This is a genomic window from Aureimonas sp. SA4125 (assembly GCF_019973775.1).
Lineage (GTDB): Bacteria > Pseudomonadota > Alphaproteobacteria > Rhizobiales > Rhizobiaceae > Plantimonas.
Window position 1 is genome coordinate 4806966 of record NZ_AP025032.1, and the last position, 57333, is coordinate 4864298.

Below are 57333 nucleotides of genomic sequence, written 5' to 3' on the forward strand. Positions count from 1 at the left end.
ACCTTCCTCGTCCGCGGTAGCCCGCTGCTCGTTCAGCTCTTCCTCGTCTACTACGGCCTCGGCCAGGTGGAGGCCGTTCGGGACAGTTTCCTCTGGCCCGTCCTCAGGAGCGCCCTCTCCTGCGCGATCCTGACCATCGGACTGAACTCGGCGGCCTACATGGCCGAGCTTCTGGCCGGCGCGATGCGCCAACTTCCCGAAGGCCAGACGGAAGCCGGGCAGGCGCTCGGCCTGCGCAGATCCACCATGCTGTTGAAGATCGTCCTGCCGCAGGTCTACCGCGCGATTCTCCCGGCGATCTCGAACGAGCTTATCCTCGTTATGAAGGGCTCGACGCTGGCCAGCGCCGTGACGGTCCTGGAGATGACGGCGGCCGCGAAGGCCTTCGTCACTCGGACCTACGCGCCCTTCGAGACCTTCCTGGTCGCAGGCGCGGCCTACCTCCTCCTCGGCGCGATGTTCGGCCGCCTCTTTCGCTCCATCGAAGCGCGCGTCGCCATTCCCAGCCGCTGACAGGATTCACATTATCCTCGGACCGAACAGGCCGTCAAAGCACTGCAAGCTGATCGCCATCCCTGTTCGGAACGGATCAATCCAGCGGTGATGGGAAATCGGTGATGGGAAACGGCGAGGCGCCTTGGTGCACCCGACTGGATTCGAACCAGTGACCTCTGCCTTCGGAGGGCAGCGCTCTATCCAGCTGAGCTACGGGTGCGTCACGGACGCCGGGGCGAACGGGCAAGTGATGAGGGCGAACCGACAACGGTGCCTTTCTAGACGATACGCCCCGGTCGGGCAAGCTGGTTCACGCGTCGTGCCGATCCCCCAACCAAATGACAATGACGTGACGCGGCACAGGGCATTCAGGAGGCCGCAGTCGCGCGAGCGCCTGTCCCTCCGGGGTCATACGGCGCGGGCGATCCCGCTCATTGCGGTGAACCTGAGGCGACGAGCCGAGGCGTGACGCGGCATCGTCATCCAATCCGAGGCGATGCCACGTTTCGCCGGGTCGATTGCCGGGCGGCGCCCTGTTTTCGTCGCTGGCCTGGCGGCAACGAACGGGGCGCGAGCGCGTTCGGCTTGCACCGACGTTGTCACGCCAAGGCCGAGTTGTCCTTGGCCATGCGGCCGTTGCGTCGATGCGATGCGGAACGAGAATGCGGATGGTCGCGATACGAACCGGACCCGATCCTCAGCCGCATCGGTGAGCGTGCACCGGTGGATGATCACGTCAGGGTGCAGACGGGGCACGAAACTTCTCCGGCCGTGACTGGCAAAGTGCATGCCCAGATTTATCGCAGGAGCCGAGATTTCATGACCAGAGTCCTCGCGGGTACCGCCATCCTCCTGGCGACGAGCCTTTCTGCCGGCGCAGTGGAATGCACCGCGGCCGCGGAGCCGGCCATCGACTGGAGCGCCTGCAACCGGACGAATCTCGTGCTGTCGGGTGCGGATCTTGCCGGCGCTCATCTCGTCGGGACCGATTTCAGCCTGTCGGATCTGCGCGAGGCTCAGCTCAGCTCGGCCAACCTGGAAAAGGCGAAGCTCGTGCGTGTCCTTCTCGTCGGCGCGGTCGCCGACAAGGCGAGCTTCACCCGCGTCGAGGGCTATCGCACCGACTTTACCGGCGCGTCGGCGAAGGGCGCGTCGTTCCAGGCGGCCGAATTGCAGCGCGCCGATTTCACCGATGCCGCGCTTTCCGGCGCGAGCTTCGAAAAGGCCGAGCTCGGGCGGGCGCGTTTCAAGGGAGCGGACCTTTCGGACAACCGGTTCGCCTTCGCCAATCTCGCGCGGGCCGAGTTCTCGGGGGCCGACATCGCCGGATCGCTGGATTTCACCGGCGCCTACATGTTCCTGACCCGGATCGAGGGCGTCGATCTCTCCGCCGCGAAGGGCCTCGTCCAGCCGCAGGTCGATCTGTCCTGCGGCGACGCACAGACCCGGCTGCCGGAGGGACTGACGCCGCCGAAAACCTGGCCCTGCGGTCCGTACGACTGAAGCGGGAGGAATCCCATCGTTTCAAGCGGCAAGAGTGTTCCGCTTTGTCGGTGACGTGTCGTCTGACGATTCGGAGTCCTGGAAATCCTCTCCCGACGGCAGGACCGGGCGCCGTCGCCACGGCCCCTTGTCCGGCGGGGGTTTTGTCCGGAGAGGATTTTCGTGGCGATCCCGGCGATCAGTCGGGGACCGGCGCCTCCGCGCGCAGCAGGCCTTCGGCCTTGAGGTCAGACCAGAGCGAGACCGGGACCGCGGTGTCGATCAGTTCGCGGTTGCGGGCGATATGGTCGCGGGCGGCGATGCCGGGGATGACCGAGGCGACGGCTGGATGGGTCAGCGGAAACTGCAGCGCGGCGGCAGCCATCGGCACGCCGTGCGCCCGGCAGACCGTCTCGATCCGGTTCACCCGGTCACGGATTTCAGGCGGCGCGGGAGCGTAGTTGTAGGTCGCCCCATCGATCGCGCCGGTGGCGAGAATGCCGGAATTGAAGGCGCCGCCGACGACGATCGACACGCTCTCCTGGACGCAGCGCGGCAGAAAGCTGTCGAGCGAGGTCTGTTCGAGCAGGGTGTAGCGGCCGGCGAGCAGGAACACGTCCCAGCGGCCGTGGTCCATGGCGTCCTCGCAGACCTGCCATTCGTTCACGCCGAGCCCGATGGCCTTCACCGCGCCGCCGGCGCGCAATTCGTCGAGCGCGCGGTAGCCGCCCTCCATGGCGTCGCGAAACCGTGCCTCGGCCTTGTCGCCATGCGTCATCCGGCCGATGTCGTGGATGAACAGGACCTCGACATGGTCGGTGCCGAGGCGCTGCAGGCTGTCCTCGAAGGACCGCATGACGCCGTCATAGGAATAGTCGAAATCCGGCCGAAAGGGTGAGGCGTCGAAGAAGCTGTCCTTCGTCGCGTCGTGCGCCGCATCGGGGCGCAGGAGCCGGCCGACCTTCGTCGCGAGGACCGCCTTCGCCCGGTCGATCCGGCGCAGGGCGGCGCCGACGCGGCGCTCGCTGAGGCCGGAGCCGTAGAAGGGGGCGGTGTCGATGAAGGTGTGGCCGGCGGCAAAGGCGAGGGTCACGAGTTCTTCCGCCGCGTCGTCGGGGATCGGCCGGAACAGATTGCCCAGCGGCGCTCCGCCGAATCCGTAGACCGGCAGCGTCAGATCGGTGCTGCCGACGCGTCGACGTTCGAATTCCATGTCGTCCTCCCGGTTCCTGCCGGCGTTCTTTCCCGGCTGCGCTTTCTTCTGCACGTTTTGCCCGGCCAGGGGTAGCGGGAGAGAGGGCGGACGCGCAGGGGCCGGTCGGCGGAAAGAGGTCCGGGCTGGAATGACCGCCCCTCAAGCGCTAAGCCGGACGCGCGGCGGGAGCCCGGTGCAGGCAGGAGCCCGGCGAAGGCAGGAGACGGTGATGGAACAGACATGGCGCTGGTTCGGGGAGAGCGACCCGGTGACGCTGGACAATGTCCGGCAGGCGGGAGCGACGGGCATCGTCACGGCGCTGCACCACGTTGCGCCGGGCACGGTCTGGAGCCCGGCGGAGATTGCCGCGCGCCAGAAGGCCATCGCCGCCGCCGGCCTCGTCTGGAGCGTCTGCGAATCGATCCCGATGCCGAATGCGATCAAGCTCGGCGACGCAGAGGCGCCGCGCGCCATTTCGGCGTGGAAGGACACGCTCGCCCATCTCGGCCGCGCCGGGATCCGGACGGTCTGCTACAACTTCATGCCGGTGGTCGACTGGACGCGCACGGACCTTGCCTACCGCCTGCCGACCTCGGGCCTGGCGCTGCGCTTCGACATGATGGATTTCGTCGGCTACGACGTCTTCGTTCTCCGGCGGCCCGAGGCCGAGGGGAGTTATCCGGCGGCCCTCGTCGCTTCGGCGAAGGCGCGCATCGCGGCGATGGACGAAGCAGCGCTCGCGCTCCTCGAGGCCAACATCATCCGGGGCCTGCCCGGCGGCGACGGCAGCTACGACCGCGCCTCCATCGCCCGGCTGATCGCGCGCTATGACGGCCTGTCGGCCGAGGCCATGCGCGACAACCTGAAGACCTTCCTGCAGCAGGTGGTGCCAGTGGCGGAGGAGGTCGGCGTCAGGCTCGCCATCCATCCCGACGACCCGCCCTTCTCGCTGTTCGGCCTGCCGCGTGTCGTCTCGGTGCCGTCCGACGTGCGCGCGCTGCTCGCTGCCGTCGACAGCCCGGCCAACGGCATCACGCTGTGCACCGGATCCTACGGCTCGCGCCCCGACAATGATCCGGTCGCGATGGCGCGCGAATTCGGCCCCCGCATCCATTTTGCCCATCTGCGCAACGTCACGACCGAGCCCGACGGTTCCTTCACCGAGGCCGAGCATCTGGAGGGCGACACCGACATGGTGGCGGTGATCGGCGTGCTGCTCGGCGAGGAGGCGCGGCGGCGGGCGGCGGGCGACGACCTGCCGATCCCCATGCGCCCAGACCACGGCCACCTTCTCGCCGACGACCTGGGAAAGGCGACCAATCCCGGCTATTCGCTGATCGGCCGGCTGAAGGGTCTTGCGGAACTGCGGGGCGTCATGCGCGCCCTGGAGCCTGTCGCCAAGGCGCCCTGATCCCCGGCGATCGGCGCTACGAATTCATCGTCCCGCCCGCGATGCGGCGCGCATCGCGGCACGAAGTCCCCCGGCCTGACCTATTCCTCGGGTTCGGTCGTGAAAGTGAGCGGATAGCCCTCTGCTGCCCCTGCCTCGCTGGCGCGTGCGGCTTTGGTTTCGGCGATGTCCCAGGGATAGACGGAGACGACGCAGCTGCCCTTGGTATGGGCCGTGATCATCACCCGGTTTGCCTGATCCTCGCCGAGGGCGAATTCAGCCTTGAGGACGGTGACGACGAAGCGGCGCGGCGTGACGTCGTCGTTGACGAGGATGACCCGGTAGAGCCGCGGCCGTTCGACCTTCGGCTTCGTGCGCAGGCGCTTTTGCGGAACGACGACGCTCACTTCGTCAGGCCTTTCCCATCGAACGGATGCGCCCGGCGACGGCGGGAAGGCGCGATGAGCCATTCGCCCCGGACGATGAATCCTCACCCCTGCGGCCGGAACTGTCGCGGTGGTGCGTTTCACGGCTACTCGATTCCTGCTGTCGTCTTGCTGACATGGTCGCCCGGCAGTCTGGTCTTTTGACGGAGAGAATGATGCAGGGCCCAGTGAAACTCTACTACAATCCGCAGAGCCGTGCGGCCATCGTCCGGTGGATGCTGGAGGAGGTCGGGGCTGAGTACACCATCATGCCCATCGACTTCGAAGCCGGCGACAACCGCACGCCGGAATTTCTCGCCATCAATCCTCTGGGCAAGATCCCGGCCCTCGTTCTGGCGGATGGCACGGTGATCACCGAGGCGCCCGCGATCATCGCCTGGCTCGCCGACGCCTTTCCCGATGCCGGCCTGGCTCCCGCAAAAGGTTCAGGCGAGGCCGGGGCCTACTATCGCTGGCTGTTTTTTGGCGGAAGCTGCTTCGAGCCCGCTTTGACCGAGGAGATGATGCGCAAGGGCCAGCCCTCGCTGCCGAAAGCCAGCATTGGCTGGGGCGCCTGGTCGGATGTCGTCGCTCTCCTGGAGAGAGCCGTCGCGCCCGGCCCCTATCTTCTCGGAGAGCGCTTCAGCGCCGCCGACGTCTACATCGGCGCGCAACTTTCCTGGGCCGGCATGTTCAAGGCGCCGGGCATAACGGACAGCGAGGCGATCCAGAACGATGTCGCGCGCGTCACGGACCGGGATGCCTATCGCAGGGCGATGCAGGGCTGAGGTGTATGCCCGGCGCTCGAAACGTCAGTGCCGGTACCCAACCGTCGCAGGTTGGCCGATACTTCGATGCCTATTGGGTGTCGGTCGGAAAGAAGGGCACGCCGACGACGCGGATGCTGGACCGTGTCTGCGGAGACTGCGTGTCCTGGTTGTCGCTGATGAGCGTCACGCCCTGATCAAGACGAGGCGCCGTCATGGTCACTCGCCCAGTCGTGCCGGCATCGAACTCCGCCACTTGTGCGGACGTCTCTCCCGACACATTCGTTCCGGCAGATGCCGCATGGGCGGTGGTCGTCATTCCCATACCGATGAGGGCGGCGACTGTCAGCATTGCTCTGGTGTTCACGCGGATATCCTGTTCAGAAATTCAATCTGTGCTTACAACAGGATAGATCCGTTCGGGTTCCGCCGTCGCGGATGCAAAGTTTCGGCGTGTCACCTCGGGGTTTGCCTGGGTCAGATTTCGGGCGCTCAGCCAGAACATGGGCGCGTCCGGCATCAGCCCGCCGGCGGCCTCGTCGGCCAGAGCTTCGGTGCCTGCGATGCGGGGGCGGCTGCCGCCGTCACCTCGGCCGCCAAGCTCCGCACCCGCTGCTTCTCATCCTCCAGCGTCAACCCAATTTCCGCCCGCTGCAGCGCCTGGCGGGAATGGCGCAGGGCGTTGTCCCCATAGCGGTCGTCACCGAGCCGGGCGAGGCTGCGAAAGGCCTTTTGCAGGCGCAGGTTCACCTCGATGAGTCCCGCACCGTCGCGGCCGATCGGGGTGAAGAAATCGTCGAACAGGTCGCCGACGGCGATACCCGGCACGTGCAGGCGCGGATAGTCGACCGTCGCTTCCGCCTGGTCCTCGCCGTGCGGCTCGATCCACAGCGCGAGCACACGTACCGCGCGGCCGATGACGTCGATGGCGGTGCCGGGGTCGTTGATCCCCGGCGACAAGGCGCGCGAGGCGATCTCGGTGAGGACGCAGGCGCCGAAGCGCGGATCCTGGTCGAAGGAACGGGTGTCGCCGGTCGAGAAGCAGGACCGGATCGCATCGTCGCGATCAGCGTCGATGCCGGTGGCGAACATCATCGGCTCGCTCGGGTCGACGAAATCGCCGGGAAGGACGGCGATGTACAGCTCGCCCTCCGCCGCCTCTGCAATCGCCGACAGGGCGGCGGCGTCGATATGCTGGATATAGCCGATGACGCGGGCGTGCACGGGCCGTGCCGCCGCCGGAACGTCGCGCACGATGTCGCCAAGCGCCACGCCGCCGAGAAAAGGGCTCTCCATCCGTCGGCGCATGGCGGCCGTGGTGGCCTTCTCCACCCGCTCCGTCGTCTCGGTGACGCGGCCCAGACGCGACAGATGGTCGATCCAGCGTAACAGGGTGACGACGATCAGGCCGACGACGATGATGGTGACCACGAACAGTACGACGCGGCCGCGGTCGCCATAGGCGCCGGTCGAGAGGGCGATGATTCCGACCAGGCTGAAGAGGAAGGAGCCGACGAAGGTCGCCAGCACGTTGTGCGTGGTGGAGTCCTCCATCACCAGCGTCGTGGCCCGCGGCGTCACATTGCTGGTGGCGGCGGAATAGGCGGACACCATGGTCGACAGCGAGAAGGTCGTCACCGACAACATCGAGGCGGCGATGATGCCGAGGATGTTGTCGACGGCATCGGCGCCGATCTGCGTCGGCAGATCGCTCGGAATGTAGGGGGCGACGAGGATGGCCACCAGCGCGGTTGCGATCGCCGCGACCGAGAAGAGCGCGGCGCGGAACCAGATGCGGCGGGTGATCCGGGTGAGGAGCCAGATCCAGCGTGATGTCATGCAGCGTCCGATGCTCGTTTCGTCGGGGAGTTCCCTGCCAGATCAGGACGGTGCCCATCTGTAAAGCCGCACGAGGCCTTCGGCGGATCGAAACCTTCCGCCGGCAACCCGAACTCTCCGCCTACTGGATCGGCCAGACCAGCATCAGCGCAGGGACGGCGACGAGAACCACGAGGATCGACAGGGGCAGGCCGAGGCGGGAGTAGTCGGCAAAGCGGTAGCCGCCGGGTCCCATCACCAGCGTGTTGCACTGGTGGCCGATGGGGGTGAGGAAATCGCAACCCGCGCCGATCGCGATCGCCATGAGGAAGGCGTCCGGGCGGTAGCCGAGCTGCGAGGCGAAGGTCGCGGCGATCGGCGCCATCACGAGCACGGTCGCGGCATTGTTGAGGAAGGGTGTCACGGCCATCGCCACGACCATGATCAGGGCGAGCGCGCCATAGGAGGGCAGGGAATGGGCGACCATCGACAGCCAGCCGGCGATGAGGTCGGTGCCGCCGGTCGTGCGCAGCGCGTCGCTGACGGGAATGAGCGCTGCCAGCATCAGGAGGATCGGGGCGTCGAGGGCGCCGTAGACCTCGCGCGTCGGAATGGCTTTCGCCACCACCATCAGGACTGCCGCGGCGAAGAAGGCGGCGGCGATCGGCACGAGCCCGGAGGCGGTCGACGCCATTGCCACGCCGAGGATGATCAGCGGCACGATTCCCTTGCGGACATTGCCGAGCCGCAGCTTGCGCTCGGCCAGCGGCAGGCAGTCCCAGGCGCGCAGGAGATCCGGCAGACGGTCGATCTCGCCCTGCAGCACGAGGACGTCGCCCATTTCGAAGACGATTTCGCTGAGCCGCTCGGTGAAGCGCTTGTCGCGCCGGCTGACGGCGAGCAGCGTCAGGCCGCTGCGGTGGAAGAGGGCGAGGGTGCGGGCGCTGCGGCCGATGAAGCCCGAGTTCTGGCCGACGATTGCCTCCACCGTACCGAGATCGCCCGAGGCGCGCACAGCCGATTGCCGCTCGTCCATGGCCAGGACGCCCTGCGCCACAAGCTTGTCCAGCGCGTCGGGGTCGCCCTCGATCAGGAGCACGTCGTCGGCCTGCAGCACGGTGTCGGGAAGAGGCGTCCGGCGCTGGCCCGAGGGGCTGAGGATCGCCGTCACCGTGGCGCCGCCGCCGCCGAGCTTGCGCAGGTCCGCCACCGTCTTGCCGACCGAGGAGGATTGTGCGGTCACCGTCGCCTCGGTCATGTAGTTCTTGATGTCGATCGCCGCGTCCATCGCGCCGCCGGCCGCCACGCGCGTCGGCAGCAGCCAGTAGAACAGCGCCAGGAAGATCACGCCGACAAGGGCGAGGATTGCGCCGACGGGCGTGAAGTCGAACATGGTGAAGGGCGTGCCGGTGATCTCGCCGCGCAGCCGCGAGACGATGATGTTCGGCGACGTCCCGATCTGCGTCATCAGGCCGCCGAGGAGCGAGCCGAACGCCATCGGCATCAGGAACATCGAGGGCGTGACGCCCGAGCGCTTGGCCATCTGGAAGGCGATCGGGATCATGATGGCGAGCGCGCCGATGTTCTTCACGAAGGCCGATAGAAGGGTGACGATCGTCACGAGCACGAGAAGCTGGGTCCGCGGCGCGGAGATATCCGGCGCGAAACGCTGCAGCGCGACTTCCATGATGCCCGAGCGCGAGATCGCCGAGCTGACGACGAGGGCGCTGGCGACGATGATGACGATGTCGTCGGAGAATCCGGAAAAGGCGTTCTCCGGACGCACGATGCCGCAGGCGAGCGCCGCCAGCAGCGCGCTGGCCGCCACCACGTCGTAGCGCCAACGACCCCAGATAAAGGCGCCCACCATGATGGCGACGATCCCGAAGGCCATCATCTGCTGCAGTGTCATGCGTGATTCCTTGAAATGGTCCCGCTCGTAACGCAACGGCGCTGACAAAGCAGCAGGCATCGTGCAGAGAAACTCCGTAGCAGCCCGCCCGGCTGCTTCAGGGGCCGCAGTCGCCCCTCAGACCGGATGAACGTGCCCTGATGGATCACACTACGCCGCCGCCGCCCGCCACCGCCGACGTGGCCATCGTCCAGGCGCCGAGCCGTTTTCGGGCGCTCGTTCGCGGCAACGAGATCGGTCTCGTGCTGGTGGCCGGCGTCGTCGGCGTCCTGTCCGGCCTCCTCGTTATCGCGATGGGTGCGGCCGCGCAACTCCTGCACACCGTGCTGTTCAACCTGTCGGATGGCGAGCATGTCAGCGGCCTCGACAGGCTCTCCTCACCCTGGCTGGTCCTCGTGCCCATCGCCGGCGGTGGGGTCCTCGGACTCCATCTCTATTTCCTGTCGCGCCGCAAGACACGGCCCATGGTCGATCCGATCGAGGCCAATGCCCTGCATGGCGGGCGGATGTCGATCCGCGACAGCATCACCGTGGTGATCCAGAACCTCATTTCGAACGGTTTCGGCGCCTCCGTCGGTCTGGAGGCGGCCTATACGCAGATCTCCGCCGGAATCGCCTCGCGCATCGGCGTCGCCTTCGAGATGCGCCGCGGCGATCTGAGGACGCTCGTCGGCTGCGGCGCCGCGGCGGCGATCGCGGCCGCCTTCAACGCGCCCCTGACCGGCGCCTTCTACGCCTTCGAGCTGATCATCGGCGCCTATTCGATCGCGACGCTCGCCCCCGTCGTCGTCGCGGCCCTCGGCGGCGCCTTCGTCACGCGGCTTCTCGTCGGCAACACGCTGCTCATCGACATCGGGACGCCCGGACCGGTCGGCAATGCCGACTATCTCCCCGCGATGGTGCTCGCCATCCTCGCGGCCGGGCTTGGCATCCTGATCATGCAAGGGGTGACGATGATCGAGGCCGGCGTCAGGCGCAGCCGCGTGCCGGTCCCGCTGCGCCCGATCCTCGGCGGCTGCGTCCTGGCGCTCCTCGCCCTCGTGACGCCGCAGGTGCTGTCGTCCGGGCACGGGGCGCTGCATCTCCAGCTCGACCTTCCGATGGCGGCGTCGAGCCTCGTCCTGCTCCTCGCCCTGAAGGCGCTGGCGTCTGCGGTATCGATCGGCAGCGGCTTTCGCGGCGGATTGTTCTTCGCCTCGCTGTTTCTCGGCGCACTCCTCGGCAAGCTCTTTGCCATCTTCAGTCCGATGATCTTCACGGGCGCGTCGCTGACGCCGGTCGTCTACGCCATCGTCGGCATGAGCTCGCTGGCGGTGTCGATCATCGGCGGTCCGTTGACCATGACCTTCCTCGCGCTCGAGGTGACCGGTGACTTTCCGATCACGGCGCTCGTGCTCGTTGCCGTGGTCGCCGCCTCGCTGACGGTGCGCAAGACCTTCGGCTATTCCTTCGCCACCTGGCGCTTCCACCTTCGCGGCGAGAGCATCCGCAGCGCCCACGACGTCGGCTGGATCCGCAACCTGACGGTCGGCCGGATGATGCGGCGCGACGTGCGCACGACGACGATCTCGACGACGCTGCGCACCTTCCAGCGCGACTTTCCACTCGGCTCGACCCAGCGCGTCGTCGTCACCGATGCGGCGGGCGCCTACCTCGGCATGGTCCTCGTTCCCGATGCCTACTCCGCCGTGATCGTCGACCTCGACGCGACGATCGAGGGGCTGCTGCGCTTCCAGGATGCCGTGCTCCTGCCGCAGATGAGCGCGCGCGAGGCCGCCGCCCTCTTCGACCGGTCCGAAAGCGAGGCGCTGGCGGTCGTCGACACTCTCCAGGCGAAGAGCGTCGTCGGCCTTCTCACCGAGAGCCACACCTTGCGGCGCTACAGCGAAGAGCTCGAGCTGCGGCGGCGGGAGGCGGCCGGCGAGGGCACCTGAAGAGGGACGGACGGCGCGGCGAAAGCCGTGTCAGCCCGCGCGGTGCCGATCGGCGCTTTGCGGACCTGCGGCGAACCAGGGGGTGAGCTCGCCGAGCGGCATCGGGCGGCCCATGAGATATCCCTGCACCAGCGTGCAGCCGAGCAGGCGCAGCTGCGCCAGCTGCTCCTCGTTCTCCACGCCCTCGACGATGCATTCGAGGTTCAGCGTTCCGCAAAGGGCGATCATCGCGCCGACGATGTTGCGACCGGAGGGGCTGCCGAGATCGCCGATGAAGCTGCGGTCGAGCTTGACCTTGTCGAAGGCCAGGCGATGCAGGTAGCCGAGGCTGGAATAGCCGGTGCCGAAGTCGTCGAGCGCGATGGAGACGCCGAGCGCCTGCAGCAGGCCGATCGCCCGCCGCGCGGCGTCGAAATCGCGCATCACCGCCGTCTCGGTCAGTTCCAGGCTGATGCGCTTGGGATCGATGCCGCTGTGCCGGATGCTCGCGATGAGGGACAGGACCGTCTCCGGCGAGGTGATGTCGCGCGCCGAGAGGTTGAACGACAGGCCGATCTCCGGCGGCAGCTGGCTGACCTTGGCCAGCGCCTTGCCGAACAGCGTCAGCGTCAGCCGGTGGATGCAGCCGAGACGCTCGGCGACGGCGATGAACTGGTCGGGCGGGACGCGCCCGAGGACCGGGCTCGTCCAGCGGGCGAGGGCCTCGACGGCGACGGGGATGCGCGTCGCCGAATCGACGATCGGCTGGAAGTGGATCTCCATCTCGGCCGCGAAGTCGGCCGCCAGAAGCACCGCCTCGATCTCCCTGTCCGACCGGATCTTCGTCTCGTGTTCGAGCGAGAACAGCATGGCGCGGCCGGGATGCTTCGATTTGGCGTAGTAGAGCGCGTAGTCGCAGCGGTCGAACAGTGCCTGGCGGGTCAAGCCCGCCTCGGGAAACATGGCCATTCCCCCGGAGCAGCCGAGCTTGATCCGACATTCGTCCAGATCGAAGGGCTCGCCGAGGATGTCGCAGAGATGCTGGCCGACGGACTGCGCCCGGGCCAGATCGCCGATCACCGTGAAGCCGAATTCGTCGCCGCCGAGGCGCGACACGGTGACATCGGGGCCGCAGGCGGCCGTGAGCCTCTCGCCCACGGCTGAAAGGATGCGATCGCCCGCCACATGGCCATAGGTGTCGTTCACCGGCTTGAACCGGTCGAGATCGAGCGTGCCGAGGGCAAAGCGACCGCCGGTCTCCCGCGAGGTCTCGATCAGCGTATCGATCAGCGCGAAGAAATGCCGCCGGTTGGGCAGGCCGGTCAGGCTGTCGGTATGGGCGAGACGGGCATTCTCCTCGCTCAGCCGTTCGGCCTCGGCCTGCTTCGAGGCGAGATCGGCCCTGGAATGGATGAGCTGGGCGAAACCCGAGAAACTGTTGAGGAGAACCTTGATCATCACCGCGGTGACCAATGCGATGTCGAGCGCAATGGCGAGGAAGACGGTGTCTCCCTCGGCGAGATAGTGGATGAGATAGGGAACCGTGACGGTCGCGGTGACGATGAGGGCCGCTTGCGGCAGCGGCATGAGGCAGAAGATGCAGCCGATGACCGTGATGGCGATGAACAGGGCGACATGGCCCCGTTCGAGGGGGCCTCCGTAGCTGTCGAGCGCCAGTGCCCAGGAGACGAAGGCGATCGAGATCACCGCTGCGAGCATCACCGTCCGCTGCAGCTGGAAGACGGCGGCATCGGCCTCGATCGTCTGGTGGCGCTGGCGGAACCAGGTGAGGGCGCGAATGACGCAAACGACCAGAAGGACGGAAGGGACCGCAACGGTCAGCCACCAGGGTGCGAAGGCCAGATGCGTGTAGGAAAGGGCCCCCGCGTTGACGACGAGAAGGGCGTACATCAGCGGGATCTGGCGTTGCAGCGCCACCGCCTGCGCCATCGCGAGGTTTCGGTCGCTGAAGTCGAGCCCCAGAAGGGCGACGAGTGAAGCCAGTGGTCTGTTCATCACGATGCCCCGATCGCCCGCACGATGACCCCGGAACCTTAATTGGCGGCTAATTCGTCACCCCCATTCTTGAGGGGTGAGGCATGCCGGCGCCATGACGGTCGACGGAAATCGCCGGACGCCCGGATTGGACGAGCGGCGCCCCGGCCCGGCCCTGCCCTACATCGGGATCGGGTACCGGCGATGGACTGCCGCGATGTCGTCCATCACCGCCTCGTCGAGGGTCACCTCGGCGGCCGCAATATCGCTGACGAGCTGTTCCATCGTGGTCGCGCCGATGATCACCGAGGTCATGAACGGCCGGGTGAGGCAGAAGGCGAGCGCCATCTGGTTCGGCTGAAGGGCGTGCCGGCGGGCCACGTCCGCATAGGCATCGGCGACGGAAACCGCACTGTCGGTGTGGCGTCCGCCAAGGCCCTTGTTGATGCTGCCGCGCGAGCCCTCGGGGATCGCGCCGCCGCCGTACTTGCCGGTGAGAAGGCCTGCGGCGAGCGGCGAATAGGCGAGGAGGCCGACGTCCTCGTTCAGGGAAAGCTCGGCCCAGTCGAGATCGAAGATGCGGTGCATCAGGCTGTATTCGTTCTGGATCGAGGCGATGCGGGGCAGGCCGGCCTTCTCGGCGATGGCGAGGAACTGCGCCGTTCCCCAGACCGTCTCGTTGGACAGGCCGACATGCAGGAGCTTGCCCTCCTTCACGAGCGCGCCGAGCGCTTCCAGCACCTCGGCCATGTTCTCCCGCTCTCCCGCCGGATCCTGGCCGCTCGGATCGTAGGTCCAGGTCTTGCGGAAATGGTAGGAGCCGCGATTTGGCCAGTGCAGCTGGTAGAGGTCGATCCGGTCGGTGGCGAGGCGCTGCAGGCTGTCCTCGACGGCGATGCGGATACCGGCCGCGGTGATCGGACCGCCGTCGCGGATCTTGTCGTTGCCCTGGCCGGCGATCTTCGTCGCAAGGATGACGGCATCGCGCTTGCCGGAGGCCTTCAGCCAGCTGCCGATGATCTCCTCCGTGCGCCCCATGGTCTCCTTCACCATGGGCGTCGTCGGATAGGCCTCGGCGGTGTCGATGAAATTGACGCCCTGGTCGAGGGCGTAGTCCATCTGCGCGTGGCCCTCCGCCTCGCTGTTCTGGCTGCCCCAGGTCATCGATCCCAGGCAGATTTCGCTGACGTTCAGGCCGGTGCGGCCGAGCGGGCGGGTTTTCATGACGACGATCCTGCTTGTGGAAGGGTTGCCTTTACCTAGCCGGCGCTGCCGAAACCGCAAGCCCACTTGCATCCCGCACATGGGGTCGTTCCGCCGACATTGGCCATTGCGGCTGAATTGCGGTATCTTCCGCACAAGATTGTGACTCCGCTAAGCTTCCTGCCGATATCGGCGGCGCAGCACGACACCCCGTGTGACGATCGGGCCGTGCTGCCGGCCAAGTTTTGTCGTCGGCAGTGGCGTTCCCCGCAGAGGCCAGTTTCCCCGCTGCGGAAAAGCCGATGTGCTTTTCGTGCGCAGACGGCGAACAGCCTGACACCAACCGGATCCAGCAGATCCACGAATGGAAAGATCCCGACGTTTTGACAGATGACCCCCTAGCGGCCCCCGACCCATCCATCTCCGACTACGAAGTCGGCCAGGACAATGTTCAAAAGTTCGGGCTCGATTTCCACAACCCGGTCTTCGGTATCTCGGCCGCGGTGGTCATCGTTTTCGTCGCCGCGACGCTGTTGATGCCCGGCCTGTCGGAGGAGTTCTTCGGCTGGCTGCGGCCGGCGCTGACGGCGCAGTTCGACTGGTTCTTCATGCTGGCGGCTAACGTCTTCGTGCTGTTCTGCCTGTTCCTGATCGTCAGCCCCTTCGGCAAGATCCGACTCGGCGGCAAGCTTGCCACGCCCGAATACAGCTATGTTTCCTGGCTCTCGATGCTGTTTGCCGCGGGCATGGGCATCGGCCTGATGTTCTACGGCGTCTCCGAGCCGATGTCGCATTATGCCAGCTCGATGGCCGACATCGCCGGAAGCCCCGAAAGCTGGGCGCCGCTCGCCGGCGCGCCCGGCGACGCAGAGGCCGCGCGCCGGCTTGGCATGGCCGCGACGATCTTTCACTGGGGCCTGCACCCCTGGGCGATCTACGCCATCGTCGGCCTGGCGCTGGCCTTCTTCAGCTACAACTGGGGCCTGCCGCTGACCATCCGCTCGGCCTTCTATCCCATCCTGGGCGACAGGGTCTGGGGCTGGCCGGGGCATGTCGTCGACACGCTCGCCGTGTTCGCGACGCTGTTCGGCCTCGCCACCTCGCTCGGCTTCGGCGCCGAGCAGGCGATCGCCGGACTGAACTACCTCTTCGGCCTGCCGGACACGGCGCTCAGCCGCGTCGTCCTGATCGCCGTCATCACCGGCGTCGCCCTGCTTTCGGTCGTGGCCGGGCTGGACGCGGGTGTTCGCCGGCTGTCGGAGCTCAATATGGGCCTCGCCTTCCTGCTGCTCGCCTTCGTCTTCCTTGTCGGCCCGACCATGACCATCCTGTCGGGCATCTTCCACAACACCGTCGCCTATCTCGCCGACATCGTGCCGCTGTCCAACCCGTTCGGGCGCAGCGACGACAATTTCCGCACGGGCTGGACGACCTTCTACTGGGCCTGGTGGATGTCCTGGTCGCCCTTCGTCGGCATGTTCATCGCCCGCGTCTCCCGCGGCCGGACGATCCGGGAATTCCTCACCTGCGTCCTGATTGTCCCGACCCTCGTCTCGATCGTCTGGATGTCGGTGTTCGGCGAGACGGCGATCTTCGAGACGATCGCCGGGTTCACCGGCGTCGCCGATGCGGACCTGCCGCTGCAGCTCTTCGTCATGCTCGGCCAGCTGCCGCTGTCGGCGATCACCTCGGTCATCGGCATCGTGCTGGTCATCGTCTTCTTCGTGACGTCGTCGGATTCGGGCTCGCTGGTGATCGACACCATCACCGCCGGCGGCAAGACCGACTCGCCGGTGCCGCAGCGGGTGTTCTGGGCCGTCTTCGAAGGCCTCGTCGCCATCGCGCTGCTGCTCGGCGGCGGGCTCGCCTCGCTGCAGGCGGCGGCGATCGCCACCGGCTTTCCCTTCGCCTTCCTGCTGCTGGCGCTCTGTCTGGGAACGCTGATGGGCCTCCGGCGCGAACTGAAGTCGCCCTTTCTCGAGACCGCGCAGACCTGACCGTCCAGGACGGCTCGAACGAACGAAACGCGCGGCGGCGGGGCGACCCGCCGCCGTTCTTCGTTTGGCATTCTTCGGCGGGGCGACCCGCCGCCGCTTGTCGTCTTGCGCTCTTTGTCTGGCGTTCTTCGTTCCGGGCTATTCGGCGTCGCGGGCGACGGAGCGGCGGATGCGGCGCACGCCCAGAAAGGCCAGAAGCGCCACCACCGGGATGGCGAGCGCCTCGATCAGCTTCGGCTGCAGGTGCAGGCCGCTGACCTCCAGTCCCTCGGCGAGATGACCGACGAGGGAGACGACGTAATAGGTGACGGCGGCGACCGACAGGCCCTCGACCGTCTCCTGCAGGCGCAGTTGCAGGCGCGCGCGGCGGTCCATGGATTCGAGCAGCACCTGGCTCTGTCCCTGGCGGGCGATCTCGACGCGCGTCGACAGGAGTTGCGAGGCATGGGCGACGCGCTGCGACAGCGAGGCCTGGCGCGAGGCGACCGCCTGGCAGGTCTGCATCGCCGGCGTCAGGCGTCGTTCGAGAAACTCCTCCACGGTCTGCAGGCCGGGCAGGCGCGTCTCGCGCAATTCGGCGATGCGTCGCTGCACGAGGGCATAGTAGGCGGCCGAGGCGCCGAAGCGGAACAGCGTGTCGGTATGGCGGCTCTCGATCTCGGCTTCGAGCGTCGTCAGCCGGTCGAGCAGCGCCGCTTCGTCGGCGACGCCGCGCCCGGCCAGCGCCGAGGCGATGGCGGCGAGTTCGCGCTCGGATTCCGTCAACGCGCCGCCGAGCGCGCGGGCGACCGGCAGCGCCAGGAGTGCCATCATCCGGTAGGTGTCGATTTCGAGAAGGCGCTGGATCATCCGTCCGGCCTGACGCGGGGTGAGGCTCCGGTCCTCGACGATAAACCGGCTGAACCCGTCCGCATGGACGCGAAAATCGGTCACCGCCAGCGCGGCGCCGCCGCCGACGCCGCCCCCGATCAAGACGTTGCCGCCGAAATGCCGGGCCGACAGCGCCTCGAAATCGGGCGCCGCCGATGCCTCCGGCAGGAAGGCGACATGCGCGGCGACGATGATCTCGCCCGACAGCGCGGCGCGCCAGTCGGCCGGCACGAGATCGATCGCGGTGTGCTCGAAGCCGTCGCCAGCAAGGTCCTTTGCCATGAAGGTGTAGCGGCTGAACTCGGTGTGACGCTCCCACTTCACCCGGAACGCGCCGAGATCGGCGCTGTAATGGTTGGCGCCCGGCAGGGGTGGCGCCGCGCCGAAACGGGCGGCGAGCGCGGCGATCTCCGCGCTCTGGCGGTCGTGCCCGCCCGCCTCGGAGGTCAACGCCAGGAAGGACAGGCGCAGCGGCGCCTCCAGGGCCTCGGGCGGACGCGCATGGATTTCGTCGTTCAGCGTCAGGCGCTGGGGATGATTGCGCGGCAGTGTCATGTCCAGTTTCCACCCTGTTGCCGGCGATCCGCCCGAGCGACTTTGAACGAAGCACTTCATCGATCACGCACCGACCGCATCGACCCGGCAAAGCCGATCGCCCGGCGCCGAAGATCGGCGAGATCGGCGGATATGTCGAGGCGGAACCGCACGTCCCGCGGGAGAGCGCCCGGCGCGCCCGCCGCGTCTTCCCGACCGGGCCATAGCACATGCTGCGGGCGGGAACTGGCATCCCCGGGCGTATGATGTATAGGTCGGTGAAAAGACGGGTGGCAGCGCTGCCATTCCAGGGGTGAAAGGGGAGGACGGCATGGCGGGACGGCTCGAGGGAAAGATCGCGGTCTGCACGGCGGCGGGGCAGGGCATCGGACGACGGGTTGCGGAGGTGTTTCTCGCCGAGGGCGCGACCGTCCACGCCTCCGATCTCGACGCCGCAAAGCTCGCCGGACTGGGCGACTTCGGCACGGTCCATGTGGCCGGGCTCGACGTCACGGACGGCCCGGCGGTGGCGGCCTATGCGGCGGGACTGCCGACGCCGGACATCCTCTTCAACTGCGCCGGCTACGTCCATCACGGCACCATCCTCGACTGCGAGGAGAAGGACTGGGAGTTTTCCTTCGACCTCAACGTCAAGGCGATGCACCGGCTGATCAGGGGCCTGTTGCCGCGCATGCTGGAAAACGGCGGCGGCTCCATCGTCAACATGGCCTCGGCCGCCTCCTCGCTGAAGGCCGCGCCCAACCGCTATGTCTACGGCGCGTCGAAGGCCGCCGTGCTCGGGCTCACCAAATCCATCGCCGTCGACTTCGTCGGCCGCGGCATCCGCTGCAACGCCATCTGTCCCGGCACGATCGAATCGCCCTCGCTGCAGCAGCGGATCGATACGCTCGGGCAACAGGTCGGCGGACGCGACAAGGCGGAGGAGATGTTCATCTCGCGCCAGCCGATGGGCCGGCTCGGCAGGCCCGACGAGATCGCCATGCTCGCGCTCTATCTCGCCTCGGACGAATCGTCCTTCACGACAGGCACGCTGCAGCTCATCGACGGCGGCTGGTCGCTCTGATCCAGTCCCGCCACCCGCCGCTCCGGCGGCACTAGAACCGCGGACAGCGGCTCGCCGGCCATGATCGGCAGCCGCAACGGCCATCCCCGGCGAAGGCCTGTCCGCCCAAAGGAGGAAACATGCGCATTCTCATTCTCGGAGCCGCCGGCATGGTCGGCCACCGCCTGGTCGACCGGCTCGTCGCCGAGGGCCAGATCGCCGGACGGACGATCGCAACGCTCGACCTCTTCGACGTCGTCGAGCCCAGCGCCGGCCAGGGCGCACAAGGCATCGCCATCCACCGCCGCGCCGGCGACATCGCCGACCAGGCCACCGTCGCCAGCCTCGTGGCCGAGAAGCCCGACCTCATCTTCCATCTCGCCGCGATCGTCTCGGGCGAGGCGGAGGCCGATTTCGACAAGGGCTACCGCATCAACCTCGACGGCATGAAGTACCTCCTCGAGGCGATCCGCGCCCATGGTGACGGCTACCTGCCGCGGCTCGTCTTCACCTCGTCGATCGCCGTCTTCGGCGCTCCTTTCGAGGACAAGATCTCCGACACCTTCCTGATGGCGCCGCTGACCAGCTACGGCACGCAGAAGGCGATCTGCGAACTGTTGCTCGCCGACTACTCGCGCAAGGGCTTCGTCGACGGCGTCGGCATCCGCCTGCCGACCATCGTGGTCAGGCCCGGCAAGCCGAACAAGGCGGCCTCGTCCTTCTTCTCGGGCATCATCCGCGAGCCGCTGGCCGGCCAGGAGGCGATCCTTCCCGTCGGCGACGACGTGCGCCACTGGATGACGAGCCCGGCCTCGGCCGTCGGCTTCCTGATGCACGCCGCCCAGATGGACACGTCCGAGCTCGGCGCCCGCCGCTCGCTGACCATGCCGGGCCTCTCGATCACCGTCGCCGAAATGGTTGCGACGCTGCGCGACGTCGCCGGCGACGCGGTGGCCGACCGGGTGAAGAAGGTGCCGGACGCGACCATCCAGGGCATCGTCGCCGGCTGGGCGCGCGATTTCGATCCGGCGCGGGCAACGGAGTTCGGCTTTACCGCCGACAGCGATTTCGCCGACATCATCCGCCAGCACATCGCCGACGAGGCCAAGAAAGTGGGCTGATACTGGCCGGGCTCGCGTCCCTCGGTCGAGGGCCCGGCAACCGGGACTGAGCTGAGGGCAACAAAAAGCCCGGGCGCCGGGCCCGGGCTGATTCACGTGAAACAGGTCGCTATATCGACGCTTCGCGAACGCGCCGGATGCGTACTACGCTGCTGCGTTCTTGATCCAGTCGACGAGCTTCGACTTCGCGGCCGCGCCGACCTGGACGGAGGCGGGCTCGCCATTCTTGAACAGCATCAGCGTCGGGATCGAGCGCACGCCGAACTGCGCGGCGATATCGGGATTCTCGTCGATGTTCACCTTGACGATGTCGACGCCGTCCATCTCTTCGGAGATCTCCTCCAGGCTCGGACCGATCATCTTGCACGGGCCGCACCACTCCGCCCAGAAGTCGACGACCACCGGATTGGCCGCGTCCAGAACGTGGGACTTGAAGTTGCTGCTGTCGATCTTGGTCGTGGCCATGGAGGGCTCCTCGATGTTGGCTCGTGTGATAGCTAGAAGTGTGCGCCTGCGAAATCAAGCGGCGTGCGGGTTCGGTTCACGGGGTGTTCGCTTTTCGGCGACAGTCGACCGCCGCTCCAGGGCCGCATCGAGAACATCAGGCGGAACGTCGATGAGAACGGGCGCCTCGGTGAAGAGCAGACCAGCGCGCACCTCCCGGTCGGGATAGAGGGGCTGAAGGAGGGCGCGGTAGAGCGCCAGCTGCAGCACATAGGCCGGCGGCACGGCGTCGAGGTTTTCGGGCGCGGGACGGTTGGTCTTGAAGTCGATGATGCGCACCGCGTCGTCCGACACCGCCAGCCGGTCGATCGTGCCGGTGACGGAATAGGCCTGCCCGCCGAGCGTCAGCGTGCCGGTGACGGCGACCTCCGCCCGGCTTCCCCCGGCAAAGATCGGGGAGAATTCGGGATCGCCGAGGACCGCGAGGACGCTGTCCAGCGCCTGCGCCCGGACGGCCGGCGGCATGTCCGCGGCCGCGCTGGCGAGATAGCGCTCGGCCGCCGCCGCCCGCTCCTCGGCGCCAAGATCGGGCAGCACCTGCAGCAGGCGGTGGATGGCAAGGCCCCGGCGGATGGCGAGGGACGGGTTGCCGGAACCGGCCAGAACCGGCGAGACGAAACCCGTGGCGGGCGCTTCGGGCGCTGGGCCGTCCTCCGCCTCGATCCGGTGGGCCTCCCCTGCCGAGGACGGCGACAACGGCCGCAGCGCCAGCACTTCGGGCGGCAGGATCGACAGGTCGACGGGCCGCAGGACAGCTTCCGGCGAAAGGGCGGCGGTGGCGGGCTTATCGTGCGAAGCCGGCGTGCCCGTACCTGGCGAACTGGTGCCTGGCGAACCGGCGCCGAGCGAGCCCGTGCGCCAGCCGACGACGTTGCCGTCCGCGTCCGCGATTTCCATGGCATCAGGGCGCAGCGTCGCCTCGACGCGCTGCAGCCAGCTCTCCTCGTGCGGGCCGCGGGTCCCGGATGTACCGCAGATCACCAGCCGGTCGGCGGCGCGGGTCATGCCGACATAGAGCAGCCGCCGGTATTCCTCGCCGGCCAGGCGTTTTTCCTCCTCCTTCAGCGCGGCGATGGCGCCGTTCTCCAGACTCTTGTCGGCGCGCCACAGGAAGCCCGGTGCTTGGCCGGGGGCAAGGCCCGGCATATCGTGCCAGGCCATCAGCCGGGCGCCGTGGGCATGGCTGAAGGGCGCCGAACCGGGATCGACGAGGAAAACGACCGGCGCCTCGAGGCCCTTGGAAGCGTGGACGGTCATGATCCGCACCTCCTCCTTGCCATGCTCCATCTCGCGCTTGATCTCGGGGGGCGCGGCCGCGAGGTCGGCGAGAAAGGCGTCGAGCCCGGGCTGGCCGGCCTCTTCCTCGGCGAGTGCGAGGTCGAGGAAGGCATCGATCACCTCGCCGCTGTCGCGCCCGAGCCGGGCCGCGAGCTGTGCCCGTCCGCCCTCCGGGCCGAGCAGCCGGGCGTAGAAGCCGAAGACGCTCTCGAAGCCGGCGCGGTCGCGCAGCTCCTCCAGCCGGGCGAAGGCGGACTGCGCGCGGGCAATCAGCCCCGCCGCCGAGGCGTCCGGCACGAAATCCGGCAAAAGCGCGAGACCTTCCGGCCCCGCCAGTCGGCGCAGCGCCAGGTAGAGCGGCTCGCCGCCGCCGTCACGCGACAGCGCGAGCGCCATCAGGTCGTCATCGGAAAAGCCGAAGAGCGGGCTCTTCAACACGGCGGCCAGCGACAGCTCGTCCTCGACATTGGCGACGGTGCGCCCGAGCGCCATCAGGTCCTGCACGGCGATGTGGTCGGTGATGACCAGCCGGTCGGCGCCGGCGACAGGGATCTTCTGGTCGCGCAGCGCCTTGCCCATGGCCTCGACGAAGCTCGAACGTTTGCGCACGAGGATCAGCACGTCGCCGGCGGTGATCGCCCGCGTTACGCCCTTCACCGTGATGGGATTGCCGATCCACGCGCCGATCTGGGATGCGATGCGCCGGGCGAGCCGGTTGGCGGGCGAGGCTTCTGGCTCGACGTCGAGCGGCGTCAGCCAGTCCTCGGGCTCGGCCCGCGGCAGCGCCTGCACGACGGGCCAGACCTCGACGAGCCCCGGCTCCTCGCCGCGCGCGGACTCATGCGTCGGCGCGATGTCGTCGAAGGACAGGCCCTGGCGGTTCGCGGGATCGGCGAAGACGCGGTCGACGGCGTCCAGCACGTCGCGCGCCGAGCGAAACGACTGGTGCAGGCGAAGCTCGGCAAAGGCCTGCCGCGCCTCGCCGGCGCGCTGGCCGAGCCGCCGCCGTTCGGCCGAGAACATCGCCGGCGAGGCGCCCTGGAAGGAATAGATCGACTGCTTTTCGTCGCCGACGGCAAACACCGTGCGCGCGACATTGCGGGCGGCGGCACCGGTGAAGAACTCCTCGACCAGCGAGCGCATCACCTGCCACTGCCGCGGGCTCGTGTCCTGTGCCTCGTCGATGAGGACGTGGTCGATGCCCTGGTCGAGCTTGTAGTGGACCCAGTCGGCAGCCGAGGAACGCGACAGGAGGTCGGCAGTCCTGACGATCAGGTCCTCGAAATCGAGCTTGCCACGCCGGCGCTTCAGGCTCGCATAATCCTCCTCCAGCCGGTCGGCGATGACGAGGGCGGCAGCGCTTGCCTCGGCGAGGCGCAGCGTCGTCATCCGGCCCTCGATCGTCTGGATGTGGGCGACAGCCGCGTCCAGACGCTCGGCGAAGTCGGGGAACTTGTCCGCCACCGCCTTGGTCGCCACACTCGACGGCTTGAAGGGCTCGCCCTTCTGCGTCAGGCAGAGCGACTTCAGCACCTCGAGCAGGGCCCCGGGCTCCTGCGCTGCCTCGATCGCGGCGAGGCGCTGCGCGAGCTTCTGGTCCGTCGCCTTGGAACTGGCGGTCGCCAGTGGCGCGAGGCGCGCGCGGAAAGCATCGTCGAAACCGGGAAGGGGCGAGACGGCAGCAAGGATCGTCTCCACCGTCTCGCCGTCGGCAAGCCCCAGCGCCCGGCGCAGCAGCGCGACCGCCGGATCGAGCCCGCCCGCCTCGGTGACGTGGCGGCGGAGCGCGTCGCGCTTGGACACGATCTCGCCGATCAACTGATCCAGGCCGAACTCGCCGCCGACCGACAAAGCGGCCGCGAAAGCCTCGGCGAGCGCGGCGCGTTCCTCGCGGGGCCGATCGATGCTGCCCGATCCCGTGATAAGCAGGCGCCGCGCCTCGGCAAGCAGCAGCGCCGTCGTGGTGCCGTCCATCACCTCGAAATGGCCGGGGACGTTCGCCTCCAGCGGAAACTGGTGGAGGATGGCCTCGCAGAACGCGTGGATCGTCTGGATCTTCAGCCCGCCGGGGGTCTCCAGCGCCTCGGCGAAGAGTTTTCGCGCGTCGGCGATGTCCGCGTCCGAGGGCTTGCGGCCGGTCAGCCGGGTCAGTTCGGCTTCCAGCACGGCGCGCGGCGCGGTCGCCCAGGTGGAGAGGCGCTTGAACACGCGGTTCGCCATCTCGGCGGCGGCGGCCTTGGTATAGGTGAGGCAGAGGATCTTCGAGGGCGGCGCCTTGGCGAGCAGCAGGCGCACGACGCGTTCGGTGAGGACATGCGTCTTGCCGGAGCCGGCATTGGCGGCGACGAAGACCGAGCTTGCCGGGTCGGACGCGCCGCGCTGCGCCTGAAGGGTGCGCTCGGAGACCTGAAACCCGGTCATTCCGTCTCCTCGCCGCTGTCGACGCCGACCGACCATTCGCGCGCCCGCGCCAGATGGTCGTAGGCGCCGGAATAGTCGCCGGCGAGGAAGGGGCGCGGCCGCGAGACGAAGGGCTGGCCGGGATCGCGGTAGGCCGCGATCAGCTGCCGGAATTTGGCCAGCGCCGCGTCCGACAGGCTGTCGCCCGTGGTCTCGGCGCCGGACTTCTTGTCGACATGGGTCAGCGTCTCGTCATAGAGTTCGCGCTCGCGCAGCCTGACATAGAGAAGGTCGGAGACCGAGACGACCGGTCCCTTCGTCGCCGCGAAGGCGCCGAGACGCACCATCGCCCCCTCCAGCGGCAGCTGAGGTGCCAGAAGCGTGCGCGCCTGCTTCACCGAGGGGCTGGTGCCGGTCTTGAAGTCGATGATCTCGACCGAGCCGTCCTCCATCACGTCGATGCGGTCGGCATAGCCGGACAGCTCGGTGTCGAGGTCAGCGAAGCGCCACGAGCCCCGCGCCTCCTCGAAACGCCGGATAACGCGCGTCCCGCGCGCGCGCTCCCAGTCGACATAGTTCTTCGCCAGCGTCTCCATGCGCGGCCACCAGATCGCCTCGACCTCGGCCGGCAGCTGCTCGGCATCGAATTTTTCCCGCGCGAGCGTCAGCAGCTTTTCCTCGGCCGCGGGGTCGGCGGGGTCGATGCCGCAGGTGACGAAGCCGGCGAGGACGGCGTGGTAGAGATTGCCGCGGTCGGCAGCGCCGGGATCGCGCATCAGCGCCGGCATCGGCTCCAGCCGCAGGATCTTTCTCGCATGGATCGCGTAGGGGTCGCGGATGAGGGTCTCAACCTCGGTGACGGAATAGCGGTTCGGCCGGTCGGCGAGCGGCGGCACTGGCGCCGGGCGCGGGCTGCGCGGCACCTCCGGCAGAAGGTCGAGGCGGCGGGCATGGGCAAGGAAGGCGGCACCCTCCGCCCGCAGCCGCGAAGCGCCCGTCTCCCCCGCCAGCGTCAGCAGCCGCTGCAGCCAGCGCGAGGCGATCGCGGGGGCGCCGCCGGCGCGCTGCGAGCGGGTCATCACCACGCGTCTTGCGCCGAGCGCCTGGGTGAAATCATGGGCGGCAAGGCCGATGCGGCGCTCCGGCGGATCGAGCGCGATCTCCGCGCGCATCAGCCGCGACAGAAAAGCGTCGCTGCCAGCCCGCGCCGGCCAGGTGCCCTCGTTGAGGCCGCCGAGCACCATGGTGTCGACATGCTGCAGCCGCGCCTCCAGCGTTCCCCAGACGAAGGCGCGCGCCGACAGGCCGCCGCGCGGCCGCACCGTCTCGCCCGCCATCAGCGCCGTCATCACGTCGGAGAGTTCGGAGGGCGCGAAGGCAAAGCCGGTGTCCGGGCAGGCGACGAGGCCGGCAAGGAAGGTCGCGAGCGCGGCACCTGCCTCCTCGCGGTAGAGCTCCGAGGCGTCGCCGCCGGGATCGGCAGCGAGGGCTTCCAGCACCTCCGTCACCGCGCGGGCGAAAACGTCGATGGTCGCGGGTGGGGAAGACCGCAATCCGGTCAGCGGCAGGAGGGCTGCCTCCAGCCGGGCGGAGAGCGTGACGGCGAGGTCGCGGTCGGCCGCCGGCACCAGCCGCACGGGCCGGGGAGGAGCCCGCGTCGCGGCGTCCTCCGCCGCCGCGCGCGCCTCGGCGAAGATCGCCGCGAGGCGCGCGGCGTCGGCGATGCCGACGGTACCGCGCAGGCCGATGGTCTCGATCGCGCGCGCGGCGCGGCGCGCCTCGCCCGGCAGGAGGCCGAGCCGCAGCAGCGGGTGCTTCAACAGGCCGACGAGGGCGATCGGGTCGCCCGGCGACAGCGCCGCCTCGACGGCAAGAGTCAGGAGCGTTCCCGGTGCCGTGGCGGCGAGCGGGCGTCCGGCGGAGTCATTGGCCTCGATGCCGAAGCGCTTCAACTCGGCGACGACGCGGCGGGCAAGGCTGCGGTCCGGCGTCGTCAGCGCCACCGTCGTGTCCGGTGCCGACAGCGCGTCGCGCATGGCGATGGCGATGGCGAGCGCCTCCTCGCGCTCGTCGACCGCCTCGACGAGCGCCAGCCCGTCCAGCGCCGCCGGCGGATGACGCGGTGCGGCTCCGTCCGCCTCGCCCCAGGCGTCGGTCGTCTCGGCCGGGCGCAGCGCGTCGGCGACGAAGGCGTCGCGCAGATCGGCGGCCGAGTTTTCCGGCGGCGCGATGTGCTCGACGTTTTCGCGCGGGACGAGGAGCCCGGCAAGAATCTTCTTCAGCCCGAACTGCGGATGGCCGGGGGCGGTGCCCGAGCGGCCGGGCGACCGGGCGATGTCGATGGCGTCGAAGCCGCGCGGCTCCAGATGCCGGTCAAGACCCGGCAGCACGAGCGCGCCGTTTTCCAATTGCGCCACCGCGCGCATCAGGGCGATGGTCGCCGGTGCCGTCGCGGTGGAGCCGGCGACGATGACGGGGCCGGCCGAGCCGAGACTGCGATAGCGCCCGGCCTCGCGCTCGAGGAAGGCGTTGCGCGCGGATGCGGCGTCCACCGCCCCGCGCTCTGCCAACACCGCTGGCCAGCTCTCGGTGAGAATCCGGAGGAAGGTCAGCGTCAGCTGCCACCAGTCGGCGAGGCGGTCGGGGGCAAGCGTCACGAGGGCCGACAGCGTCGCGGCCTCGTTCACCGTCTCGTCGAGGAGCGTCGCGAGATCCCCGGCGAGCCACAGGGCGTCGGCGGCGGACGCCGGCAGGACGACGGCTTCGCCGGCGAGAAGCTCCAGCGCACTGGCGTTGAGGCCGGCCTTCCACTGCCGGACGAAGCGGGCGATCAGCATGCGCCGCTCGAGCGGCGACATCACCGGGACGAGCCCCGCGGCATCGGGCGCGGCAAACAGCGTGGCGTCGTCGTCGTCGTCGTCGCCGATCAGCCGAATGGCGGGGAGGATGGCCGCCTTGCCGCCGAGCGCGCGGGCGAATTCCGCGCCGAGGCTGCGGGCGGCGCGGCGTGATGGCACGAAGAGGGTGATGCCGGCCAGCGCCAGCGGATCCTGCGCGGAACGCGTGCCGCGCAGCACCCGGCCGTCCAGCACCGCCTCGGCCAGGGTCCTCAGGAAGGGCAGGCCGGGAGCGATGGAAAGGACATTGGCGCGCATGCCTTACGGTCTACACGCCGCCGCCGTGATTCGCGACGCCCGCGGGCCGCGATCCCCCGGAGTTGCGTCTCCGGGCGTCCGGTTCAGGCGGCGCTGGCGCTGGCGCTCGCCAGAAACGTCGCCTCGGCCTCGGCGATCGCGCCGGGGGTGCCGACTGTCAGCCACAGGCCGTCGAGCCTGGCGCCGAACAGCCGGTCGGCCTCGATGGCCAGGTCGAAGATGCGGTTCAGCGAGAATTTCTCCTCGGCCATGCCGGCAAAGAGCTCGGGCTTCAGGATCGCCGCCCCGGCATAGATGAAGGGCGACATGTCGCGCTCGCCGACCCGGGCAAGGCGGCCCTCGACGTCCATGGTGAAGTCGCCCTTGCCGTCGTAGCCGGTGGCCTGGCGCATGTCGGCGATGAGCAGCATGGCGTCCATCCGGGCGGGATCCCAGAGATCGGTCATGAGGTCGAGATTGTCGCGGTAGCCGTCGATCCAGAACGTGTCGGAATTGATCAGGAAGAAAGGCTCCGAACCCAGGAGCGGCAGGGCCTTGACGATGCCGCCGCCCGATTCGAGCAGCTTCTCGGTCTCGTCCGAGATGACGATCTCCGGTCCCTTGCGGCGGCGCAGATGCGCCCGCATCAGGTCGGGGAGATAGTGCACGTTGACGACGATCTTCTCGACGCCGTTGCGCGCGAGCGCCTCGAGCCCGTAATCGATCAGTGCCTTGCCGCGCACCGCGACGAGCGGTTTCGGGATGGTCGAGGTGATCGGGCGCATGCGCTTGCCGAGGCCCGCGGCCAGCACCATCGCGGTCTTCGGTCGGAACTTGTCACGTCGCGTCATCATGTCGGCCTCGAGCATCAGCGGGCTCCCGGCGCGTCGCCGATTAGGCCCCACCGGGAATACAGGGTCTTCAGCGCGGCCAGCGCGGGATGATCCAGCGTGCGCGCCAGGTAATCCTTAAGCCGGGGAATGTGACGCAGATATTGCGGCTTGCCGTCGCGTTCGTCGAGACGCACGAAGATTCCGAGGATCTTCGAGGCTCGCTGCGCCGCCATGATCGCGTAATCGCGCTCGAAAGCGTAGGCGTCGAAGCTGCCCTGAGCCCTGCGTGCGGCGGCATAGGCCGCCACAAGCCGCATTTCCAGCTCCGGCGCGACGTCGACGCGGGCATCCTGCGCGAGCGAGGCGAGGTCGTAGGCGGCAGGCCCGATCATCGCGTCCTGGAAGTCGACGAGGCCGATCCGGTCGAGGCCGGCGCGATCCTCGCGCCAGACGATGTTCGGCGAGTGCAGGTCGCGCAGGACGAGGCTCGTTTCGGCCTCGCGCAGGGTGTCGAAGAGATCGCCCCAGACGGCGACGTATTCAGACCGCTCGGCATCGGTCGCCTTCGCGCCGCGCATGCGCGGAAAATACCAGTCGAGGAGGAGGCCGACCTCGATCGCCATGGCGCGGCGGTCGAAGTCCGGCACGGCGTGGACGGTGTCGCCCGCGACCGGCAGGACCGCGTCCCAGCCCCTTGCATGGAGTTCCGCCAGCATCAGCGCGGCCGCCTCGTAGCGCTCGGGGATGGGGCGTCCGGCGGCATCGAGGACGGTGCCCTCGCCGAGATGCTCGATCAGGACGAAGCCCTGATCCAGATCGGCGGCAAACACCTCGGGCGCGGCAAAGCCTTCGGCTCGCAAGGCTCTGGCGACGGCAACGAACGGTGCGACGTCCTCGGCGATGTGGGCGATGCGGGCATAGGGCAGGCCGCCCTCAACCGGCAAGCCTTGCGTCTGTCTCGGCGCATCCATCAGAAGCGCCGGCGCGCCGCCGCGCAGGACGCTTTCGTAGCGCCGCGGCGAAGCGTCGCCGAAGAAGCGTCTGCGCTGGCAGACAGGCTGGGTATCGGCGTCGAGGAAGGCCCGGATCGCCAGCGTCCGCCGCAGCCGCGACAATGCCTGCGGCGTCCCGGAAATCTCGGCGCGACGGCCCTCGCCGTCGATCGACAGGCCCACGCGCAGGCTGGAGGCGAGAAAGACGGCGGGCGCCCGCTCCGGCCATTCGCAAAGGACGATGCCGGCCTCCGCCGCTTCGTCGAAGCCAAGCTCGTCGAGCTCCGATTCCTCGGACAGGCGGTAGAGGTCGAAATGCGCGATCGGCGGGGCGGTGTCGTAGGTCTGGACGAGCGTGTAGGTCGGGGAGGGCACGTCGAGTCCCGGCGCGTTTGCATGCGCCTGGATCATCGCGCGGGCGAGCGTCGACTTGCCGGCACCGAGATCGCCGGAGAGCGCGACGACGTCGCCCTGCCGCAGCAACAGAACCATGTCCTCGCCGAGCTGGCGCGTCGCGTCGTCGTCGGCAAGGTGCAGGACCAGAGGCGCCGCCAGCGCGTTCTCGCTCACTCCGCGGCCTCGCCGAGTGTCCGGTCGCCGGCGGGGAAGCGGCAGATCACCGTCGTGCCGCCGCCCTTGGAGGAGTCGATGGCGATCGAGCCCTTGTGCAGGTCGAGAAAGCTTTTCACGATCGACAGGCCGAGGCCCGCACCCGAATTGCGGCCGCCGACAGGATCGGACTCGAAGCGCTCGAAGACCCGGGCGATCTGGTCGGGCGCGATGCCCGGTCCCTCGTCGTGGACGAGGAAGGCGACCTCGCCCCTCTTTCGTACCGCCTTGACGGCAATGGTCGAACCGGCCGGGGCGAAATTGGCGGCGTTGGACAGGAGGTTGAAGAGGATCTGCGTCACCCGGTGCTCGTCCGCGCGAAAGCTCTCGCCGGCTTCGGAGACATCGATGTCGATGCCGATGTCGTTTTCCTTCAGCCGGTCGCGAACCGCCTCGGCCGCCTTGTTCACGGTCTCGGCGATGTCGACGTCGGACATTTCGAGATCCATCGTACCGGCATCGATCGAGGCGAGATCGAGAATGTCGTTGACGATGGTCATCAGCGAGGAGGTCGAGATCGAGATGTAGTCGAGATATTCGCTCTGGCGTTCCGTCAGCGGGCCGGTCTCCGTCGAGCGCAGCAGCGCGGAGAAGCCGATGATGTTCGTCAGGGGCGAGCGCAGCTCGTAGTTCACGTGCTTGACGAAGTCGGTCTTGATCCGGTCGGCGACTTCCAGCGCCTCGTTGCGCTCGCGCAGCATCAGTTCGGCCCGGCGCGCGTCGGAAATGTCGGAGAAGGTCAACATGCTCTGCCCGTTCGGCAGCGGCACGATGCCGTAGCTCGCGATGCGTCCGTCGGCGAGGGCGAACTCGCCCGAGGTCGCTTCGCGGGCGCCCTCGTCGAAGGCCGTGACAGCCTGGCAGAAGAACGGCCAGTCGACAGGGGGGCGATCGTCCTCCGGCGGGCTGATCGATACCGCGACCGTCCTGCCGAGCGTATTGACATGCGGCTTGGCGGCGAGGAATTCCTCCGAAAGCCCCCACATCTCGCCGAAGGCGGGGTTCGACAGGCGCAGACGGCCGTCCTGGCCGAACACCGCGACAGCCTCGCTGAGATAGTCCAGCGTCTCGCCCTGCAGCTGCACGAGCGCTTTCAGACGGCTCTCCAGTTCCAGCTTCTCGGTCAGATCCTCGAACACCCAGGTCGCCCCGCCCTGCGGCGCCGGGCTGACGAAAATGCGCAAGGTCCTGCCATCGGCGAGGTGCCACATGAGTTCCGTCGGCTCGGTGGCGCGATAGGCGGCGATGATCTCGTGCTTGAGGTCGCGCAGCGAGCGGTCCTCGGGCAGCGTGCCGCGCGAGCGCAACTGGTCCATCATCGCGACATGATCGGGCGAGGAGTCGAGATAGGCGCTGGTCAGGCTGAACAGCCGCTGGAACGCGGCGTTGTAGTAGTTGAGCTGGGTCTTCTCGTCGAAGCGCGCGACGGCCGTCGTCAGATGGTCCAGCGTCTCCGAATGGCTCTTCACCGTCTGGCTGAGTTCCTGCCGTACGGCCTCGGCTTCCGAGACGTCGACCGCAAGGCCCGCCGAACCGAGGGGACCGGCGGCATCGATGACGCTGAAGCTGCGGCGGTCGGCGTCGACGACGGTCGTCAGCCTGTCGACGAACACGCGCTTGGTTTCGAGCGCAAGCGCGATCGCCGTTCGGTCCTGCTGGCCGAGAAACTCGAGTTGCCGTGCGACGGCGTCGGCGACCCCATTGCCGTCGACGGCGGCCGCATAGGCCCGGTTGACCCAGACCAGCCGGCCCGCGCGGTCGCGCAGCCAGACCGGCATCGTGAGCGCGTCGCAGAGGCTCTGCAAGGTCTCGACGGTCTCGAGCAGGCTGGCATGCTCGCGCTTCAGGCGTGTCAGCTCCTCGCGCAGGCCCGACAGCGGCGAGAAGCGCACCGTGGCCAGCGCGCCGACGGTGCGCCCGGCCACTTCGATCGGCTGGCCGTCGAGATGATCGATGGTCAGGGCGAAGCCTTCCGCGTGGGTCTTCAGGCGGTCGATCAATCCCTCGAGGCGCGCCGCCGCCGGACGGGGCAACCATTCGTTGAAGTCGAGGAAACGGCGCGGGTCGGCCGGCGCGCCGGTCGCGGAAGGCAGGGTTCCCAGGATGTCGACGACGCGCTCGCCGGAATAGACGACGACCTGATGGTCGTCACCCGACAGAAGGGCGCCGCGCTTTTCCGCCTCGAAGCGACTTTCGGCCAGTTCCGCCCGCAGCTGTTCGTTCTCTTCCTCGGTGCGGGCGCGCTGCTGGATCAGCCAGACCACCGCCAGCATGGCAACGCCGACCACGAGCGCGAACAGTGCGAGATAGAGGATGTCGTCTGCCGGGATGTCGATCCCAAGATGCTGCTCGATCGATTGAGCTCGCGCCGGACCTGCCGGCAGAGCCAGAATGGCCGAACTGATCGAGCCGCAGACCCATCGTCGCCAGGCGGGACCGGATGCGCGTCGAAGGGCCCAAGGCCCGTGCCGGCCGGATCTTTCGATCCGGTCCGCCCGCCATGTCTGCATCATCGAAGGCATGCCCCCGTCCTTCGTTGCGACTGATCCCCGCCGCGCCTGTCCGCACCGGCTGACGGGGATGATTCGGCCAACTTAACCGCTCCGCAAATCGCGGCAAAGCACAGCCATGCACCTGCGGGACAAAAAGAAAAGCCGCCGGGAGGTTGCTCCCCGGCGGCTTGTCTGAATCGGATGCCGAAAGCAGCGTTGAGCTCAGTAGCGGTATTGTTCCGACTTGTAGGGACCCTGGGTCGACACGCCGATATAGTCGGCCTGGTCTTCGCTGAGCACGGTCAGCTTGGCGCCGAGCTTGGCGAGATGCAGGCGCGCGACCTTCTCGTCGAGATGCTTGGGCAGGACATAGACTTCCTTGCCGTACTTCTCGCCCTTGGTGAAGAGCTCGATCTGCGCCAGCGTCTGGTTGGTGAAGGAGGCCGACATCACGAAGGACGGATGGCCCGTGGCGTTGCCGAGGTTGAGCAGCCGGCCTTCCGACAGGAGCAGGATGCGCTTGCCGTCGGGGAAGTGGATCATGTCCACCTGCGGCTTGATGTTCGTCCACTTCATGTTGCGCAGCGAGAGCACTTCGATCTCGTTGTCGAAATGGCCGATATTGCCGAGGATCACCATGTCCTTCATCAGGCGCATGGTGTCGATCGTCACCACGTCCTTGTTGCCGGTGGTGGTGATGATGATGTCGGCGGTGGGCGCCGCGTCCTCGAGCGTGACGACCTCGAAGCCGTCCATCGCGGCCTGCAGGGCGCAGATCGGGTCGACTTCCGTGACCTTGACGCGGGCGCCGGCGCCGAGCAGCGAGGCGGCCGAACCCTTGCCGACGTCGCCATAGCCGCAGACGACCGCGACCTTGCCGGCCATCATGACGTCGGTGGCGCGGCGGATGCCGTCGACGAGGCTTTCCTTGCAGCCGTACTTGTTGTCGAACTTCGACTTGGTGACGCTGTCGTTGACGTTGATCGCGGGGAAGGGCAGGAGGCCCTTCTTCTGCAGCTGGTACAGGCGGTTGACGCCGGTGGTCGTCTCTTCGGTGACGCCCTTGATGGCGTCGCGCTGCTTGGTGAAGAAGCCGGGGGTGGCGGCCATCCGCTTCTTGATCTGGGCGACGAAGATCTCTTCTTCCTCATTGCCGGGGTTCGACAGAACGTCTTCGCCGGCTTCGGCGCGGGCGCCGGTAAGGATGTACATCGTGGCGTCGCCGCCATCGTCGAGGATCATGTTGGAGGGCTCGCCGTCCGTCCACTGGAAGATCCGGTCGGTGTAGTCCCAGTATTCCGTCAGGCTCTCGCCCTTCACGGCAAAGACGGGGGTGCCGGTCGCGGCGATCGCGGCGGCGGCATGGTCCTGGGTCGAGAAGATGTTGCACGAGGCCCAGCGGACCTTGGCGCCGAGTTCCTGCAGGGTCTCGATCAGCACGGCGGTCTGGATCGTCATGTGCAGCGAGCCGGTGATGCGCGCGCCGGCGAGCGGCTTGTCGGTGCCGAATTCCTCGCGGCAGGCCATCAGGCCGGGCATCTCGGTCTCGGCGATGTCCATTTCCTTCCGGCCCCAGTCGGCGAGCTCGGGATCCTTGATGACGAAGTCCTGTGCGAATGCCATGGGGGCGTCCTCTGTGCGGAAAGGGAAGGTATAAGGGAAAATTCGAGCGCAGCCCTTGCGGGTCCTGCGGCTGACGATCCTCTACCAGCCGGGGGACATCGACACAAGCGGATATAAGCATTTCTTTATATGACATCCCCTCGCCATAGGCTTTCGCCGCTCCTCGGAGTTCGGCTATCGTCGGCAGATCACACTCCGGGAGAACCCCATGTTCCGCTCGTCTCACCGCACCGCTCGACGCGTCGCTCTATCGGGCTGCTGCGCGGCAGCTCTCCTCCTGTCGCAGGCGCCGGCCGGTGCGCAGGACGCCGGGATGGAGGCGCTGACCTCGATGGCGCCGCTCGCAAGCTTTGCCGGTTCGCCGAGTCTCAGCGTATCGGAGTGGGTCCTGCCCTATGCGCCCGTGATCTTCGACATCGTCGTGACCTTTGCGCGCAGCGTCGCGGTGATCACCTACGAGGCGCGCCACTACGATGCCGTCACGCGTGACTTCGTCGTCCAAGGCCTGACGATCGGCCGCGCCGGCGTCGACGTCGCCATCGACCGGATCCGCATCAATGCTCGGACGCAGCTCTACGAAGGCATCGCCATCGATACCCGCGCCATCCCGATGGAGGCCGAGGCGCGCGCGACACTGAAGAAGCTCGATTCCGAGATCATCCGCGGCGACGTCGTGTCCTCGGTGCGTGCCGACGTCGCCTCGGCAACCTACGACATCGACGTCAAGGCGAGCTTCGAGAACATCGGCGCCCTCGGCCTTGCCGCCAAGGTCGAGGGGTTTCACGTGCTGGTGCCGCTGGACGAGGTCACCGCCGAACTCGACCTGCCGCCGACGACCGACGGCGCGATGCCGCCGGAGCCCGCGCCGGGCAGCGACGCGCCTGTCATCGTCGGCAAGCTCGCCAGCGCGACGCTCACCTATGACGATGCCGGCCTCACCGCTGTCGGATTTCAGATCGCCGCCGATGCGCAGCAGCTGACCACGGGCCAGTTGCAGGGGGTGATGGCCACCATGCTCGTGCCGATAATGTCCAGCCTGTTTCAGGAGATGCCGGGCGGCGCCAGCCCGGAACTGATGGAGCGGGCCGTCGGCTGGTCCGGCGCCTTGCAGGCCTATCTCGCCAAGCCCGAGCACATCGAGATCAGCTTTTCGCCGGCGGAGCCCTTCGACCTCTCCCAGTTGAAGCCGGGCGTCCAGCTCGACGAGGCGATGATCCTGGCGCTCAACCCCGACGTCTCGGCCGAGGCAAGCGAGATCACCGCGCTGATCGATCCGACCTCGGGCGCGGCCATTGGCGCCGATGACCTGTCGCTGGCGGAGCGGCTGGTCGAGGGCGTCGGCATTCCGCAGGACGTCAGGCGCGGCGTGACGCTGGCGCTGTCCGACATCGCCGCCGGCAAGCCGGAGGCCTCGGCCATCGTCGTGCGCGCCATCGTGCTCGACCCCGATTCCGCCGTGACCGACGACACGGCCGCCTCCTCCTACGTGCTGCTGCTTCTGGCCAAGGCGCGCGGCGAGGCGGTGCCCGACGCGACGCTCGGCATCGTCCGTGCCCGGTTGACGCCGGATCAGGTGGCGGCCCAGGAAAAACTGGCGCTGGCGCAGTGGCTGCAGACCGACGGCGCGGACCAGCAGGACCGCGAGAGCGCGGCGATCGACGCCCGGGACTGGAGCGCGATGCGCGACCTTGCCTTCGATTATTACGAGGGCGCCGGCGTGCCGCGCAATGTCACCCGCGCCTACACCTTCGCCAGCCTCGCCGCGGCGGGCGGCGACCGGATCGCCACGACCCTGCGCGACGACCTCCTGAAAGGTCTGCGCGACAAGCGCCTCGCCTTTTCCCCCGACGTCGCGCGGACCGATGCCGACGCGATCTGGCAGGGCATCGTCACCGCAGCCGGAGAGCCTGCGACGCCGGACGCCCAGTAGGCGGGCTGCCGGAGCGCGGTGCGCAGCCCTCCGCCATGGTGCGGCGCCAAGTTCCGTTTTGCGCCGCACCCACCTTGGAACACGCCGGCCGCGACCCTGTCAGAATAGTCATTCTCGGGCTCGTCCCGAGAACCCAGGCCCACACGCTTCAACTGCCGAACCGGCCCAGATTGTGGCTTGCCGTCGTCGGATTGCGACGCATCGACATGGGTCATCGGGACAAGCCCGATGACGACCGCCGCCAAGTGGGAGCGCCACGTCCGGATTCAGAGCGCGGAACGCGCACTCCCGGCATTCGATTTTTCCACTAGAGCATGATCCCGAAAGGTGGCTTCCGGCTTTCGGAAAGAGATCATGCGGAAACAAAGGACTAAAGCGGGACGGCGATTCGAAGAAAACGCATCCCGCTTTAGGCCGCAACGCTCCAGGCGCCAGAGGGGATCAGGCCTCTTCGCCGAACTTGTCCGCGACGAGCCCGGCAATGGCGTCGAGTGCCCTGCCGGCGTCGGGGCCGGTGGCGGAGACCTCGATGGTCGAGCCGAGTCCCGCGGCGAGCATCATGAGGCCCATGATCGATTGCCCGCCGACGCTGAGCCCGTCTCGGCTGACGGTGAGTTCGGCCTCGAAGGTTTCGGCGAGCTGGACGAACTTGGCCGACGCCCGCGCATGCAGGCCGCGCTTGTTGACGATCGGCAGATGCCGCATCAGCGGCTCCTCCGCCTCCATGCCCGGTCCTCCCGGCAACCCGATGTTCATCGTCACTTCCCGCTGAGAATCCGGCTGGCGACGTTGATGTACTTGCGCCCCGCCTCCTGCGCGCACACCAGGGCCTCGGTGATGTTGCGATCCTGCCGGACACTGGCGAGCTTGATCAGCATCGGAAGGTTCATGCCGGCCAGAACATCGACATTGCTACCGTCCATCACCGAGATCGCCAGGTTCGACGGCGTTCCACCGAACATGTCGGTGACGATGATGACGCCTTCGCCGCGGTCGGCAAGGGCGACGGCCGCCACGATGTCGTTACGCCGCTGTTCCATGTCGTCCTCGGGGCCGATCGAGATCGTCTCGAAGGCCTCCTGCGGCCCGACGACATGCTCGACGGCCAGCCGGAATTCACGCGCGAGCTGTCCATGGGTGACGAGCACGAGACCGATCATGCGCAAACGACTCCGATCGCCGACCGACGTCCCGCAGGCCGCATACCCGCAGACCGCAGACCCACAGCCCGCGGGCCGCAAGCCCCGAATCTCGACGGGGAGCCCAGCTGCCGGATACGGCAGATCCGCGGACCGACGTGCAGGATCAGTCTCGCGCGCATTGCGCCGTCGCCAAAGGAATAAACGTCAATCGATGAGCTCCGGTCTCTTTCCGACGGCTTTTTGCGCAAGACGCGCCGGCCTCCCGGCTCTGGCATCTCGCTGAGGATCGACCGAGGTCGATCCCAGTCGATAGGCTGTGGGATCATGCACCAGGAGGCGCCCATCTCGCAATGCTGCATGGCAAACTCGGTAAAGACCGGGCGCAACTGTGGCTGAAATGCGGCGCAGGTCTCAGCCAGCAGCGCCGGCGCCAAGGGACGATTGGGGACGGTCGCCGACCTACACGTCGATGAGGCCGAGATCGGCAGGGCCGAGGCGGGCCAGGCTGACGAGGACATCGGCGGCGAACCCCGCCTGCCGGGCCGGCAGGACGATTAGACGCAGGTCGATGCCGGCGATCCTGGTCGTCAGCATGCCCGGAAGGCGATGGAGCGCCTCGGGCTCGCAGAGGTCGACGACGAGGTCGAGCGCGACCCGGTCGATTGACGCCTCCTGCAGGATGCCGACGCCGGAGATTTCGATCAGCCCCCGGATCGGCGCCGGCGCGACCGCCTCGACCCGGTCGCCGTTGACCTCGACGAAGACTTGGTCGTCGGCCACGAGCGCCGCGGCAAGGCCCAGCATCTCGGCACGGCGCAAGGTCGACAGCGCGAGCGCCGACTTGCCGCTGCGCGATGGACCCCGGATGAGGACGCCCATGCCGCCGAGCGCGATCGCGGTCCCGTGCAGGTTGGCGGGGGGAAGGCTCATTCGCCGGGCAGACTGACGGTGAAGCGGGCGCCGCGGAATGTCCGGGGATCGCGGGCGTCGATGATGTTCTCGGCCTCCAGGGTGCCGCCATGTGCCTCGACGATCTGGCGGGAGATCGACAGGCCGAGGCCTGAGTTCTGGCCGAAGGCTTCGGCGGAGGGACGGTCGGTGTAGAAGCGCTCGAAGATGCGCTCGATCTTCTCCGCCTGGATGCCCGGACCGTTGTCCTCGATGGCGACGACGATCGCCTTGCCCTCGCGCCTGATCGAGACGACGATCCGGCCGCCCTCCATCGCGACGAAGGAGCGGGCATTGTCGATGAGATTGGTGAAGACCTGGCTGAGGCGCAGGTCGTGTCCGGCGACAAAATAGGTCCGGCCCGCCGGCAGCGGCTCGACCTTCAGCATGATCACCGTATCCCAGCCCTCCTTTCGGTGGGCGCGCGCGCCGTCGACGACCGATCCGATCAGCGCCGCGACGTCGACGCGTCCCGTGCCTTCGCGGGCCAGTTCCGCATCGAGCCGCGAGGCGTTTGAAATGTCGGTGATCAACCGGTCGAGGCGGCGCACGTCGTGCTCGATCACGGCCAGAAGCCGCTGCTTGGAATTCTCGTTGCGGGCGAGCGGCAGCGTCTCGACGGCAGAGCGCAGCGAGGTCAGCGGGTTCTTCAATTCGTGGCTCACATCGGCGGCGAAGCTCTCGATCGCGTCCATGCGCTTGTAGAGGGCGTGGGTCATCTCCCGGAGCGCGGTCGCCAGATTGCCGACCTCGTCGGCGCGGTCGCCGAAATCGGGGATCTCCTCGCGCCACTTCACCCCGCGCTTTACGCGCAGGGCTGCCGCCGACAGGCGCCTCAGCGGCGTCGCGATGGTCGAGGCGAGGAGGATCGACAGGACGACGGTGACGAGAGCGGCGACGGCGAAGACGCGCACGATCGCCATGCGCTCGGCCTGAACGATCTTGTCGATGTCGCCGCCCTGCGTCGACAAGAGGAGAACACCCAGCACCGCCCGAAAACGCTGGATCGGCACCGCCACCGAAACGATCAGTTCACCCTTGTCGGTGACGCGCACGACGGTCGCGGGACCGCCGGTCAGCGCGTTCATCACCTCCGGATAGATCGTGCCGGTTCCACCCGGGCTTTCGGCGTAGACGGGCAAGTCGGCGCGCTGGAAGAGCCACTGCACCCAGGTGACGACGCGCTCGACGATTTCCGGCTCGTCGTCGGTGATCTGCGGCAGGTCGTAACGCAGGATCTGGCCGCGCGAATAGAGATGGCGCGAGTCGAGAATGAGGTTGGCGTCGCGGTCGTAGAGTCGGGCCCGCGTGCGGGTGGGGGAGATCAGCCGGCGCAGAAGCGGCGCCACGCGCTCGGGATTGATCGGGAAGTCGAGACTGTCGGCCGAATCGAGGCCCGGCTGCAAAGTCTGTCCGGCCTGGAGTTCCAGCAGTTTTTCCGGGTCGAGCGTGATCGAATCGGTCTCGACCGTCGCCGAGGAGGCGATGGCGCTGGCGATGATCTCGCCCTGCGTCAACAGGCTTTCGACGCGGGCGTCGGTCAGGCCGGCGCGGAACTGGTTGAGGTAGAGGATGCCCGAGACCTGGACGATCAGCGCCACGAGATTGAGAAAGACGATGCGGCGGGTGAGGGAGGAGAAGATCGAATGGCCGAGCACCCAGCGCGCCCGGTGCAGCGCACGCCTGACCAGCGGAAGCCGGCGCAGCCGCGAGCGCGCCGCCGCTTCGCGTCGCCGTCGGCGCGCGGCGGCCGGGTCGGTCCCGCTTTCGCCTTCGGCGTTCGCCACCATGTGTCAGGTCCATGCAAAATCGTGCGGCGCGAGTGCGCGGCGCCGGCGGAATGCCCCGAGGGATACTGCGCCGTCAGATCTCGCGGAAGCGATATCCGACGCCGTAGAGCGTCTCGATCATGTCGAAATCGTCGTCGATCGCCTTGAATTTCTTGCGCAGGCGCTTGATGTGGCTGTCGATGGTGCGGTCGTCGACATAGACCTGCTCGTCATAGGCCGCATCCATCAACGCGTCGCGGCTCTTGACGACGCCAGGGCGCTGCGCCAGCGAGTGGAGGATCAGGAATTCGGTGACCGTCAGGGTCACCGGCTGTTCCATCCAGGTGCAGGTGTGGCGCTCCTGATCCATCACCAGCTGTCCGCGTTCCAGCGAAGATTCCGGCGTCGGGCCGGTCTTGGCGGCGTCCCGCGCCGCGCCGCGCCGGAGGATCGCCCTGACGCGCTCGACCAGAAGCCGCTGCGAGAACGGTTTGCGGATGTAGTCGTCGGCGCCCATCTTCAGGCCGAAGAGCTCGTCGATCTCTTCGTCCTTGGAGGTGAGGAAGATGACCGGAAGGTCGGACTTCTGGCGCAGTCGCCTCAACAGCTCCATGCCGTCCATGCGGGGCATCTTGATGTCGAAGATGGCAAGGTTCGGCGGCCGGGACTGAAGGCCTTCGAGGGCGGATGCCCCGTCGGTATAGGTTTCGACCCGATAGCCCTCGTTCTCCAGCGCGATCGATACCGACGTCAGGATGTTTCTGTCATCATCCACCAGCGCAATTGTCGGCATCGTGTCATTCTCCTTGTCAGGTTCGGGCGGGCCGCAGGATCCGCCCCGGCAGAGGGCGCCGCCCTGCCGAGCCGGCTGCCCCTTTGCGGGAATGGCGCGGCTTGGTCCGGATATGCGCCCGGGCATATCTGTGTAGTCGCGACATCAATCAGCATTAAATGTGGCAAATCGCAGCAAAAACCAGTCCGCCACGTGACTCTCCCTCCAACCCGGCGGCCCCGATTCCAAATAGAGGCACGCGATCAGGGGAATGCTTCCCTAAAGGTCGACCTTCTGATGGGTCGTCGTATCGGGACGATCCTTGTCGCCGATATAGGCCTTGGCGAATTCCCAGGCTTGTTCGATCCTGCTCGCCTTGACGTTCCAGAGCTCGGCCTCGTCCGGATTGACCACCAGCACGACGACGCTCGGATCGTCCTTGCCCTGCGGCAGCCAGGCTTCGGCCGCCGAGTCCCAGATCTGGGCGACCAGCGCCCGGTCGCCGGATATCCGGGCGCGACCGGACAGCGAGACGTATTTTCCATGCTTGGCAAAGGTCATGGCGACCTCGTTGTCGGCCTCGATCTCGTCGACCTTGTGCGACTGGCTTTCGGTCAGGAAGAGGATCTCGCGCCGCTCGGAAGAGACCCTCGGCGCCATCGGCCGGGCGCGCATCCGTCCGCCATTGCGCGTCACCACCATGCAGGTGTCGAAATCGTCGATCAGTGCCCAGAAGGCATCCGTCTTGCGGTCGGTCATCCCGTATCCCCTCATTCTAGCGGCAAATGCCGTTGTCCTTGAAAGAGGGGAATGCTCGAGCGCGGGAAAGGTGCCTCTGTTTCCCCTCGCATCTGCAGGGGACGAGACGGCCATTCCCTAATATGCCAACACAGTGCACGAATTATCAAACCGATTAGATGGTCGGTGAAAAGCTTTAAATCGATTAATACACTGATTAGGCTTATTAATTCTTGGTTTCTGCTTGATGATCATGCCGCGCCGCAGTATTTAGCGGCACGGTCGGCGCTGCGCCCGACGCGCGGCAATGGAGAATTGGCGGCATGGACGAGATCGGGTTGCGCAATCGCACCAAGGGCATCGAGACGACCGGGCTGGAAAATCTCGGCTCGCTGCGCTGGAACCTCAACGAGGTCGATCTGGTCGAGACCGCCATTCGTCGCGGCGAGGGCCGATTTACCGCGCACGGCGCCTTGGTCGTCACGACCGGTCAGCACACCGGCCGTTCGGCCAAGGACAAGTTCGTCGTCCGCGACGAGCATACCGATCCGGCGGTCTGGTGGGACAACAACAAGCCGATGACGCCTGACGCGTTCGAGCGGCTTTACGACGACTTCAAGGCGCATGCCGCCGGCCGCGACCTGTTCGTGCAGGATCTCGTCGGTGGTGCCGATCCCGAAAACGCCATCGCGACGCGCGTCGTCACCGAATACGCTTGGCACGCGCTGTTCATCCGCCATCTCCTGATCCGCCCCGACCGCCAGGCGCTGATCGATTTCGATCCGGCGCTGACGATCATCGACCTGCCGTCATTCCGGGCCGATCCCGAGCGCTACGGCGGTCGGTCGGAGACCATCATCGCCTGCGACCTGACGCGCAAGATCATCCTGATCGGCGGCACCTCCTACGGCGGGGAGATGAAGAAGTCGGTCTTCACCGTTCTCAACTACCTTCTTCCCGAGAAGAACGTCATGCCGATGCATTGCTCGGCCAATGTCGGCCCCGACGGCGATGCGGCGGTGTTCTTCGGCCTGTCGGGCACGGGCAAGACGACGCTGTCGGCCGATCCCAAGCGCACCCTCGTCGGTGACGACGAGCATGGCTGGGGCCGTGACGGCATCTTCAACTTCGAGGGCGGCTGCTACGCCAAGACGATCAAGCTTTCGGCCGAGGCGGAGCCCGAGATCTTCGCCACGACGAGGATGTTCTCGACCGTTCTCGAGAACGTCGTTCTCGACAGCGACCGCGTGCCGGACTTCGACGACAAGTCGCTGACCGAGAACACCCGCGCCGCCTATCCGCTCAACTTCATCCCCAATGCGAGCCCCACCGGCCGCGCCGGGCATCCCCGCAACATCATCATGCTGACGGCCGACGCCTTCGGCGTGCTGCCGCCGATCGCCAAGCTGACCCCGGCCGAGGCCATGTACCACTTCCTCTCCGGATACACCGCGAAGGTCGCGGGCACGGAAAAGGGCGTGACCGAGCCGGAAGCGACCTTCTCGACCTGTTTTGGCGCGCCCTTCATGCCGCGGCACCCCTCGGTCTACGGCAATCTCCTGCGCGATCTCATCGCCGAGCATGACGTCGACTGCTGGCTGGTGAACACCGGCTGGACCGGCGGCGCCTATGGCACGGGCAGCCGCATGCCGATCAAGGCGACGCGTGCGCTGCTGTCGGCAGCCCTCGACGGCTCGCTGAAGGATGCCGAGTTCCGCACCGACCCGTCCTTCGGCTTCCAGGTGCCGGTGGCGGTCGAGGGCGTCGATGCCGCGATCCTCGATCCGCGGTCGACCTGGGCCGATCCCTCCGCCTACGACCGGCAGGCGGTACGTCTGGTCGAAATGTTCCGCGCCAATTTCGGCAAGTTCGAAGCCCATGTCGATGCCGACGTGATGGACGCCTCGCCGATTTCCGCCATGGCCGCCGAGTAACGGCCCACGCTGCTCTGGGAGGGGCAAGGCCCGCGAGCGTCGTCCTTCGGGACGCCTCGCGGGCCTTTTCGTTTCAGGGGACGGTATCGTGCTTCGGCGTGCCTTTGCGCGCTTCCTCCGCAGTTTCCGGCCGGGTCCCGCCACTCTGCCCCGACCCTGTCCGTCCGGCATTGTCATTGCCGTCCGGGCGGGGCACATGATCGCCACGGCGTCTTTCCCGAAGCCGCGAGGGAGGCTGACGACATGAGCGAGGAGGACGAGGGACTGCGGATCAATCCCCGCCTCCTGATCCCCGGCAGCGACTTCGAGGAAAGCTTCATCCGCGCCAGTGGCCCCGGCGGTCAGAACGTCAACAAGGTCTCGTCGGCGGTCCAGCTGCGTTTCAACGCGCGGGGGTCGCGCGCGCTTGCCGACGATGTCGCCGTGCGCCTGATGCGGCTTGCCGGCAGCCGGACGACGAAGGCCGGCGAGATCCTGATCGAGGCATCGCGTTTTCGCACCCAGGAGCGCAACCGCGAGGACGCGCGTGAGCGCCTCGCCGACCTTATCCGCCAGGCGCTCGTGCCGCCGCCGCCGCCGCGCAAGAAAACGCGGCCGTCGAAGGGGTCCGTCGAGCGCCGTCTGACCACGAAGCGGGTCCGGGCCGACGTGAAGAAAGGGCGGGGGCGGGTCGACGACTGAGCCATGGGGTGGGCCCTTGCGGCCGCTCTGGTTCAGCGCGATGGCTGCTCCCAAGGATATCAATCATCTGTGACCGATCGACCTGCAGCTATTTGCGATCGCCTCCGTATCTTCGGTACCTTTCGATTGTGAAAGGCATCCCTTTCTTCTGAAAAGGAACGCCCAATGATCACGACCATCCGTTCGCTGGCGATTGCCTCCATCCTCGCTGCAGGAACCCTGGCCGCCACGGCCGCCGAACCCGTCACCGTCGGCGGTGCGCCGATGTTTGCCGACAAGACCATCGCCGAGAACGCGCCGAACGCGTCCAACCTCACGACGCTGGTTGCCGCCGTGAAGGCTGCCGGCCTCGTCGAGACGCTCGGCACCGCCGGTCCCTTCACCGTCTTCGCGCCCGACAACGACGCCTTCGCCAAGCTCCCCGCCGGCACCGTCGACGAGCTGGTGAAGCCGGAGAACAAGGAGAAGCTGACCAAGATCCTGACCTATCATGTGGTCCCGGCCAAGGCGACGTCGGAAGCCGCGATCCAGATGGTCAAGGACGACGGCGGCAAGCACATGGTCAAGACCGTCCAGGGCGAGGAACTGACGCTCGCCTTGGCGGGCGACAAGCTGACCGTGACCGATGCGGCCGGCAATGTCGCGACCGTGACGCAGGCTGACGTGATGCAGTCGAATGGCGTCGTCCACGTCATCGACACCGTTCTCATGCCGAAGATGTAATCGAGACGGGTGGCGGCTCGGCACCAGGAGCCGGCCGCCACCCTTTCCACCGCCTTTGCAAGTTTTCGTGCTTTCGCTCGTGGCACGGCCGGTCGATCTGGCGTCGGCGTCCCGGATCATGAGATAGTGGTCGAACCCGCCGAACCTCCCGCCGAACCTGGAGAACGTCCATGCGCCGCAGACAGTTTCTCTTCACCAGCATGCTGACGGCAGCGTCCGCGGGCCTCGCCGGGCTGTTCTTCAGCCATTCCGCCCGCAGCGCCGGCGGCAGCTTTCCCGTGACGCGGAGCGACGAGGAATGGCGCAAGATCCTGACGCCTGACCAGTTCTCCGTCCTGCGACAGGAAGGGACCGAAAGGCCCTTCTCCAGCCAGTTGAACGACAACAAGAAGAGCGGGCTCTATCACTGCGCCGGCTGCGACACCGCGCTGTACTCCTCGGCGGCGAAGTTCGACTCGGGAACGGGATGGCCGAGCTTCACATCGGCCCTGGCCGGGGCGACGGCGACGACGACCGACTACAAGCTGATCTATCCGCGCGTCGAGGAACATTGCGCGACCTGCGGCGGTCATCTCGGCCACGTCTTCGATGACGGCCCCCCGCCGACCGGTAAGCGTCATTGCATCAATGGCGTCGTCCTGACCTTCCGGGAAGGCGACGTCGCCTCCTGACAGGGCTTTGGGGAACAGGTCGTGGCCGCTCCTCATGATTTGTTTACCGGACAGGCGGAGCATCGGTGATGCGCCGCCTGTTTTGCTTGAAGGGAGCTCCGCCGCAATATTGAACTCGGCTCATCGTAGCGCCATATGCAAGCCCACAGCGGGAGATGCCTAACCTCAGGGTCTTCCATAAAAGTCGCTTTTAACAAGGACTTGCCGCATGAGTCGCATGACGCCTTTTTCCAGTCCGCTTTTGCTTGGCTTCGACAGCGTGGAGCGGACTTTGGAGCGGATCGGCAAGGGTGGTGAGGGCTACCCGCCCTACAACATCGAGCGCTTGCGCGAGGAGCCGACCGGCGAGGAGGCGGGAGCGAATTTTCTGCGCATCACGCTCGCTGTGGCGGGGTTCAGCCCCAGTGAGCTGGAGGTTACGACGGAAGAGAACCAGCTGACGATCAGGGGCCGGCAAGCCGACGACAAGGACCGCGACTATCTCCATCGCGGCATTGCTGCCCGGCAGTTCCAGAAGACCTTTCTGTTCGCCGACGGCATGCGGATTGTCGGCGCCCGGCTCGGAAACGGCCTCTTGATGATCGATCTCGCCCGGCCCGAGCCAGAGCGCATCGTCAAGCGCATCGAAATCGTCGTCGCAGACTGACCGCCAGGACGCATCTTCTTCCCGTGCATCACGCTTTCATCAGGAGACAGACCATGACGAATTCATTGCGCACCGTTGTCGCCGCGAGCGATCTGGCCGCTATCGGCGAGGGGCATGTGGCCTATCTCCGTCGCATGTCCTCGGACGACATCAGGGCGAAATTCCCGGCCGCCAAGGAGATCCAGCCGGGTATCGACCTCTGGGCCCTGTTCTCTGCCGACGGCACGCCCCTCGCCGTCTCCGACGACCGCGGGAGCATCCTTGCCAGCGCCTCGCAGAACGAGCTGACGACCGTCAGCCTCCACTGATCCCTACGCCGGTCCGGGCGCCCGCCGCCTGGACCGCACCCGTCCGGTCGATCAGCCGACGATCGGCTTCGTTTCGGTCATGATGGAATAGATCGTCTCGGCGTCCCGCGCCCCGCGAAGGCGGTTCACCGTATCGCTGTTGCGCAGCATCCTTGCGATCTTCGAAAGCGCCTTCAGGTGATCGGCGCCAGCATCCTCCGGTGCGAGCAGCAGGAAGACGAGGTCGACCGGCTGGTCGTCCAAGGCATCGAATTCGATGGGATGGTACAGCCGGCCGAAGACGCCGACGAGGCTCGTCAGGTTTTCGATCTTTCCATGCGGAATGGCGATGCCGTTGCCGACGCCGGTGGAACCCAGGCGCTCGCGCTGCATGACCCTGTCGAGGATCTCGCGCTCCGGCAGGCCCGTCCTCCTGGCTGCCAACTCGGCCAGCTCCTGCAGCACCTGTTTCTTGGAGTTCGCCTTCAGGGCAGGCAGGATCGAATCCGGACCGATGAGGCTGCCCAGATCCATGCTGCTGTTCTTCAGGGTCTGGCTGGATGTCATGAAGTCGGAAATCCGTGTCCTGGCCGGCCTGCCGATGATGGGCCGGAAAAGGCGAGCGGCGCGTTGATCGCGGGATGGGAGAAGGGAACGCCCGTTGTGTCAGGCATTCCCCCCGTTCCCATGGTCAGGCTTCGGGCTTGTAGGACGATGGGTCGACCCAGCCGAAATTGCCGTCGGCACGGCGGTAGACGATGTTCACCTCGCCATTGCCGGCATTGCGGAAGACGACGACCGGGCTGTCGCGACGGTCGAGCTCCATGACGGCACTCGCGACGGTCATGACGCCCACCTTCAGCGAGGTCTCGGCCACGATGGCCGGCGCGTAGTCCTCCGGCATCTCGTCGACCTCGTCCGACTCGGGCGACGGCGCGGCCATGACGGTATAGGCGACGTCGCGCTGCTGGCCGTTGCCATTGGCATAGTGGTCCTTCAGCCGCCGCTTGTAGCGCCGCAGCCGCTTGTCGATGCGCTCGGCGGCGTCGGCGAAAGAGGCTTCCGGGTCGTGTGCCATGCCGGCGGCCTGGAAGATGACGCCGGTATCCAGATGCAGCGTGCAATCGGTCTCGAACCGCGGTCCCTCCTTGGAGACGACCACCGTGCCGCTGAAGTTTCCGTCGTAATATTTCCCCACCGACTGACCGAGACGATCCTCGATCCGCGTACGGAATGCCTCGCCGACATCCATGTGTCTGCCCGAAACCCGAACACCCATATGACTTAAGCTCCCTCGGACAAGCGACCCGCGTGATTCCCGCAAGTCAGTCCTTTGCTTGATACACCCGTCGGCACGTCCTGGCCGAAAAATCGCCGCGCCGTTCGTCGCGCGATCTCTCCGGCGTTCGTCGCGGACCCGCAGCTTCCGGGTGTGTGGGCTTCTAAAAACGAACGACGCTCCTGTCAACGCGAAGCCCCCCCTCGCGTATCCCGAGAGGGGCAAGCCGAGCGGTCGTCGAGGAAAATTGTTTTGGCTGCACCGGCCGCCCGCTTCGCTTGGCGGCAGGGGACCTTCAGCAGGCAACCATGCGGGCCTTCATCTCGCGGCGCCGCTGGATGGAGGAGCGGATGCCGAGCCCTTCGCGGTACTTGGCGACGGTCCGCCGCGCGAGGTCGACGCCTTCGCGCTTCAGCCGTTCGGCGATGTCGTCGTCGGAAAGGACGGAACCGGCGCTTTCGCTGTCGACCATGGACCGGATCCGGTGCTTCACGGTCTCGGCCGAATGCGCCTCCCCGCCGTGGCTGGAGGCGATCGCGACCGTGAAGAAGAATTTCAGCTCGAACGTGCCGCGGGGCGTGGCGATGTATTTGTTGGCGGTGACGCGGCTGATGGTCGATTCGTGCATCCCGACCGCTTCCGCCACCATCATCAGCGTTAGAGGGCGGAGCGCGTTGATGCCGTGGTTGAGGAAGCCGTCCTGGTGCTTCACGATTTCGGTGGCGACCTTGAGGATCGTGCGCGCCCGCTGGTCAAGGGAACGCACCAGCCAGTTGGCGGAGGCATGGCAGTCCGAGATGAAGGCCTGTTCCTGCTTGTCGAGCCGCCCTGTGGCGATGCGGCTGACATAGTCGGATTCGACCAGCACGCGCGGCAGCGCGTCCGGATTGAGCTCGATACGCCAGCCGCCGCCGGGCGCCGCCTCGACGGTGACGTCCGGCACGACCACGTCGGCGACGGCCGAGCCATAGTCCTGACCCGGCTTCGGGTCGAGCCGGCGGATTTCCGCCAGAATGTCCATGAGGCCGCTTTCGTCCTCACCGGTCAGGCGCCTGAGGGCCTGGAAGTCACGTCGGGCGAGGAGATCGAGGTTGTCGAGGACGATCTGCATCACCGGGTCGAGCCGGTTGCGCCGGCGCAGCTGGATGGCGAGACAGTCGGCCAGGTCGAAGGCAAAGAGCCCGGCAGGTTCGGCCTCGGCCTTGAGGCGAGCGAGGATGGCTATGAGGCGCTCCGGCGCGATGCCGATTTCGGCGGCGACGGTCCCGATGTCGATGCGGAGATAGCCCCCCTCGTCGAGCTGCTCGACAAGGGCCTCGGCGATCTTGCGATCGAGCGGATCGGCGATGGCCTGGCGGATCTCGGCAAGGGCATGCGCAAACAGGGACGGCTTGCCCTCGGCGAGCGCCTCGATGAAGGATTCGCCCTCCTGACCACCGCCCCCAAGCGAACGCAATGCCGGCAGCGTCGGGCGCTCCTCGTGGGCAGGCGCGGGTGCGGCCTGCGGACCGAAGCCGCCGTCGAAACCGTCGTCGAAGCCGGCGATCTCGGCGCGTTCCCCGGCAAGGTCGAACGCGGAATCATCCAGATCCGGCACCAGCGCCGGTGCTTCATGTTCGGCGCGGGACTCTCCCTCGCGCGGCTCCGCGACGGAAATGAGGGGGTTCTTCTCCATCTCGGTCTCGATGAAGGTCTGAAGTTCGAGATGCGAGAACTGCAGCAGCCGGATCGACTGCAGAAGCTGCGGCGTCATGACCAGCGATTGGCTCTGGCGCATCTGGAGCTTGGCGGAAAGCATGATGGCGAACGACCCGATCCCGAAAAGGATGTCCGGCTAAAAACACGGCCGGCTTCCTTCCATCAAAGCTGGTGCGCAACTTGCTTGTCAATGCGCCTGTCGCCGATCTGCCCAATTTTCCGGCAGTGGGATAGCGATGCCTCAGAAGGTGAACTGGTCGCCGAGATAGAACCGGCGGACGTCCACATGGTCGACGATTTCCTGCGGATTGCCGTGGGTCAGCACGCTGCCGGCATGCATGATGTAGGCCCGGTCGATCAGCCCGAGTGTCTCGCGGACATTGTGGTCGGTGATCAAAACGCCGATGCCGCGCTGCGTGAGATGGCGAACCAGGCCCTGGATATCGGCGACCGCGATGGGATCGATGCCGGCAAAAGGCTCGTCGAGAAGCATGAAGGTCGGCCGCGAGGCAAGCGCCCGGGCAATTTCGCAACGCCGCCGTTCGCCGCCGGAAAGGGCCGTCGCCGGCGACTTCCGCAGATGCTCGATATGGAATTCCTCGAGCAGTGCGGTCAGCTGGTCCTCGCGTGCGCGCTTGTCGTTCTCGACGACTTCGAGCACCGCCCGGATGTTCTCCTCGACGGTCAGGCCGCGGAAGATCGAGGCTTCCTGCGGCAGGTAGCCGATGCCGAGGCGCGCCCGGCGATACATCGGGATCTGCGTGATGTCGTGGCCGTCGAGTTCGATGCGACCGCCGTCGACCGGGACGAGCCCGGTGATCATGTAGAAGCAGGTGGTCTTGCCGGCGCCGTTCGGACCGAGCAGCCCGACGGCTTCGCCGCGCCGGACATGCACGTCAACGCTGTCGACGACCCGCCGACCGCGATAGGCCTTGGTGATGCCCCGGGCGACAAGCGTGCCCTCTTTGGAGGCGGCCGGGTCCATTGCGCCGGAGGCAGGCCCGACACGGCTTGGCAAAGGCGCCCTGGCCGTCGGCATTTCGAAGCTCGTTTCGGTCATGGTGATCCGTCTCTGGCGGGGCGTGTCGTGCAAGGCGTATCGTCGGTCGCGCGACGCTCGTGCTCCCTTCGACCATCCCGGACAGTGCGCCAGGACGGCCCTCGGCCCGCACGAATGGCGCCGCGGTCTAGGGTTGGGGCTGATCGCTCTGCGGTGCCATCAGCATCTTGACCCGGCCGCCGCTGAACTGGGCGACGCCGGTGTCCATGTGGATGGTCAGGCTCGGCCCGCGGGCGATGTTTTCGCCCTGGGTCAGAACGACGTTGCCGTCGAGGACGGCGATCTGCGTCTTCATGTCGAACTTCGCCGTCTCGGCCGTCGCGACCTGATCGTCGGACTTGATATAGACCTTGCCGCTGGCCTCCAGCCTGTCGATCTGATTGTTCCCGCCAGGCATGCTGGCCGCCGCAGCCTTCGGTGCCGCCTTGGCTTCTCCGCCGGCCGGCGGCTTGACGTAGTAGACGACGAGCTTGGCCGAGCGCATCAGCGTCGGCCCCTGCGCGACCGATACATTGCCACTGAAGGTCGCGACAGCTTTGGAATCGTCGACATCGAGCTGATCGGATTCGATCGCGATCGGCTGGTCGCCGCCGACCTGCAGGCCGGTGAAGGTTCCCGGAGCCTGGGCGAAGGCCGCCGAACCCAAGGGGAGCAGCAATGTCGCGAGGACCAGGCAAGAGGCGAAGCCAAGAGGCGGGCGTGCAGTCATGGGCTCAGTTGCTTTCCTGTTGGGCTGTTTGCGCTGTGTCGCCCGGGCTGGGCAGGAGGGTCATCTTCACGCGACCGCCGAAGCTGAGCATCTTGCCGCCCTCCTTCACATCGAGATTTCCGGACTCGATCGTCTGGTTCGGCGTGGTGATGCTCACGGGACCGGCACCGACCATGCTGCCGCTGGCCATGTCGATCTGAGCGTCGCTGAGACTGATCGACATGCCGCTGCTGGTCTTGACCTGGACGTCCTCATAGAGCCGCAACTGCTGGGATTTCGGGTCGTAATGTCCCCGTGTCGCCGTGACGTCGGCGGTGGCGTTGTCGGAGATGGTGATATTGGCCTTCACTTTTTCGAGGTCGATGCCGCTGCCGTCCAGCGCCTGGATGGCGCGCTCGGCGACCATCGAATAGGGCCGCTGGTTCTTGTCATATCCGGACATGCGCGGGTCTTCCATCACGATGCGCCCATCCTCGAGGCCGGCGGAGGAAACCGAGACGTCGTCCGGCAGCGCCCGCGCCAGCCAGGTCACGGCAATGCCGCCGACGACAATCACCGCTGCCAGCGCCGGCAGGCCGATTTTCAAAAGGGAAACCAGACGCGAATGCCGACGTGCCCGGGCGAACTCCTTCTCGGAGCGGCGGTTGTCGGTCAGACTGCCGAGCGCGCCCGTGCGCATCGCCCGATCCATGTGTCCTGTCGTCTCGGTCAAACCTTGGTCCTGAACTCATCGGCCTGAGCCTGAACTCGTTGGCCTGAGGGTGTACAACGTGATCAGCGCGGCTGCGAAGCCGGAACCCTAGACCATTTGCGGCATGCGGCTGATGGACCTGGCGAATGCCCACCCTCTAGCCCGCGAAGCCGCCCGTCCAACTTGTTGCCTATCTGTCCAATATGGGGAAATTTCGGCGTGGAAAAAGGTGTGCAGTGGGGCGGCCGATGCTCAACTTGTGCTCAACTTGGCAAGACCACGCAGAGAGTCTATCGCTCGATGGTTAGGAAATCATAACGGTGGATCTGAAGTGGGCAATGCACAGGACCTGATCGACCGTCGGCGCCTGCGCCGCAAGCTGGGCTTCTGGCGCGGCATGGCGATTCTCCTCGTCGGCCTCGTGGTGATCGGCCTGCCCCTGGCGCTCTGGTCGGCGCAGGGGAAGGGCACGCGCGGCGACAGCATCGCCATGGTCCGCGTCGAGGGCCTGATCACCGAGGACGAGAAGCTGCTCGACCTTCTCGCCGACCTGAAGGACGACGCCTCGGTCAAGGCGGTGATCCTTCAGATCGACAGTGCCGGCGGCACCACCGTCGGCGGCGAGACGCTTTACAAGGCTGCCCGGTCCATTGCCGAGGTGAAGCCGCTGGCGGCCGATGTCGGAACGCTGGCCGCCTCCGCTGCCTATATGCTCGCCATCGCCTCCGACCATATCGTCGCCCACGAAACCTCGATCATCGGCTCGATCGGCGTGATCTTCCAGTATGTCGATGCCTCGGTGCTGCTCGACACTGTCGGCGTCACGGTAAACGCGATCAAGTCCTCGCCGATGAAGGCCGAGCCTTCGCCCTTCAATCCGGCACCGCAGGAAGCCAAGGACATGATCGGCCGGCTGGTGATGGACACCTACGAGTGGTTCGTCGCCCTCGTTGATGCGCGCCGTCCCTTCGACGCCGCCGAGGCAAGGCGGCTTGCCGACGGCTCGGTGTTTAGCGGCCGGCAGGCCCTGGCCAATCGCCTCGTCGACGGTCTTGGCGGCGAGCCGGAGGTGCGCCGTTGGCTCGAGGAGACGCGCCGGATCGAGAAGGGCCTGCCGATCATCGAGCGCAAGCCCGAGGAGGACGGGGGACTCGGCTGGTCGATCTTTGCCGACGCGAGGGCTTTCGCCTTTGCCAGCCTCGGGCTCGATCCCCGCGCCGAAACGCTTCCCGAAGCGCTCTTCGGCGCCGGCGGCCGGGGAGGCGGCCTGGTGTCGCTCTGGCAGCCGCGCTAGAAGCAGACAGGCGAAGGGGTGTGCCGCCGGACGATGATCGGATGCCCGGCGTAGTATATTGATCTCTCGACCGTCTTTCCCTTACAGTCGTCCGACTTGACAGTTTTCTGCCTGGCCAGTCTTCCGACAGCCGTCGCCTCGATGCCTTGGCCGAAGGCTCGAGCCTTTTTTGCCACCGCGACGACAGCCCAGACCCGAACGGAGCTCATTGCCGTGATTAAATCCGAACTCGTGCAGATCATCGCGAGCCGCAATCCGCATCTCTACCAGCGCGACGTCGAGACCATCGTCAACGCCATCTTCGACGAGATCACCGATGCGCTTTGCGACAGCAACCGCGTCGAACTGCGTGGCTTCGGCGCCTTTTCCGTGAAGAACCGTCCGCCGCGCGCCGGCCGCAATCCGCGCACCGGCGAGTCGGTCGACGTCGAGGAGAAGTGGGTACCCTTCTTCAAGGCGGGCAAGGAATTGCGCGAGCGTCTGAACGACGCGGGCTGAGCGGGAGCGCAGCGGCTGGTTCCTCACGAGACCCGGCCTTCTCCCTCGGCTCCGCCCGAAGCATCGCATCATTCGATCCGGCTCGGGCTGGCATTTCGGGCCGGTCGCGCTGCCGATGATGCGCGATGCGATTGACCCCGGGCGCGGCGCTGCCATATCGAAGACGTGATGGATGAAGGATCGGGGTCACCCGGTCGAACTTAGCCAAGGGCCCGACGATGATCTCCAGAATCCTGTCCTTCGTGATCCTCGTGCCGCTGGCCATCCTTCTCGTGGTGTTCTGCGTCGCCAACCGGGCGCCCGTCAGCGTCTCGCTCGATCCCTTCGGCACGATGCCGCAGTTCACCTTTGCGCTGCCCTTGTTCATCGTTCTCATGGGCGCTCTCATCACCGGCGTGATCCTCGGCGGCATCGGTACGTGGCTCACGCAGTCGCACTACCGCCGCAAGGCCTGGAAGCGCCGCAACGAGGTGGAGCGGCTGCGGCGCGAGGCCGACGAGGCCAAGGCCAACCTGCGCCTCTTGCGCGAGGAAAAGGCGGCGACGCCGGCCTCGACCGCGCTCGCGGCGCCGCGCGCGGCCTGAGAGCTTCAAGGCGGAACGCCGACGCTGCTTCTTCTCCCCTCTGGTGAGAAGGTGCGGCAGCGGGATGAGTGGCAGCCGTCTCCATCTAGAGACGCCAAGCGCCGTATCATCGACCCTTGGAACCGTCAGGCCGCTCGCGGGCCTGCCGGCCAGCTCTCCCCGGAGGAGCGAGGAAGGGGCGTCGCCGCCGCGTTGACTCCGGGCGACCTGCCCTCAGACGGCCTCTGTCGTCCCCGCAGCCGCTGCCGCGCCCCCCGAAAGATGGGCGGCGAAATTGTCGAAGAACTGGCCGGCGAGCTTCTTCGTCGTGGATTCGATCAGGCGGCCGCCGAGCTGGGCGATCTTGCCGCCGACCTGCGCGTCGACCTTGTAGGTGAGGATCGTTTCGGACCCGTCCTCGGCCAGATGAACGTCGGCGCCGCCCTTGGCAAAGCCAGCAATGCCGCCCTTGCCCTCGCCGACGATCGAATAGCTCTCCGGCGCATTGACGTTTTCGAGCCGCACCTCGCCATTGAATTTCGCCTTGACCGGGCCGACCTTGGCGACGACGGTTGCCGCCATGCTGTTGTCGCCGGTCATTTCGAGGGCTTCGCAGCCGGGGATGCACGCCTTGAGAACGGCCGGGTCGTTCAGTGCTTCCCACACCGCCTGCCGTGGCGCCGGCAGCCTGTATTCGCCTCTGAGATCCATCTGTGTCCTCCCGATATCGCGGGGGCCGAAGCAGATCCGGCCTTGCCCGAAGCCACCTTGAGGATTTTGCCGGTTTTGCCAAGCGCAAACCAAACGGCTAGAGAGCGGAAATGACCATGAGCATCGGCAAGGAACCAACCCGTTGAGCGGATCGCGGCGTCCCCGCAAGGACACCTCGCCAAGACCTCAGACAGGTCCGGCGGACATCTCCCATTCCTCGACCGAGGTACCCGTCTCCGGTGCCCGCCCGGCGCCGCCGAGGCGCGAGGGTGCGCGGCCGGCGGAGCGCCTGCCGGTGATCCTGACGGTCGAGCCCGACGCCGACTATGCGCTTCTCGATTCGGGCGCGGGGGAAAAGCTCGAGCGCTACGGCCCGCTGACGGTGCGCCGCCCGGAAAATCAGGCGATCTGGAGCAAGCGCCTGCCCGATGCCGCCTGGGAGGCGGCCGACGCGATCTTCACCGGCGACACCGACGAGGAGGGTCTTGGCCGCTGGCGCTTTCCGAAAGTGCCGCTCGGCGAGACCTGGCCGCTGCAGCACAGGGGCCTGTCCTATCTCGGCCGCTTCACCTCCTACCGCCATACCGGCGTCTTCCCCGAACAGGCGGGACACTGGGCTTTCGTCACCGATGCCATTTCGGCTGCGAAACGACCCGTCCGGGTCCTGAATCTCTTCGGCTATACCGGCCTCGCCTCGCTGCTGGCCGCCCGCGCCGGCGCCGAGGTGACGCATGTCGACGCCTCGAAGAAGGCGATCCTCTGGGCGAGAGAGAACCAGGAACTGGCCGGCCTCAACGAGGCGCCGATCCGCTGGATCTGCGAGGACGCGGTGCGCTATGCCGAGCGCGAGGTGAAGCGCGGCAGCCGCTACGATATCGTGCTGCTCGATCCGCCGCGCTTTGGCCGGGGACCGAAAGGCGAGGTCTGGCAACTCCTCGACGATCTGCCCTATCTCCTCGACCTCTGCCGCGACCTCCTGTCCGAAAGGCCGCTGGCGCTCATCCTCACCGCCTATTCCATCCGCTCCTCCTTCTATTCGCTGCAGGCGCTGATGACCGAGACGCTGCGCGGCAGGGGCGGCACGGTGGAATCGGGCGAACTCGTCATCCGCGAGGCCGGCGCGGAAGCCCGCTGCCTCTCCACCTCGCTCTTCTCGCGCTGGATTCCCTGACATGGCCGACGATTTCGACGACAACAGCCCGCGGCCGGCGAAGCGCCCGGATCTGGCCGCGCCCGGAAGGGTCAAGGACCTTTCCAGCGTCTCCAACCCGATCATCAAGGACATCCGCGCGCTCGGCCTGAAGAAGCACCGCGAGGAGACGGGCCTCTTCATCGCCGAAGGGCTGAAGCTCGTCATCGACGCGCTCGACGCCGGCTGGGCGATCGAGACGCTGGTGGTGGCCAAATCCCAGCTGCACAATCCGCTGCTGACCCAGACCGCCGCCCGCACCGTCGCGCTCGGCGCCGACGTCGTCGAAGCCTCCGAAAAGGTGCTCGGCGTCATTACCCGGCGCGACAATCCGCAAAGCGCCATCGGCGTCTTCCGGCAGAAGACGGTGACGCTCGACAAGCTCGACCTCGGCAAGGACGGCGTGATCGTCGCCCTCGACCGCGTCCGCGACCCCGGCAATCTCGGCACCATCCTGCGCACCGCCGATGCCGTCGGCGCCAAGGGCGTCGTCCTCGTCGGGGACTGCGTCGATCCCTTCTCGCTGGAGACCGTGCGCGCCACCATGGGCTCGATCTTCGCCGTGCCGATCGTGCGTGCCAGCGAGGGCCAATTGCTCGGCTGGCGCACAAAATTCCGCGGCCTCGTCGCCGGCACGCACATGGCCGGCACGACCGACTACCGCACGCCGGACTATGCGGGAAAGCCGACCTTGCTCCTGATGGGCAACGAGCAGGCCGGCCTGTCCGAGCCGCTCGCCAAGGCCTGCGACGTTCTCCTGCGCATTCCCCAGGCCGGCCGCGCCGACAGCCTGAACCTTGCCATCGCCACCGGCGTGATGCTGTTCGAGGTCCGGCGCAAGGCACTGACGCTGTGAACCCGAGGATCGTCGCCGCTCTGGTGATCCTCCTCACCGTCGTCGCCGACCAGGCGATCAAGGCCGTGGTCGTGGCGACCATGGAACTCGGCGGCGCGATCGAGATCCTGCCGTTCCTCGCGCTCTACCACGCGCGCAACGAGGGCATCGCCTTTTCGATGTTTGCCGGGTCTGCCGATCTCGCTCTGGCGCTGATGGCAGTGGTCGTCCTCGCCTTCGTCTTCTGGCTCTGGTGGAAGACGCCGGCCGACCGGCGGTTGACGCATTTTGCCTTCGCCATCATCGTCGGCGGCGCCATCGGCAATCTGATCGACCGTGTCCGCCTCGGCTACGTCACCGACTACGTTCTCTTTCATACCCCGGTCTGGTCGTTCGCCGTGTTCAACCTCGCCGATGCCTGCATCTCGGTCGGTGCCGTGGTGATCGTCGCCGACGAACTCCTGCTCGGCCGACGCGAGAAAAAGGCGGTCGGCCCCGAAAATTCCGGGTCCGGGACGGA

General features: G+C 67.2%; 49 protein-coding genes and 1 tRNA gene (2 of these 50 running past the window's edge). 21 read left to right on the forward strand and 29 right to left on the reverse strand.

All coding sequences use genetic code 11. From position 1 onward, the window contains the following. Positions 1 to 513: the 3' portion of an ABC transporter permease subunit gene (locus Sa4125_RS22755; RefSeq protein WP_224002000.1), read on the forward strand. The gene continues 168 nt to the left of window position 1, outside the view; 513 of the gene's 681 nt are visible here — the last part of the coding sequence; the start codon falls outside the window, past its left edge; the stop codon is at positions 511 to 513. Positions 514 to 638: 125 nt separating this feature from the next. Here the strand turns inward: Sa4125_RS22755 and Sa4125_RS22760 are convergent. After that, positions 639 to 715 (reverse strand) — tRNA-Arg (locus Sa4125_RS22760). Between the two features lie 599 nt (positions 716 to 1314). On the opposite strand from Sa4125_RS22760, the gene Sa4125_RS22765 reads away from it, so the two are divergent. Then, positions 1315 to 1998: a pentapeptide repeat-containing protein gene (locus Sa4125_RS22765; RefSeq protein WP_224002002.1), complete on the forward strand. Its 684-nt coding sequence runs from the start codon at positions 1315 to 1317 to the stop codon at positions 1996 to 1998. A gap of 178 nt (positions 1999 to 2176) precedes the next feature. On the opposite strand, the gene Sa4125_RS22770 is transcribed toward Sa4125_RS22765, so the two are convergent. Next, the gene (locus Sa4125_RS22770; RefSeq protein ID WP_224002004.1) at positions 2177 to 3190 is read right to left on the reverse strand and encodes an aldo/keto reductase; all 1014 of its coding nucleotides are present in this window, start codon (positions 3188 to 3190) and stop codon (positions 2177 to 2179) included. Between the two features lie 211 nt (positions 3191 to 3401). On the opposite strand from Sa4125_RS22770, the gene uxuA reads away from it, so the two are divergent. Next, a complete protein-coding gene (uxuA, locus tag Sa4125_RS22775) occupies positions 3402 to 4583 on the forward strand; it encodes a mannonate dehydratase (RefSeq protein WP_224002006.1) in 1182 nt (393 codons plus the stop codon). Positions 4584 to 4663: 80 nt separating this feature from the next. Here the strand turns inward: uxuA and clpS are convergent, their stop codons facing one another. After that, positions 4664 to 4969, reverse strand: a complete 306-nt coding sequence (gene clpS / locus Sa4125_RS22780; RefSeq protein ID WP_224002009.1) for an ATP-dependent Clp protease adapter ClpS — start codon at positions 4967 to 4969, stop codon at positions 4664 to 4666. A gap of 194 nt (positions 4970 to 5163) precedes the next feature. Between clpS and Sa4125_RS22785 the strand changes: the two genes are divergently transcribed. Continuing rightward, positions 5164 to 5775 carry a glutathione S-transferase family protein gene (locus Sa4125_RS22785; RefSeq protein ID WP_224002011.1) on the forward strand — a complete coding sequence of 204 codons (612 nt, stop codon included), beginning with the start codon at positions 5164 to 5166 and terminating at the stop codon, positions 5773 to 5775. A gap of 70 nt (positions 5776 to 5845) precedes the next feature. Here Sa4125_RS22785 and Sa4125_RS22790 read toward each other — a convergent pair whose 3' ends face one another. The 3 genes from Sa4125_RS22790 to Sa4125_RS22800 form a co-directional block, all read right to left on the reverse strand. Continuing rightward, entirely contained in the window at positions 5846 to 6121 is a 276-nt protein-coding gene (locus Sa4125_RS22790; RefSeq protein WP_224002013.1) for a hypothetical protein, read from the reverse strand. Between the two features lie 152 nt (positions 6122 to 6273). Continuing rightward, positions 6274 to 7593 carry a DUF2254 domain-containing protein gene (locus Sa4125_RS22795; RefSeq protein ID WP_224002016.1) on the reverse strand — a complete coding sequence of 440 codons (1320 nt, stop codon included), beginning with the start codon at positions 7591 to 7593 and terminating at the stop codon, positions 6274 to 6276. Positions 7594 to 7714: 121 nt separating this feature from the next. After that, positions 7715 to 9484, reverse strand: a complete 1770-nt coding sequence (locus Sa4125_RS22800) for an SLC13 family permease (protein ID WP_224002018.1) — start codon at positions 9482 to 9484, stop codon at positions 7715 to 7717. Between the two features lie 140 nt (positions 9485 to 9624). On the opposite strand from Sa4125_RS22800, the gene Sa4125_RS22805 reads away from it, so the two are divergent. Beyond that, positions 9625 to 11418 (forward strand): chloride channel protein, encoded by a 1794-nt coding sequence (locus Sa4125_RS22805; protein ID WP_224002020.1) that lies wholly within the window; start codon positions 9625 to 9627, stop codon positions 11416 to 11418. 30 nt (positions 11419 to 11448) lie between these two features. Here the strand turns inward: Sa4125_RS22805 and Sa4125_RS22810 are convergent, their stop codons facing one another. Next, positions 11449 to 13413 carry an EAL domain-containing protein gene (locus Sa4125_RS22810; protein ID WP_224002022.1) on the reverse strand — a complete coding sequence of 655 codons (1965 nt, stop codon included), beginning with the start codon at positions 13411 to 13413 and terminating at the stop codon, positions 11449 to 11451. Between the two features lie 159 nt (positions 13414 to 13572). After that, positions 13573 to 14616 carry an aldo/keto reductase gene (locus Sa4125_RS22815; RefSeq protein WP_224002024.1) on the reverse strand — a complete coding sequence of 348 codons (1044 nt, stop codon included), beginning with the start codon at positions 14614 to 14616 and terminating at the stop codon, positions 13573 to 13575. A gap of 362 nt (positions 14617 to 14978) precedes the next feature. Between Sa4125_RS22815 and Sa4125_RS22820 the strand changes: the two genes are divergently transcribed. Further along, complete coding sequence (locus tag Sa4125_RS22820) at positions 14979 to 16592, forward strand: BCCT family transporter (RefSeq protein WP_224002026.1); 1614 nt, start codon at positions 14979 to 14981, stop codon at positions 16590 to 16592. Positions 16593 to 16730: 138 nt separating this feature from the next. On the opposite strand, the gene Sa4125_RS22825 is transcribed toward Sa4125_RS22820, so the two are convergent. Further along, on the reverse strand, positions 16731 to 18017 hold the full coding sequence (locus Sa4125_RS22825) for a DUF3422 domain-containing protein (protein WP_224002028.1): 1287 nt from the start codon (positions 18015 to 18017) through the stop codon (positions 16731 to 16733). A 310-nt stretch (positions 18018 to 18327) separates the two neighbouring features. Between Sa4125_RS22825 and Sa4125_RS22830 the strand changes: the two genes are divergently transcribed. Then, entirely contained in the window at positions 18328 to 19080 is a 753-nt protein-coding gene (locus Sa4125_RS22830; RefSeq protein ID WP_224002031.1) for an SDR family oxidoreductase, read from the forward strand. A 119-nt stretch (positions 19081 to 19199) separates the two neighbouring features. Continuing rightward, a complete protein-coding gene (denD, locus tag Sa4125_RS22835) occupies positions 19200 to 20180 on the forward strand; it encodes a D-erythronate dehydrogenase (protein ID WP_224002033.1) in 981 nt (326 codons plus the stop codon). 144 nt (positions 20181 to 20324) lie between these two features. Here denD and trxA read toward each other — a convergent pair whose 3' ends face one another. The 7 genes from trxA to ahcY all read right to left on the reverse strand — a co-directional run bounded on the left by trxA (position 20325) and on the right by ahcY (position 34045). After that, on the reverse strand, positions 20325 to 20645 hold the full coding sequence (gene trxA / locus Sa4125_RS22840) for a thioredoxin (RefSeq protein WP_224002035.1): 321 nt from the start codon (positions 20643 to 20645) through the stop codon (positions 20325 to 20327). Between the two features lie 54 nt (positions 20646 to 20699). Then, a complete protein-coding gene (addA, locus tag Sa4125_RS22845) occupies positions 20700 to 24383 on the reverse strand; it encodes a double-strand break repair helicase AddA (RefSeq protein ID WP_224002038.1) in 3684 nt (1227 codons plus the stop codon). Beyond that, entirely contained in the window at positions 24380 to 27517 is a 3138-nt protein-coding gene (gene addB, locus Sa4125_RS22850) for a double-strand break repair protein AddB (RefSeq protein ID WP_224002040.1), read from the reverse strand. Before addB ends, addA begins: the two co-directional genes overlap by 4 nt. Positions 27518 to 27600: 83 nt before the next feature. Then, positions 27601 to 28365, reverse strand: coding sequence for a nucleotidyltransferase family protein (locus tag Sa4125_RS22855; protein WP_224002042.1), 765 nt, complete (start codon positions 28363 to 28365; stop codon positions 27601 to 27603). After that, a complete protein-coding gene (gene tsaE, locus Sa4125_RS22860; protein ID WP_224002052.1) occupies positions 28365 to 29891 on the reverse strand; it encodes a tRNA (adenosine(37)-N6)-threonylcarbamoyltransferase complex ATPase subunit type 1 TsaE in 1527 nt (508 codons plus the stop codon). The genes Sa4125_RS22855 and tsaE overlap by 1 nt, the downstream gene beginning before the upstream one ends. Then, positions 29888 to 32452 (reverse strand): PAS domain-containing sensor histidine kinase, encoded by a 2565-nt coding sequence (locus tag Sa4125_RS22865; RefSeq protein WP_224002054.1) that lies wholly within the window; start codon positions 32450 to 32452, stop codon positions 29888 to 29890. The genes tsaE and Sa4125_RS22865 overlap by 4 nt, the downstream gene beginning before the upstream one ends. 192 nt (positions 32453 to 32644) lie before the next feature. Beyond that, a complete protein-coding gene (ahcY, locus tag Sa4125_RS22870; RefSeq protein ID WP_224002056.1) occupies positions 32645 to 34045 on the reverse strand; it encodes an adenosylhomocysteinase in 1401 nt (466 codons plus the stop codon). 208 nt (positions 34046 to 34253) lie between these two features. Here ahcY and Sa4125_RS22875 point away from each other — a divergent pair, with 208 nt between their 5' ends. Beyond that, entirely contained in the window at positions 34254 to 35975 is a 1722-nt protein-coding gene (locus Sa4125_RS22875; protein ID WP_224002058.1) for an SEL1-like repeat protein, read from the forward strand. Positions 35976 to 36416: 441 nt separating this feature from the next. Here the strand turns inward: Sa4125_RS22875 and Sa4125_RS22880 are convergent, their stop codons facing one another. The 6 genes from Sa4125_RS22880 to Sa4125_RS22905 all read right to left on the reverse strand — a co-directional run bounded on the left by Sa4125_RS22880 (position 36417) and on the right by Sa4125_RS22905 (position 41365). Beyond that, positions 36417 to 36731 (reverse strand): HPr family phosphocarrier protein, encoded by a 315-nt coding sequence (locus Sa4125_RS22880; RefSeq protein ID WP_224002060.1) that lies wholly within the window; start codon positions 36729 to 36731, stop codon positions 36417 to 36419. A gap of 2 nt (positions 36732 to 36733) precedes the next feature. Continuing rightward, a complete protein-coding gene (locus tag Sa4125_RS22885) occupies positions 36734 to 37135 on the reverse strand; it encodes a PTS sugar transporter subunit IIA (protein WP_224002062.1) in 402 nt (133 codons plus the stop codon). A gap of 441 nt (positions 37136 to 37576) precedes the next feature. After that, positions 37577 to 38047, reverse strand: a complete 471-nt coding sequence (locus tag Sa4125_RS22890) for an HPr kinase/phosphorylase (RefSeq protein WP_224002064.1) — start codon at positions 38045 to 38047, stop codon at positions 37577 to 37579. Then, positions 38044 to 39855 carry a sensor histidine kinase gene (locus Sa4125_RS22895; RefSeq protein ID WP_224002066.1) on the reverse strand — a complete coding sequence of 604 codons (1812 nt, stop codon included), beginning with the start codon at positions 39853 to 39855 and terminating at the stop codon, positions 38044 to 38046. Before Sa4125_RS22895 ends, Sa4125_RS22890 begins: the two co-directional genes overlap by 4 nt. 73 nt (positions 39856 to 39928) lie before the next feature. Then, positions 39929 to 40627: a response regulator transcription factor gene (locus Sa4125_RS22900; RefSeq protein ID WP_224002068.1), complete on the reverse strand. Its 699-nt coding sequence runs from the start codon at positions 40625 to 40627 to the stop codon at positions 39929 to 39931. Positions 40628 to 40885: 258 nt separating this feature from the next. Further along, complete coding sequence (locus Sa4125_RS22905; protein ID WP_224002070.1) at positions 40886 to 41365, reverse strand: pyridoxamine 5'-phosphate oxidase family protein; 480 nt, start codon at positions 41363 to 41365, stop codon at positions 40886 to 40888. Positions 41366 to 41667: 302 nt separating this feature from the next. Between Sa4125_RS22905 and Sa4125_RS22910 the strand changes: the two genes are divergently transcribed. From Sa4125_RS22910 to Sa4125_RS22935, 6 genes are all read left to right on the forward strand, one after another. Beyond that, the gene (locus tag Sa4125_RS22910) at positions 41668 to 43278 is read left to right on the forward strand and encodes a phosphoenolpyruvate carboxykinase (protein WP_224002072.1); all 1611 of its coding nucleotides are present in this window, start codon (positions 41668 to 41670) and stop codon (positions 43276 to 43278) included. Between the two features lie 243 nt (positions 43279 to 43521). Further along, positions 43522 to 43959: an alternative ribosome rescue aminoacyl-tRNA hydrolase ArfB gene (arfB, locus tag Sa4125_RS22915; RefSeq protein ID WP_224002074.1), complete on the forward strand. Its 438-nt coding sequence runs from the start codon at positions 43522 to 43524 to the stop codon at positions 43957 to 43959. 165 nt (positions 43960 to 44124) lie between these two features. Continuing rightward, positions 44125 to 44682, forward strand: coding sequence for a fasciclin domain-containing protein (locus Sa4125_RS22920; protein ID WP_224002083.1), 558 nt, complete (start codon positions 44125 to 44127; stop codon positions 44680 to 44682). A gap of 170 nt (positions 44683 to 44852) precedes the next feature. Further along, a complete protein-coding gene (gene msrB, locus Sa4125_RS22925) occupies positions 44853 to 45353 on the forward strand; it encodes a peptide-methionine (R)-S-oxide reductase MsrB (RefSeq protein WP_224002085.1) in 501 nt (166 codons plus the stop codon). A gap of 208 nt (positions 45354 to 45561) precedes the next feature. Continuing rightward, positions 45562 to 45999, forward strand: coding sequence for an Hsp20 family protein (locus Sa4125_RS22930; protein WP_224002087.1), 438 nt, complete (start codon positions 45562 to 45564; stop codon positions 45997 to 45999). Positions 46000 to 46037: 38 nt separating this feature from the next. Beyond that, positions 46038 to 46307: a DUF1150 domain-containing protein gene (locus tag Sa4125_RS22935; protein ID WP_224008163.1), complete on the forward strand. Its 270-nt coding sequence runs from the start codon at positions 46038 to 46040 to the stop codon at positions 46305 to 46307. Positions 46308 to 46358: 51 nt separating this feature from the next. Here the strand turns inward: Sa4125_RS22935 and ptsN are convergent, their stop codons facing one another. The 6 genes from ptsN to lptC form a co-directional block, all read right to left on the reverse strand. Beyond that, positions 46359 to 46820, reverse strand: coding sequence for a PTS IIA-like nitrogen regulatory protein PtsN (gene ptsN / locus Sa4125_RS22940; RefSeq protein WP_224008166.1), 462 nt, complete (start codon positions 46818 to 46820; stop codon positions 46359 to 46361). Positions 46821 to 46977: 157 nt separating this feature from the next. Then, on the reverse strand, positions 46978 to 47565 hold the full coding sequence (raiA, locus tag Sa4125_RS22945; protein ID WP_224002089.1) for a ribosome-associated translation inhibitor RaiA: 588 nt from the start codon (positions 47563 to 47565) through the stop codon (positions 46978 to 46980). 295 nt (positions 47566 to 47860) lie between these two features. Next, positions 47861 to 49366, reverse strand: a complete 1506-nt coding sequence (gene rpoN, locus Sa4125_RS22950; protein ID WP_224008169.1) for an RNA polymerase factor sigma-54 — start codon at positions 49364 to 49366, stop codon at positions 47861 to 47863. 138 nt (positions 49367 to 49504) lie between these two features. After that, positions 49505 to 50248, reverse strand: a complete 744-nt coding sequence (lptB, locus tag Sa4125_RS22955; RefSeq protein WP_224008172.1) for an LPS export ABC transporter ATP-binding protein — start codon at positions 50246 to 50248, stop codon at positions 49505 to 49507. Positions 50249 to 50450: 202 nt separating this feature from the next. Continuing rightward, positions 50451 to 51032 (reverse strand): LptA/OstA family protein, encoded by a 582-nt coding sequence (locus tag Sa4125_RS22960; protein ID WP_224002091.1) that lies wholly within the window; start codon positions 51030 to 51032, stop codon positions 50451 to 50453. A 4-nt stretch (positions 51033 to 51036) separates the two neighbouring features. Beyond that, the gene (gene lptC / locus Sa4125_RS22965) at positions 51037 to 51744 is read right to left on the reverse strand and encodes an LPS export ABC transporter periplasmic protein LptC (protein ID WP_224002094.1); all 708 of its coding nucleotides are present in this window, start codon (positions 51742 to 51744) and stop codon (positions 51037 to 51039) included. Positions 51745 to 52054: 310 nt separating this feature from the next. Between lptC and sppA the strand changes: the two genes are divergently transcribed. The 3 genes from sppA (at position 52055) to Sa4125_RS22980 (ending at position 54099) form a co-directional block, all read left to right on the forward strand. Then, complete coding sequence (gene sppA / locus Sa4125_RS22970; RefSeq protein WP_224002096.1) at positions 52055 to 53017, forward strand: signal peptide peptidase SppA; 963 nt, start codon at positions 52055 to 52057, stop codon at positions 53015 to 53017. A gap of 213 nt (positions 53018 to 53230) precedes the next feature. Further along, complete coding sequence (locus Sa4125_RS22975; RefSeq protein WP_224002098.1) at positions 53231 to 53515, forward strand: integration host factor subunit beta; 285 nt, start codon at positions 53231 to 53233, stop codon at positions 53513 to 53515. 218 nt (positions 53516 to 53733) lie between these two features. Next, entirely contained in the window at positions 53734 to 54099 is a 366-nt protein-coding gene (locus Sa4125_RS22980; RefSeq protein WP_224002100.1) for a LapA family protein, read from the forward strand. A 213-nt stretch (positions 54100 to 54312) separates the two neighbouring features. On the opposite strand, the gene Sa4125_RS22985 is transcribed toward Sa4125_RS22980, so the two are convergent. Next, the gene (locus Sa4125_RS22985) at positions 54313 to 54789 is read right to left on the reverse strand and encodes a carbon monoxide dehydrogenase subunit G (protein ID WP_224002102.1); all 477 of its coding nucleotides are present in this window, start codon (positions 54787 to 54789) and stop codon (positions 54313 to 54315) included. A 205-nt stretch (positions 54790 to 54994) separates the two neighbouring features. On the opposite strand from Sa4125_RS22985, the gene Sa4125_RS22990 reads away from it, so the two are divergent. The 3 genes in view from Sa4125_RS22990 to lspA are tightly spaced (at most 1 nt apart) and all read left to right on the forward strand, a layout consistent with a single transcriptional unit that may run on beyond the window. After that, a complete protein-coding gene (locus tag Sa4125_RS22990) occupies positions 54995 to 55960 on the forward strand; it encodes a class I SAM-dependent methyltransferase (protein ID WP_224008175.1) in 966 nt (321 codons plus the stop codon). Position 55961: 1 nt separating this feature from the next. Beyond that, on the forward strand, positions 55962 to 56834 hold the full coding sequence (locus tag Sa4125_RS22995) for an RNA methyltransferase (RefSeq protein ID WP_224002104.1): 873 nt from the start codon (positions 55962 to 55964) through the stop codon (positions 56832 to 56834). Continuing rightward, a protein-coding gene (lspA, locus tag Sa4125_RS23000; protein ID WP_224002106.1) for a signal peptidase II crosses the window boundary here: on the forward strand, positions 56831 to 57333 show its 5' portion. Its footprint extends 4 nt past the window's final position; only the first 503 of its 507 coding nucleotides appear in the window; the start codon lies at positions 56831 to 56833; its stop codon lies off the right edge, out of view. The genes Sa4125_RS22995 and lspA overlap by 4 nt, the downstream gene beginning before the upstream one ends.

Bases quoted from the DNA above. Each gene is read 5' to 3' on its own strand.
- Sa4125_RS22865 (WP_224002054.1), bottom strand. From the start codon at position 32,452: ATGCCTTCGATGATGCAGACATGGCGGGCGGACCGGATCGAAAGATCC.
- Sa4125_RS22770 (WP_224002004.1), bottom strand. From the start codon at position 3,190: ATGGAATTCGAACGTCGACGCGTCGGCAGCACCGATCTGACGCTGCCG.
- Sa4125_RS22830 (WP_224002031.1), top strand. From the start codon at position 18,328: ATGGCGGGACGGCTCGAGGGAAAGATCGCGGTCTGCACGGCGGCGGGG.
- Sa4125_RS22825 (WP_224002028.1), bottom strand. From the start codon at position 18,017: ATGACACTGCCGCGCAATCATCCCCAGCGCCTGACGCTGAACGACGAA.
- addB (WP_224002040.1), bottom strand. From the start codon at position 27,517: ATGCGCGCCAATGTCCTTTCCATCGCTCCCGGCCTGCCCTTCCTGAGG.
- Sa4125_RS22960 (WP_224002091.1), bottom strand. From the start codon at position 51,032: ATGACTGCACGCCCGCCTCTTGGCTTCGCCTCTTGCCTGGTCCTCGCG.
- raiA (WP_224002089.1), bottom strand. From the start codon at position 47,565: ATGGGTGTTCGGGTTTCGGGCAGACACATGGATGTCGGCGAGGCATTC.
- Sa4125_RS22905 (WP_224002070.1), bottom strand. From the start codon at position 41,365: ATGACCGACCGCAAGACGGATGCCTTCTGGGCACTGATCGACGATTTC.
- Sa4125_RS22795 (WP_224002016.1), bottom strand. From the start codon at position 7,593: ATGACATCACGCTGGATCTGGCTCCTCACCCGGATCACCCGCCGCATC.
- Sa4125_RS22995 (WP_224002104.1), top strand. From the start codon at position 55,962: ATGGCCGACGATTTCGACGACAACAGCCCGCGGCCGGCGAAGCGCCCG.
- Sa4125_RS22810 (WP_224002022.1), bottom strand. From the start codon at position 13,413: ATGAACAGACCACTGGCTTCACTCGTCGCCCTTCTGGGGCTCGACTTC.
- Sa4125_RS22875 (WP_224002058.1), top strand. From the start codon at position 34,254: ATGTTCCGCTCGTCTCACCGCACCGCTCGACGCGTCGCTCTATCGGGC.
- Sa4125_RS22920 (WP_224002083.1), top strand. From the start codon at position 44,125: ATGATCACGACCATCCGTTCGCTGGCGATTGCCTCCATCCTCGCTGCA.
- Sa4125_RS22890 (WP_224002064.1), bottom strand. From the start codon at position 38,047: ATGAGCCTTCCCCCCGCCAACCTGCACGGGACCGCGATCGCGCTCGGC.
- Sa4125_RS22910 (WP_224002072.1), top strand. From the start codon at position 41,668: ATGGACGAGATCGGGTTGCGCAATCGCACCAAGGGCATCGAGACGACC.
- Sa4125_RS22815 (WP_224002024.1), bottom strand. From the start codon at position 14,616: ATGAAAACCCGCCCGCTCGGCCGCACCGGCCTGAACGTCAGCGAAATC.
- Sa4125_RS22805 (WP_224002020.1), top strand. From the start codon at position 9,625: ATGGATCACACTACGCCGCCGCCGCCCGCCACCGCCGACGTGGCCATC.
- Sa4125_RS22895 (WP_224002066.1), bottom strand. From the start codon at position 39,855: ATGGTGGCGAACGCCGAAGGCGAAAGCGGGACCGACCCGGCCGCCGCG.
- Sa4125_RS22985 (WP_224002102.1), bottom strand. From the start codon at position 54,789: ATGGATCTCAGAGGCGAATACAGGCTGCCGGCGCCACGGCAGGCGGTG.
- msrB (WP_224002085.1), top strand. From the start codon at position 44,853: ATGCGCCGCAGACAGTTTCTCTTCACCAGCATGCTGACGGCAGCGTCC.
- Sa4125_RS22980 (WP_224002100.1), top strand. From the start codon at position 53,734: ATGATCTCCAGAATCCTGTCCTTCGTGATCCTCGTGCCGCTGGCCATC.
- Sa4125_RS22880 (WP_224002060.1), bottom strand. From the start codon at position 36,731: ATGAACATCGGGTTGCCGGGAGGACCGGGCATGGAGGCGGAGGAGCCG.
- arfB (WP_224002074.1), top strand. From the start codon at position 43,522: ATGAGCGAGGAGGACGAGGGACTGCGGATCAATCCCCGCCTCCTGATC.
- lptB (WP_224008172.1), bottom strand. From the start codon at position 50,248: ATGGACCCGGCCGCCTCCAAAGAGGGCACGCTTGTCGCCCGGGGCATC.
- Sa4125_RS22765 (WP_224002002.1), top strand. From the start codon at position 1,315: ATGACCAGAGTCCTCGCGGGTACCGCCATCCTCCTGGCGACGAGCCTT.
- denD (WP_224002033.1), top strand. From the start codon at position 19,200: ATGCGCATTCTCATTCTCGGAGCCGCCGGCATGGTCGGCCACCGCCTG.
- Sa4125_RS22855 (WP_224002042.1), bottom strand. From the start codon at position 28,365: ATGCTCGAGGCCGACATGATGACGCGACGTGACAAGTTCCGACCGAAG.
- ptsN (WP_224008166.1), bottom strand. From the start codon at position 46,820: ATGGATCTGGGCAGCCTCATCGGTCCGGATTCGATCCTGCCTGCCCTG.
- trxA (WP_224002035.1), bottom strand. From the start codon at position 20,645: ATGGCCACGACCAAGATCGACAGCAGCAACTTCAAGTCCCACGTTCTG.
- addA (WP_224002038.1), bottom strand. From the start codon at position 24,383: ATGACCGGGTTTCAGGTCTCCGAGCGCACCCTTCAGGCGCAGCGCGGC.
- Sa4125_RS22930 (WP_224002087.1), top strand. From the start codon at position 45,562: ATGAGTCGCATGACGCCTTTTTCCAGTCCGCTTTTGCTTGGCTTCGAC.
- Sa4125_RS22885 (WP_224002062.1), bottom strand. From the start codon at position 37,135: ATGATCGGTCTCGTGCTCGTCACCCATGGACAGCTCGCGCGTGAATTC.
- uxuA (WP_224002006.1), top strand. From the start codon at position 3,402: ATGGAACAGACATGGCGCTGGTTCGGGGAGAGCGACCCGGTGACGCTG.
- Sa4125_RS22800 (WP_224002018.1), bottom strand. From the start codon at position 9,484: ATGACACTGCAGCAGATGATGGCCTTCGGGATCGTCGCCATCATGGTG.
- ahcY (WP_224002056.1), bottom strand. From the start codon at position 34,045: ATGGCATTCGCACAGGACTTCGTCATCAAGGATCCCGAGCTCGCCGAC.
- Sa4125_RS22900 (WP_224002068.1), bottom strand. From the start codon at position 40,627: ATGCCGACAATTGCGCTGGTGGATGATGACAGAAACATCCTGACGTCG.
- Sa4125_RS22785 (WP_224002011.1), top strand. From the start codon at position 5,164: ATGCAGGGCCCAGTGAAACTCTACTACAATCCGCAGAGCCGTGCGGCC.